The organism is Pseudoalteromonas sp. TAB23 (genome assembly GCF_000498075.1).
Lineage (GTDB): Bacteria > Pseudomonadota > Gammaproteobacteria > Enterobacterales > Alteromonadaceae > Pseudoalteromonas > Pseudoalteromonas arctica.
In genome coordinates, this window is the sequence record NZ_AUTP01000133.1 from 1 (window position 1) to 44,021 (window position 44,021).

Annotated in this window: 50 protein-coding genes and 1 pseudogene; 28 read left to right on the plus strand and 23 right to left on the minus strand. The window is 39.6% G+C overall.

Annotated features, from left to right (window positions below):
• The 3 genes from L654_RS01000000125500 to L654_RS0104815 all read left to right on the plus strand — a co-directional run.
• The coding region (locus tag L654_RS01000000125500) for a hypothetical protein (RefSeq protein ID WP_024607441.1) at window positions 1-411 on the plus strand (411 nt) is incomplete at its 5' end.
• A complete protein-coding gene (locus L654_RS0104810) occupies window positions 408-1,112 on the plus strand; it encodes a hypothetical protein (protein WP_024607442.1) in 705 nt (234 codons plus the stop codon). The genes L654_RS01000000125500 and L654_RS0104810, both read left to right, overlap by 4 nt.
• Window positions 1,085-2,038, plus strand: coding sequence for a hypothetical protein (locus L654_RS0104815; protein WP_024607443.1), 954 nt, complete (start codon window positions 1,085-1,087; stop codon window positions 2,036-2,038). The genes L654_RS0104810 and L654_RS0104815 overlap by 28 nt, the downstream gene beginning before the upstream one ends.
• 242 nt (window positions 2,039-2,280) lie before the next feature.
• On the opposite strand, the gene L654_RS0104825 is transcribed toward L654_RS0104815, so the two are convergent.
• Window positions 2,281-3,354, minus strand: coding sequence for a site-specific integrase (locus L654_RS0104825; protein ID WP_024607444.1), 1,074 nt, complete (start codon window positions 3,352-3,354; stop codon window positions 2,281-2,283).
• 144 nt (window positions 3,355-3,498) lie between these two features.
• Between L654_RS0104825 and dusA the strand changes: the two genes are divergently transcribed.
• The 7 genes from dusA (at window position 3,499) to L654_RS0104860 (ending at window position 8,471) form a co-directional block, all read left to right on the plus strand.
• On the plus strand, window positions 3,499-4,473 hold the full coding sequence (gene dusA / locus L654_RS0104830; RefSeq protein WP_076915495.1) for a tRNA dihydrouridine(20/20a) synthase DusA: 975 nt from the start codon (window positions 3,499-3,501) through the stop codon (window positions 4,471-4,473).
• Window positions 4,474-4,717: 244 nt separating this feature from the next.
• Complete coding sequence (locus L654_RS0104835) at window positions 4,718-5,398, plus strand: PspA/IM30 family protein (protein WP_024607446.1); 681 nt, start codon at window positions 4,718-4,720, stop codon at window positions 5,396-5,398.
• Window positions 5,399-5,407: 9 nt separating this feature from the next.
• Window positions 5,408-5,614 (plus strand): PspC domain-containing protein, encoded by a 207-nt coding sequence (locus L654_RS0104840; protein WP_008172691.1) that lies wholly within the window; start codon window positions 5,408-5,410, stop codon window positions 5,612-5,614.
• Between the two features lie 172 nt (window positions 5,615-5,786).
• On the plus strand, window positions 5,787-6,113 hold the full coding sequence (locus tag L654_RS0104845) for a hypothetical protein (protein ID WP_010554260.1): 327 nt from the start codon (window positions 5,787-5,789) through the stop codon (window positions 6,111-6,113).
• A gap of 76 nt (window positions 6,114-6,189) precedes the next feature.
• Window positions 6,190-6,702 (plus strand): copper chaperone PCu(A)C, encoded by a 513-nt coding sequence (locus L654_RS0104850; protein ID WP_080671213.1) that lies wholly within the window; start codon window positions 6,190-6,192, stop codon window positions 6,700-6,702.
• 8 nt (window positions 6,703-6,710) lie between these two features.
• Window positions 6,711-7,697 (plus strand): DUF2333 family protein, encoded by a 987-nt coding sequence (locus tag L654_RS0104855; protein ID WP_007580283.1) that lies wholly within the window; start codon window positions 6,711-6,713, stop codon window positions 7,695-7,697.
• Window positions 7,698-7,700: 3 nt separating this feature from the next.
• Window positions 7,701-8,471, plus strand: a complete 771-nt coding sequence (locus L654_RS0104860; protein WP_007580285.1) for a TIGR04219 family outer membrane beta-barrel protein — start codon at window positions 7,701-7,703, stop codon at window positions 8,469-8,471.
• Window positions 8,472-8,504: 33 nt separating this feature from the next.
• Here the strand turns inward: L654_RS0104860 and L654_RS0104865 are convergent, their stop codons facing one another.
• The gene (locus tag L654_RS0104865) at window positions 8,505-9,392 is read right to left on the minus strand and encodes a TIGR03899 family protein (RefSeq protein WP_024607447.1); all 888 of its coding nucleotides are present in this window, start codon (window positions 9,390-9,392) and stop codon (window positions 8,505-8,507) included.
• A complete protein-coding gene (locus tag L654_RS0104870) occupies window positions 9,361-9,942 on the minus strand; it encodes an SRPBCC family protein (protein WP_007580289.1) in 582 nt (193 codons plus the stop codon). The genes L654_RS0104865 and L654_RS0104870 overlap by 32 nt, the downstream gene beginning before the upstream one ends.
• 111 nt (window positions 9,943-10,053) lie before the next feature.
• Here L654_RS0104870 and L654_RS0104875 point away from each other — a divergent pair, with 111 nt between their 5' ends.
• Complete coding sequence (locus tag L654_RS0104875; protein WP_024607448.1) at window positions 10,054-12,243, plus strand: EAL domain-containing protein; 2,190 nt, start codon at window positions 10,054-10,056, stop codon at window positions 12,241-12,243.
• Window positions 12,244-12,373: 130 nt separating this feature from the next.
• Complete coding sequence (locus L654_RS0104880) at window positions 12,374-14,551, plus strand: YgiQ family radical SAM protein (protein WP_007580292.1); 2,178 nt, start codon at window positions 12,374-12,376, stop codon at window positions 14,549-14,551.
• A gap of 192 nt (window positions 14,552-14,743) precedes the next feature.
• On the opposite strand, the gene L654_RS0104885 is transcribed toward L654_RS0104880, so the two are convergent.
• From L654_RS0104885 to L654_RS0104945, 13 genes are all read right to left on the minus strand, one after another.
• On the minus strand, window positions 14,744-15,295 hold the full coding sequence (locus L654_RS0104885) for a protein disulfide oxidoreductase (protein WP_024607449.1): 552 nt from the start codon (window positions 15,293-15,295) through the stop codon (window positions 14,744-14,746).
• A gap of 56 nt (window positions 15,296-15,351) precedes the next feature.
• The gene (mgtE, locus tag L654_RS0104890) at window positions 15,352-16,710 is read right to left on the minus strand and encodes a magnesium transporter (RefSeq protein ID WP_010554268.1); all 1,359 of its coding nucleotides are present in this window, start codon (window positions 16,708-16,710) and stop codon (window positions 15,352-15,354) included.
• A 130-nt stretch (window positions 16,711-16,840) separates the two neighbouring features.
• Window positions 16,841-17,113: an HPr family phosphocarrier protein gene (locus L654_RS0104895; protein WP_002957937.1), complete on the minus strand. Its 273-nt coding sequence runs from the start codon at window positions 17,111-17,113 to the stop codon at window positions 16,841-16,843.
• A gap of 42 nt (window positions 17,114-17,155) precedes the next feature.
• On the minus strand, window positions 17,156-18,001 hold the full coding sequence (gene rapZ, locus L654_RS0104900; protein ID WP_010554269.1) for an RNase adapter RapZ: 846 nt from the start codon (window positions 17,999-18,001) through the stop codon (window positions 17,156-17,158).
• A gap of 18 nt (window positions 18,002-18,019) precedes the next feature.
• Window positions 18,020-18,472, minus strand: a complete 453-nt coding sequence (ptsN, locus tag L654_RS0104905) for a PTS IIA-like nitrogen regulatory protein PtsN (RefSeq protein ID WP_024594001.1) — start codon at window positions 18,470-18,472, stop codon at window positions 18,020-18,022.
• A 4-nt stretch (window positions 18,473-18,476) separates the two neighbouring features.
• Window positions 18,477-18,764, minus strand: coding sequence for a ribosome hibernation promoting factor (hpf, locus tag L654_RS0104910; protein WP_007580301.1), 288 nt, complete (start codon window positions 18,762-18,764; stop codon window positions 18,477-18,479).
• Window positions 18,765-18,789: 25 nt separating this feature from the next.
• Window positions 18,790-20,289, minus strand: a complete 1,500-nt coding sequence (locus L654_RS0104915) for an RNA polymerase factor sigma-54 (RefSeq protein WP_007580303.1) — start codon at window positions 20,287-20,289, stop codon at window positions 18,790-18,792.
• A 69-nt stretch (window positions 20,290-20,358) separates the two neighbouring features.
• Window positions 20,359-21,084 (minus strand): LPS export ABC transporter ATP-binding protein, encoded by a 726-nt coding sequence (lptB, locus tag L654_RS0104920; RefSeq protein ID WP_007580304.1) that lies wholly within the window; start codon window positions 21,082-21,084, stop codon window positions 20,359-20,361.
• Entirely contained in the window at window positions 21,081-21,626 is a 546-nt protein-coding gene (lptA, locus tag L654_RS0104925) for a lipopolysaccharide transport periplasmic protein LptA (RefSeq protein WP_007580307.1), read from the minus strand. The genes lptB and lptA overlap by 4 nt, the downstream gene beginning before the upstream one ends.
• Window positions 21,616-22,170, minus strand: coding sequence for an LPS export ABC transporter periplasmic protein LptC (gene lptC / locus L654_RS0104930; protein ID WP_024607450.1), 555 nt, complete (start codon window positions 22,168-22,170; stop codon window positions 21,616-21,618). Before lptC ends, lptA begins: the two co-directional genes overlap by 11 nt.
• The gene (gene kdsC / locus L654_RS0104935) at window positions 22,167-22,718 is read right to left on the minus strand and encodes a 3-deoxy-manno-octulosonate-8-phosphatase KdsC (protein ID WP_024607451.1); all 552 of its coding nucleotides are present in this window, start codon (window positions 22,716-22,718) and stop codon (window positions 22,167-22,169) included. The genes lptC and kdsC overlap by 4 nt, the downstream gene beginning before the upstream one ends.
• Window positions 22,719-23,690, minus strand: a complete 972-nt coding sequence (locus L654_RS0104940) for a KpsF/GutQ family sugar-phosphate isomerase (RefSeq protein WP_024607452.1) — start codon at window positions 23,688-23,690, stop codon at window positions 22,719-22,721.
• 3 nt (window positions 23,691-23,693) lie between these two features.
• On the minus strand, window positions 23,694-24,662 hold the full coding sequence (locus L654_RS0104945) for a calcium/sodium antiporter (RefSeq protein ID WP_024607453.1): 969 nt from the start codon (window positions 24,660-24,662) through the stop codon (window positions 23,694-23,696).
• Between the two features lie 255 nt (window positions 24,663-24,917).
• On the opposite strand from L654_RS0104945, the gene L654_RS0104950 reads away from it, so the two are divergent.
• Genes L654_RS0104950 through murA form a run of 7 tightly spaced genes read left to right on the plus strand, consistent with a single transcriptional unit; the run spans window position 24,918 to window position 29,582 of the window.
• Window positions 24,918-25,733, plus strand: coding sequence for an ATP-binding cassette domain-containing protein (locus tag L654_RS0104950; RefSeq protein ID WP_076915496.1), 816 nt, complete (start codon window positions 24,918-24,920; stop codon window positions 25,731-25,733).
• Entirely contained in the window at window positions 25,733-26,512 is a 780-nt protein-coding gene (gene mlaE / locus L654_RS0104955; RefSeq protein WP_002957949.1) for a lipid asymmetry maintenance ABC transporter permease subunit MlaE, read from the plus strand. Before L654_RS0104950 ends, mlaE begins: the two co-directional genes overlap by 1 nt.
• A gap of 13 nt (window positions 26,513-26,525) precedes the next feature.
• A complete protein-coding gene (gene mlaD / locus L654_RS0104960) occupies window positions 26,526-27,074 on the plus strand; it encodes an outer membrane lipid asymmetry maintenance protein MlaD (protein WP_002957950.1) in 549 nt (182 codons plus the stop codon).
• A gap of 5 nt (window positions 27,075-27,079) precedes the next feature.
• Entirely contained in the window at window positions 27,080-27,760 is a 681-nt protein-coding gene (locus L654_RS0104965; protein WP_024593998.1) for an ABC transporter substrate-binding protein, read from the plus strand.
• On the plus strand, window positions 27,753-28,046 hold the full coding sequence (locus L654_RS0104970) for an STAS domain-containing protein (protein ID WP_010554274.1): 294 nt from the start codon (window positions 27,753-27,755) through the stop codon (window positions 28,044-28,046). The genes L654_RS0104965 and L654_RS0104970 overlap by 8 nt, the downstream gene beginning before the upstream one ends.
• 5 nt (window positions 28,047-28,051) lie before the next feature.
• On the plus strand, window positions 28,052-28,309 hold the full coding sequence (locus tag L654_RS0104975) for a BolA family protein (RefSeq protein ID WP_002957953.1): 258 nt from the start codon (window positions 28,052-28,054) through the stop codon (window positions 28,307-28,309).
• A 13-nt stretch (window positions 28,310-28,322) separates the two neighbouring features.
• On the plus strand, window positions 28,323-29,582 hold the full coding sequence (gene murA / locus L654_RS0104980; RefSeq protein WP_007580318.1) for a UDP-N-acetylglucosamine 1-carboxyvinyltransferase: 1,260 nt from the start codon (window positions 28,323-28,325) through the stop codon (window positions 29,580-29,582).
• A 100-nt stretch (window positions 29,583-29,682) separates the two neighbouring features.
• Here the strand turns inward: murA and L654_RS0104985 are convergent, their stop codons facing one another.
• From L654_RS0104985 to L654_RS0104995, 3 genes are all read right to left on the minus strand, one after another.
• A complete protein-coding gene (locus L654_RS0104985; RefSeq protein WP_024590199.1) occupies window positions 29,683-30,765 on the minus strand; it encodes a trypsin-like peptidase domain-containing protein in 1,083 nt (360 codons plus the stop codon).
• Between the two features lie 102 nt (window positions 30,766-30,867).
• On the minus strand, window positions 30,868-32,220 hold the full coding sequence (locus tag L654_RS0104990) for a Do family serine endopeptidase (RefSeq protein ID WP_024607454.1): 1,353 nt from the start codon (window positions 32,218-32,220) through the stop codon (window positions 30,868-30,870).
• Window positions 32,221-32,351: 131 nt separating this feature from the next.
• A complete protein-coding gene (locus L654_RS0104995) occupies window positions 32,352-32,795 on the minus strand; it encodes a YhcB family protein (RefSeq protein ID WP_007580324.1) in 444 nt (147 codons plus the stop codon).
• Between the two features lie 134 nt (window positions 32,796-32,929).
• On the opposite strand from L654_RS0104995, the gene zapE reads away from it, so the two are divergent.
• From zapE to L654_RS0105035, 8 genes are all read left to right on the plus strand, one after another.
• On the plus strand, window positions 32,930-34,018 hold the full coding sequence (zapE, locus tag L654_RS0105000; protein WP_010554277.1) for a cell division protein ZapE: 1,089 nt from the start codon (window positions 32,930-32,932) through the stop codon (window positions 34,016-34,018).
• 285 nt (window positions 34,019-34,303) lie between these two features.
• The gene (gene rplM / locus L654_RS0105005; protein ID WP_007378318.1) at window positions 34,304-34,732 is read left to right on the plus strand and encodes a 50S ribosomal protein L13; all 429 of its coding nucleotides are present in this window, start codon (window positions 34,304-34,306) and stop codon (window positions 34,730-34,732) included.
• 8 nt (window positions 34,733-34,740) lie between these two features.
• Window positions 34,741-35,133, plus strand: a complete 393-nt coding sequence (gene rpsI, locus L654_RS0105010) for a 30S ribosomal protein S9 (protein ID WP_024590200.1) — start codon at window positions 34,741-34,743, stop codon at window positions 35,131-35,133.
• A gap of 580 nt (window positions 35,134-35,713) precedes the next feature.
• The gene (petA, locus tag L654_RS0105015; protein WP_024607455.1) at window positions 35,714-36,295 is read left to right on the plus strand and encodes a ubiquinol-cytochrome c reductase iron-sulfur subunit; all 582 of its coding nucleotides are present in this window, start codon (window positions 35,714-35,716) and stop codon (window positions 36,293-36,295) included.
• Entirely contained in the window at window positions 36,295-37,560 is a 1,266-nt protein-coding gene (locus tag L654_RS0105020) for a cytochrome b N-terminal domain-containing protein (RefSeq protein ID WP_007580335.1), read from the plus strand. Before petA ends, L654_RS0105020 begins: the two co-directional genes overlap by 1 nt.
• The gene (locus L654_RS0105025; RefSeq protein WP_007580337.1) at window positions 37,557-38,306 is read left to right on the plus strand and encodes a cytochrome c1; all 750 of its coding nucleotides are present in this window, start codon (window positions 37,557-37,559) and stop codon (window positions 38,304-38,306) included. The genes L654_RS0105020 and L654_RS0105025 overlap by 4 nt, the downstream gene beginning before the upstream one ends.
• Window positions 38,307-38,386: 80 nt before the next feature.
• The gene (gene sspA / locus L654_RS0105030; RefSeq protein WP_002957965.1) at window positions 38,387-39,013 is read left to right on the plus strand and encodes a stringent starvation protein SspA; all 627 of its coding nucleotides are present in this window, start codon (window positions 38,387-38,389) and stop codon (window positions 39,011-39,013) included.
• Window positions 39,013-39,450 (plus strand): ClpXP protease specificity-enhancing factor, encoded by a 438-nt coding sequence (locus L654_RS0105035; protein ID WP_007580339.1) that lies wholly within the window; start codon window positions 39,013-39,015, stop codon window positions 39,448-39,450. Before sspA ends, L654_RS0105035 begins: the two co-directional genes overlap by 1 nt.
• Before the next feature lie 59 nt (window positions 39,451-39,509).
• Here L654_RS0105035 and dolP read toward each other — a convergent pair.
• The 4 genes and pseudogenes from dolP to L654_RS0105055 all read right to left on the minus strand — a co-directional run bounded on the left by dolP (window position 39,510) and on the right by L654_RS0105055 (window position 42,965).
• A pseudogene (gene dolP / locus L654_RS01000000125505) lies at window positions 39,510-40,078 on the minus strand (division/outer membrane stress-associated lipid-binding lipoprotein).
• Window positions 40,071-40,664 (minus strand): SIS domain-containing protein, encoded by a 594-nt coding sequence (locus L654_RS0105045; protein WP_002957968.1) that lies wholly within the window; start codon window positions 40,662-40,664, stop codon window positions 40,071-40,073. Before L654_RS0105045 ends, dolP begins: the two are co-directional and overlap by 8 nt.
• A gap of 32 nt (window positions 40,665-40,696) precedes the next feature.
• Window positions 40,697-41,068, minus strand: a complete 372-nt coding sequence (locus tag L654_RS0105050; protein ID WP_024607456.1) for a YraN family protein — start codon at window positions 41,066-41,068, stop codon at window positions 40,697-40,699.
• 19 nt (window positions 41,069-41,087) lie between these two features.
• Complete coding sequence (locus tag L654_RS0105055; protein WP_024607457.1) at window positions 41,088-42,965, minus strand: penicillin-binding protein activator; 1,878 nt, start codon at window positions 42,963-42,965, stop codon at window positions 41,088-41,090.
• A gap of 61 nt (window positions 42,966-43,026) precedes the next feature.
• Here L654_RS0105055 and rsmI point away from each other — a divergent pair, with 61 nt between their 5' ends.
• Window positions 43,027-43,884, plus strand: a complete 858-nt coding sequence (gene rsmI, locus L654_RS0105060; protein ID WP_024607458.1) for a 16S rRNA (cytidine(1402)-2'-O)-methyltransferase — start codon at window positions 43,027-43,029, stop codon at window positions 43,882-43,884.
• Window positions 43,885-44,021: the final 137 nt, after the last annotated feature.

Below are 44,021 nucleotides of genomic sequence, written 5' to 3' on the forward strand. Positions count from 1 at the left end.
GGTGATATGTCGGGGTTTGGTAGCTTTGCGCTGAGTAGTGACCAAGGTGTTAAGCCTGGTTTAATAACTGTAAAAACAAAAATACCCATGCTGGATGAAAGCGAGCTAGCAGCCCTTATCGCCAAATCAAAAGCGTTAGACGAAAACGGCGCCCGTGTTGTTTACACAATAACCAATGCATTGGCCGAGGCATATAAAATTCGTAAAGCAAAATTTGACGGTGAAGTAAAAGCAACCGAGCTTGAAGAAAAACGCGCCTGGCAAGTAACATTTAAACTCGTTGAGGTGCAATCAGTCTCAGAGCGCGAACAACAGCAACTAGACGAGCAAGCCAGCACTAACGCCGAGCCACAAGCAACAACCAGTAACGACGATGTGCAAAATAAATTCAACGAGGTCGAAGGGCCATGAGCACCCGCCTATCTAACACCTTAAAAATAGCGGGTCAGCCGGTTACTAACATAGTAGCTAAAACCGTACAGCTCGATATTGCCAGCACAGGCCGCGCAAAGTTTGAGGTGGTTACAAAACAAGAACCAAGCGGCTTAGTTGAACTGCACCTAGGTTACGCACTAGATAATATGATCCCGTATTTTCTCGGCGTTATAGAATCAAAACATCAAGCTAATGGGCGCTGGTATTTAACCTGTCGTGAATTACTCGGCGCGTTAAGTTTCCCCGCACCGCTGGCGGTTCGTCACGCAACAATTAAAGCGGTGCTTGATGAGTTAACAAAACTCGGAGTTGAGTTTGCAACCCCTGAAAACGCCGAATACTTAAATAAAATTACACCCGCGTTTTATCATAGCGGCACAGGTATTGAAGCGCTAAAGCAAATAGGCAAAGCATGGGGCATTAGTGATTTTATATTTCAACAACGCCCCGATGGCAAAATATTTGTCGGTAGTTGGCACGACTCTCGCTGGCCGCTTGCAGCAATAAACGATTTTCCAGAGCATATAATAACAGCCCAAAGCTCAACTACCGGTGAGTTGATCGCCATTCCAAAATTAAGACCAGGCATAAAGCTAAACGGGCGTCATATTACCGAAGTAACCTTAATTAATAACAGGATGCACATACGATGGTCAAACAAGCCATTAAACGCCTAATACAGCGCTACTTTCCAGAGTTAAACGAGCGTAAACACCTGCCGCAACTTGCACGTATCGAAAAAATATACGACCTACCAAGTGGCGCCGCAGCAATCAGCAGCGCATTTAGACCACTAAAAGCGGCCGACGTGCAGCTATTAAACCCGCTCACAAATGAGCCATTATTCGTGCCTGTATTTGAGCAAGTAACACTCGGCACAGGGCAAGCATCCGATCACGGTTTGTTGAACGAACCTATGCCAGGCATGCAGTGTTTAATACAGTACATCGATGGCCTAAACAGCCATCCCGTCATCACCAGTTTATTACCATGGCAAAGTTTAGTGCCCGAGCACAAACGCACCGATGTTACGCTACAGCAAAACAGCCGCAGCAAAATACAAGGCCGCGACGGGAACTGGCACACCACAACTGATGGCGATATAACCCAAACCAGCGGTACCACAAAAAGAAAATCGCGCAACTGTTTAGAAAATCATCATGAACGCAATACCAATATAGCCACGCACGACATATTAAAAATAGACGGCAACCAAATAACCGAAGTCATGGGCGCCCTGAAAACAGTAGTAGGTGAAAAAGCCTTAATTGTAGCTTTAGAAGGGCTGTTACTTGGCAGTAAAAAGCAGGTAGACGTTGAAGCAACCGAAAACATAAACCTAACCACGCTCAAAACCCTACACGCAAAAGCCGCTGGGCTAGCTAAGATAGAAGGTAAGACAGTGTGGTTAGGGGATAATTCAGTAAACGTGGCGCAAGTACTTCTTGATTTAATAAGTTTGGTAAAAGATATAAACCAAAGCTTAGAAACCCACGGACACACCGGAGCAGGTGCAGGCGCACCAATAACGAAGGGCGAATTTACCGCTCTCAAATCAGCAGCCAGCAGCTTAAAAAGCACACTAAAGCCAGTAGTAGAATAGTGAAATCCCATTCAGTTGCGCGATTTTAAAAGTAGGTTAGGCTATCTGCAAATAACAGAAAAGGTAATTTGTATTATGATGGAAAAGCTAGATCGAATCGCAGAACTAAACACAGAGATGCAAGCAATTTTAACTTTGTTAACTGATGGTGAGAGTTATATCAGATTAAACCAAAAACATTTAGATTCGATACTACATAGCCTTTTATATAATACCGAAATTATAAATAGAGAGCTTTTAAGCTAGGTATTAAACTTATCATGTAATTTATGCGGAAATAGCTGCGTATAAACCTGCCACAAAATATTTAAATTACGGTGGCCTGTCACTTGGGCCACTTCTTCAATTGAATAACCCTTCTCAAATAATCGGCTAGCACCTTCACGGCGCAAATCGTGATATCGCAAATCCTCAATCCCCAAAGAATTACGCACACGTTGAAAACCAGCAGTAACGGATCGTGAGTTATAAGGAAATATTAACTCATCATCTCTAGGCTGTTTCATAGCAATATCAAATGAACCAGCCAGCAAAGGAACTATCATGTGGTTGCCTTCTTTTTTACGCGGGTCTTTTCTATCGCGGACTAAAATAGTTTTGTGATCTTCGTTTAAATCTTCCCAGCGCAGTTTGCAAACTTCACCAATTCGCATGCAAGTTAAAATACTAAAATCTAAAATATCTAAAAACGGAATACGCACTTTACCGTTTGGTCTGTAGTCCATGCGTTCCTTTAAACCATCGCGTAATTTATCTAATTCATTGTCGGTAGGGCGGCGGGTTCGCTTTTGGCTTTTGCCCACTAAACCCATTTCAATAAGTACCGGCACAGCATCTTCAAATATTTTATGGTTAGCATCAATATTCCATACTGGTCCCGCCTTTTTCATAACGCTGCGTAAATATGCAATATCATGATAAATAGTCGCTGGCCCCGCGCCAGCGCTACGCCTGTTTTTACAATGCTCAATTAAATCGCTAGTGCGTAATTCATTTGATAAAACAGAAGCTATATCACAATCAATCAGCATCTTAATAACAAACTGTTTAGTACGGCCAGTGGCATTCCATAAATCATGGTTTTCATAATACATATTCATCAGGGTGCCTAGGGTGGCCGTCTTTTTAGTTTCAGTCACCCTCGATTGCTCGATATCGTTAACTTGTTTCTTACCCCAACTCTCAGCCAACACTCTTTTACTGAATGTTTTACTTTGATTGTGTATAATCTTGCCCTTAGATTTCTCGCGTACTACGCACTTATAACGGTAGTCGCCTGAAGCAAGACGGCGTTTTTCGATATTATATGAAGCCATGATTTAACCCTAAGTTATTGATCAGTCCAACCCTATAAGGGTGACTATAGGGTGACTTTATATCGAAACTCGCGGCGGTTCAAGGCAATTCAAGGCAATTCAGACTATATGAGTAATACACTAAATAAGGGCTCAAGCCCGGTAATGGTAAGTAATGCAAGGTTTAGGCGGTTTAGCGTGGCACCGATGCTTGATTGGACTGATCGCCATTGTCGTACTTTTCATCGCAAAATGACTAAACATACTGTGCTTTATACTGAAATGATAACCACAGGGGCTATTTTATTTGGTCGAGGCGACTACTTACATTTTAATAAACACGAAGGCCCAGTTGCACTGCAACTTGGTGGCTCTGATCCTAAAGCGCTTGCGCAATGTGCAAAGCTCGCAGGTGAGCGTGGTTATGACGAAATAAATTTAAATGTAGGTTGCCCGTCAGACAGAGTTCAAAATGGTCGATTTGGCGCATGCTTAATGGCTGAGCCTCAATTAGTTGCTGAGTGTGTTGCAGCAATGAAAAACGAAGTAAGTATTCCTGTAACTGTTAAAACGCGTATTGGTATTGATGAGCAAGATTCGTATGAGTTTTTATGTGCGCTTATTGAAGCGTCTCATAAAGTAGGATGTGATGATTTTATTATTCATGCTCGTAAAGCATGGCTTAATGGTTTAAGCCCGAAAGAAAATCGTGAAGTCCCACCGCTTGATTACCCACGTGTTTATCAACTTAAAAAAGATTATCCGCAGCTAGACTTAAGCCTAAATGGCGGTGTTAAAACAATTGAGCAGAGCCTAGAACATCTACAACATATTGATGGTGTAATGATTGGGCGTGAAGCTTACAGTAACCCATTTATGCTCAATGACGTTGATGAGAAAATTTATGGTGATGCTGCAAACACACAATCACGCCACGACGTAGTGCGCTCAATGTACAGCTACATTGAAGAAGAAATGCGTTTGGGTGCTAATTTTTGGCATATTGCACGTCACATGCTCGGTATTTTTCAGGGGCAGCCTGGTGCACGAGGTTTTAGACGCCACCTTTCTGAAAGTGGTCATGGTAAGCAAGCTGATTTATCGGTAATGGATAAAGCATTAAGCTTTGTACCAGAATAAAGCTAAGCTTTAAAAGTTCTAAATTTAAGCCACTTTCGAGTGGCTTTTTTGATCCTAAATATTAGTCAAAAGCATAATTTATTGGCCAATTACACTCTATGCTGTTCAGCTTGAAGTCACTAAAAACTAGAGTGCTTTTTGTTTATCAGTATGATTTTAAATGTTTTATTTTTGTTTTGATGAACTTGGCACAACTCTTGGAATCTTCTTGTTGAAATTAATTAAAAATCAACAGGAGAATACCATGGGAATATTTAACCGCGTAAATGACGTAATTCAATCAAACATTGTCGCTATGCTTGATAAAGCTGAGGACCCAGAAAAACTTTTAAACTTGATGCTTACCGAGATGCAAGATGCGTTGAATGAGTGCCGTAGTACAGCAGCCGCTTTATTGTGTGAAGAGAAAATAATTAATCGCCAAATTGATACTAAAAAAACAGAATTAGCAGCTTGGCAAGTTAAAGCAGAACGTGCGGTTGAGAAGGGCAGTGATGACCTTGCTAAGTCTGCCTTACTTGAAAAGCAGCGCGTTAACGAAAGCATTGAGAATAAGCAAACTCAACTAGAAACACTGCAAGAGTCTATTGCAAAAATTAAGGTTGATTGTGAGCGTCTGCAGCAAAAAATGGCTATGGCCAAAACTAAGCAAGCTCAGTTAATGCAGCGTCATAATGTTGCTATTGCTAGAGGGCGAATCAGTACGCAACTACAAAGCGATAAAGTAGCTCATGCGTTGTCTCGTTTTGAACAAATAGAGCAGCGTGTTGAAGGTATTGAAGCTCAAGTAGAGGCTTATGAGCTGACTGATACAGCAAGCTCTATGAGTGCCCAAATTGAGTCGTTAGTTAAAAATGAAAAAATTGATGCTGAACTGGCTCGCTTAAAAGCGGACTTAAATACTAATTTAAAACAAACTGCTTAGGAGATTGCTATGAACAGCTTTAATCGTCAACGAGGTTGGTATAAAGATACTCTAAATAAAAAAATATCGGGTGTGTGTAGTGGTTTAGCTCATAGATTGGACTTTCCTGTATGGGCAACACGCGTAGTTACTATTTTGTTGTTTTTGAGTTTTCCGTTTGCAATTGCACTTGGTTATTTTATAGCGCATTGCTGCCTTGAAAATAAAGAGTATTAATACCAATAGGCATAAATATTTGAACAATTTAACGAATTAAATCACTCTATAACGTTGTTAAAAATTTTTATTTAGAACAACTAGATATAAAAATTTTTGCCTAGTTATAGCGCAATTTTCTTATCGTTAAATCGACCTCATATATAAGCCGGTTGGTATAAGGAGAATTACTATGAAAGCTTTGGCAGTATGTGTAATTATCTATTTATTACTGTTTACTGATTTAATAACGTTTGTGCAGATTGATTCTTGGCAGTTGCCGTTATGGATTGCTGATATTAGCTGGGCTGGGCTTGAGCTTGTAGGTGCTTTGGCCGCAATTGTTGCTGTAGTTGCTGTAGTGGCTTTAATTACTATGGGATTAGTTGGTGCGGGTGTAGTGGCATTAGCAGGGACTGTTTTAGCGCTTTTATTCGGATCTATAATGATTGCATGGCCGTTACTATTTGTTGCAGTGTTGTGTTGGCTTGTTGCCGATAACAAAAAAGTAGCCTCTTAATCCTTAATTTGACTGACTATTATAGGTTAACTATGTTAAATTTAGCCTGTAATTTAAAGTTTTCATAAGGATAAGAATGATGACGAAACTATGTTTTTCGATGGCTTCTGCATTAATATTTAGTTTTTTTTCGTCATCGTTGGCGGCGCACTCAGGGCACGATCATGGTTCTGATGTGGCTGTGCTCGAAGTAACTAACGCGCAAGTTAGAGAGTTTTTACCTGGCAGTACTTCAACTGTAGGTTATTTAACGCTAATAAATCACAGTGGAGCCGCAGCAACTTTAACTAAGGCAACTATTGATGGCTTAGGGCGTGTTGAAATACACGAGCATTCACATGTAGACGGCATGATGAAAATGCAACAAGTTGAATCAGTTGAAATTAAAGCGCACGAAAGTGTCAGTTTTCAACCTGGCGGTTATCATTTAATGGTATTTGAACCACAAGAGCCATTAAAAGTAGGGCAAGAACGCAAACTCACGCTATATTTTAGTGACGGTAATCGCTTGTTCACTAATGCTCAAGTCGTGTCGCTTGAAGCGCAAGCTACGCAGTCAAAACCATCTACTCAACACGCTCATCACTAGGAGTACACATGTCGCAACACAAAGGAAAAATAGCAGGAATAGTTGTTTTACTGCTTATCATATTTTACGCAATTGCTGTTTATTGGAGCACTGAGCCTTCACGTTTTGATGTTGTTGCAAACGCCAAAGAGCAAGCGCAGCTTCGTAATGAAAAAATAGTTACGGGTTATGTAACTACTTCTACATTAATTACAGTAGCAAATACCTTACTAGATAAACCCGGTGGCTACTTATCAAATGATGTAATACCACCAAGTATTATTATGGATGATATGCCGGCGTGGGAATATGGCGCGCTAGAAATGGTGCGTGATTTATCGCTTTCTATGCGAAAAGATTTTAGCCGTTCGCAATCACAATCAACGGAACATGAAGCACTTAAAAAGGCGCAGCCACAGTTTAATATTAGCTCTGAAGCATGGGCATGGCCAAGTGCTGAAGGTGAGTATCAAAAAGGTATTGATTATTTAATGGTATATCGTGGACAAATTGCTAACGAGCATGAGCGCGATAGCCAATTTTACGCACGAGCAGATAACTTACGTAGTTGGCTTAAAGAAGCTGAAAAACGTTTAGGTAGCTTAAGTCAGCGTTTAAGTGCCAGTGTAGGCCAAGAAAAAGTGAACACCGATTTAGCAGGTAATTCATCAAATAAACAAGCAACTCTTGCTCCACTTCAGCAGCAAGTAAGAACACCGTGGTTAGAAATTGACGATGTATTTTACGAGTCGCGCGGTGCTACTTGGGCGTTACTACACTTTTTACAAGCGATAGAGTACGACTTTGCTGATGTACTTGAAAAGAAAAATGCGCGTGTAAGCGTTCAACAAATTATACGTGAGCTTGAGGCAACCCAAGAAACAGTGTGGAGCCCACTTATTTTAAACGGGAATGGTTTTGGCTATGTTGCTAACCACTCTTTAGTTATGGCAAATTATATTTCTAGAGCCAATGCGGCTTTAATCGAACTTAGCGAACTACTAGCTCAAGGATAAAAAATGAAAAAGTATTGTTTAGCAGCAGCCCTTTCAATGGCATGTTTAGCACCGGCAGCGCAAGCTGACACTCTACTAGGTTTATACGTAGGTGTTGATGGATGGAAGTCAGATAACGATGGCCAATTTTCTTACAAAAATAATGCATCTCAAGATTTTAATTTTGAAGATGAGACTTTTGTAAGTTATTACGCGGCGCTTGAGCACCCAGTGCCGTTAGTACCAAATATCAAATTAAAGTATACAGAGCTTGAGTTAAATGGTTCTGCGCTGCTTACAGATACATTTAGCTTTAATGGTTCTGATTATGTTGTTGGTTCTACTGTAAATACGGTAAGTGATTTAACGCATATTGATTATATTTTTTATTATGAAATTTTTGATAATGACTTAATTTCAATAGACCTAGGTTTAAATGCTAAACAGTTTGACGGTGATATTGTTGTAAGCGGCACTACCCAAAATGGTGGTACTAACTTTACCGAAACCAAAGACTTCTCTGGTTTTGTTCCTCTTGCATACGGCCGTGCCGAAGCAGGCTTACCATTTACTGGTTTAAGTGTATTTTTTGAAGGTAGCTTTTTGGCTATTGACGACAGTAAAGTACAAGATTACCAAGTAGGCGTAGCATGGGAACTTATTGATAACTTGGCAGTAGATGTTGCTGTTAAAGCAGGTTACCGCTCTATGGTATTAGAACTTGATGATGTAGATGATATTACTACTGATATTGATGCATCTGGCCCATTTGCGGGTATTCAGGTTCATTTTTAATTAGTATTTTCTAATTAAACAAAGCGTGGCATATTATTTTATTGCGTGCCACGCTAAATCAAACTCTCCCTCTAGCGCATTATTAATCAACTGCTTATAGACCTTATTGACAGGAAAAGTAATGAGTTTAGATAGCTCATCACCTGTTTGAGTAAATTTGTAATAGCTTAATACCAAATCACTACTCTTTGCTTTTAACGTTACTTTTTGCGATAAAAATGAAAGGGTAAGCTCTTGCCCCGCTTTAAGCACTGCAGATTCAATTTCTTTTCTATACAGTAAATTAAGATCCATGAGCGTTAAAATATCAGGAAAGCTAATACCCGTTTTTCTTAAATTTAAAGATACTTTATTTCCTTTTCGTAGCAAATCAAACAAGGACGGTTTTTTGTAAAAGCCGAGTAATATAAAGTGGCTGTCGTCTTTTTCGTTATAGCCTGAGAGCGACACACATTTTTGCAAAGAGTCTGCTTCTCGCTGTGTCATATGCTTTAAAGTTTGTAGGCTTTTAATTGAAAACGTACCAGGATTGAGTGTTTCTCCTGTTAAAATTTTTGCCCATAAAATTTGCATTGATTCATTAGAAGTATCTTCACACAGAGCTATAAAATGCTCTACCCAATCAACATCGGGCTGTTTACTACTTGCTACATCAGGGCAAAACCCCATAGCCATTGCTAAAATTGATTCTATATTTTGTTGTTGTTTAATAAGTAATAAATCTTGGCGTTTTTGAGCGCGAGCTAAAACAGAGTTTTCACTGTTGATATGATAAAGCGGCTTAATTTGGCCCTTAATATCGTAACTTTGCTCGTTAGTGGGTAGTACACCGTTACTACCTACTTTTGTTATAGGGTAACCAAGTAAGGATTCGATGATGTTGGCAAGATTAATTCTCGCCTGTGCTGTTTTGACTGTCATGACTGTGCATTATCCTTTGTGGATCACTAAGCTGTGCAACAGTTTGAAGGTTATTTAACCCCAGTGAAACTGTATTACTGAGTACGTACTCGCTTAAAATTGCAGTGTAACCAGATATTAAAGGAGCAGTTGTTTGACCTTTAATATTACATATTAACGTAACTATACCGTTTTGCTCGCTAAGGTTAAAAGTGCCTCTAATAATATGTTCAGCATTTAAAAGTATGTTGAAGCTGACTTTATTTTGGCTTACCGAAGTTATGATCATTTCACCATATCCCCATTTTCCTTTCCAAGACTGATGAGCCCCTAGGCCAGAACTGGGTTCGCCCAAAGTAAAACGTATGCTGGGGTCTACTTTTTCCCATGGAGACCATTTTTGCCATTGGCTAAAGTCGGTGATAAGCGGCTTTATTACTTTAAGATTGGCATTAATTTCGATTGTTTTATTTACACTATAACTTTGAGGCAGTATTAGCCCTACCAGTGCCAATACTAATAGTAATAACAGTACGCATTTGATTAATATTTTTAATGGTTTAATAAGCACACCTTTTATTAGTTTTTCAAGTTGAAATACAACAACTTTTTATTAATCGACTATAGTATGAATTAGATTATAAACCAAAAATAATTTATTGATTGCTACTTAGGAGAGCGAATGTCGTCAGATCAAAACGATTTTTTATTTTTTGAACAAGATTTTGAAGACGATGCTGTTGTTGAGCAGACTAAGTTTTGGGATATTTTAATTGTTGATGACGAACCTGAGATTCATTCTGTAACAAAATTAGCTTTGTCTGGCGTTGAGTTTTTAGGGGCAGGCTTGCGATTTCACGATGCTTATTCGGGTGCAGAAGCAATAGAAGTGCTAGCTAAAAATAAAAATATTTCGGTTATTTTTTTAGACGTTGTTATGGAAACTGACGATGCCGGTTTGCAGGTTGTAAAAAGGGTGCGTGACGAATTAAATAATCAACATGTAAGAACTATTTTAAGAACAGGGCAAGCAGGTATTACACCAGAAGAAAAAGTAATACGAGAATACGACATAAATGACTATAAAACGAAAACAGAGCTGACTCGTTCTAAGTTAGTAACTTCGCTTATAACCGCTATTCGCTCATACGAGCAGGTATGTCAGCTTGAATATCAAAGTGATGCAATGAACACGATTGTTTCAGCATCAAAGTCTATTTTAGGACTTACTGATGTTAAGCAATTATGCAAAGAAATCATCAAGCACATGAGTATTATTTTAAAATGTTCACCTAGAGGGCTTGTTTGCAGTAAGTTAGATGGCGATGATTTTATTCAGGTCTTAGGTGGTTGCGGGCATTACGAAAGCTATTTTGGTAAAAAATTAATTAATGTTGATAGCAAAGTATTTGAACAAGTTGAGTCGTGTTTTGGTTTGTCAAAGCACCAACACATAGACTCAAGTTCAACATTTATATTAAAAAGTAAGCATCGAAAAGCGGCTTTATATATAGAGTGCGACCACATTCCCTTACAAGCACAGCTACAATTTGCTGAAATTTTCTTAACTAATGTAAGTGTAGCACTTGATAACATAAGGTTATTTGTAAAGTTAAGAGATGCTGCTTATAAAGATGTGCTTACTGGTATTTCAAATCGTACTAACTTTATTGAGCGTGTGGTGAGTTATCAAAAGCCACACGTGAACGATCATGTATTTGTATTACTTGATGTAGTTAATTTTGCAGATATTAATAACGGCTTAGGGCAAGAGGTCGGCAATAAAGTATTAATTGGCATTGTGCAAAGGTTAAGAGAAAATTACCCAACAGCTAAATTACTATCACGTATTGGCGCTGATGTTTTTGGTTTTATTATTCGCCAAGACGAATTTGACTTAAAAAAATTGAATGAGCAATTAGGTATTTCATTTTACGCAGAAGAACATTTACTCCCTATCGATTTTAGAGTGGGCTTATGCCAACAACAAGACTTTCAAAGTAGCGGTATTGATACACTGAAAGTTGCTTATATTGCACTTGACCAAGCTAAAAAAGCAAAGCATAAAGAAGGCGTTTATTACAATATTGATATGCAAGATAAGATGGCTTGGCGGATAGGGATTATTAGGCAGTTACGTCATGACTTTGCTCGAAATAAATTAGAGGTATGGTACCAACCTCAACTTGCACTAGATGACTTATCGCTAATTGGATGTGAGGCATTATTACGCTGGCCGGCAAGTGATGGCGTGTATATATCGCCGGCTGTGTTTGTGCCACTTGCAGAGGATGCGGGCTTAATTGTTGATATAGGGCAGTGGGTATTAGAACAAGCTTGCCAACAGCAAAAGCGCCTAGGAAATATGGGCACAGAAATTTGTATTGCAGTTAATGTGTCTGTTCCACAGTTTAAAGTAAAAGGTTATGCGCAAACTGTTAAAAATACATTGTTAAAATATGGTGTTAAGCCAAAAAACATAGAATTAGAAATCACCGAGAGCGTAGTAATGGATGAGCTGGAAACGGTTATTAGTACACTAAGTGAGCTAAAAGAACTCGGAATGGAAGTTGCTCTTGATGACTTTGGTACTGGTTTTTCGTCGCTGAGTTACATTCAAAGTTTACCACTGGATAGGTTAAAGATAGACCGTGCATTTATTAAAGACTTACCAAATGACGACACTGGCGCTATTGCTGCCTTAGTTATATCTCTTGGTGCTAAATTGGGCTTAAAAACAATTGCTGAAGGGGTCGAAACACAAGAGCAAGCCCAGTTCTTAAAAAATTTAGGATGCGATGAAGTACAAGGTTTTATGTATGCTAAACCCATGCCTGAAAATGAATTAATAGAATTTATAAATAAACGCTAAAAAGATTAACTTATTATTTAAGCTAATGAACGATTTAGAATTTAAGGCGCGATATGCTTTGACTACTTTGTATATATAAACAATTTAGTAGGGTATAATTCGCGCCTTTTGTTATTCTACGGCCACAATTATGAGCACACTCAAAGCTAAGCGCGCCTTATTTTCATACCCTAAATACTGGGCTGAATGTTATGGCACCGCGCCATTTTTACCAACTACACGTGAAGAAATGGATGCACTTGGCTGGGATAGCTGCGACATAATAATAATTAGTGGTGACGCGTACGTCGATCATCCTAGTTTTGGTATGGCGGTAATTGGCCGTGTACTTGAAGCGCAAGGCTTTAGAGTGGGTATTATTGCCCAGCCAGCATGGGACTCTAAAGATGCATTTATGGAACTAGGCAGACCGAATTTATTTTTTGGTGTAACGGCTGGTAACATGGATTCGATGATCAATCGCTATACAGCTGAAAAGCGTATGCGCCACGATGATGCTTACACGCCAGATAACGTAGGTGGTAAACGTCCAGATCGCGCCGTAATGATTTACTCGCAAAAATGCCGTGAAGCATACAAAGGTATCCCAATTGTTATTGGCGGTATTGAAGCGAGTCTTCGTCGTATAGCTCATTACGACTATTGGCAAGAAAAAGTACGTCGTAGTATTTTGTTTGATGCAAAAGCTGATATTTTAATTTACGGTAACGCAGAGCGTCCGTTAGTTGAAGTTGCACATCGTATTGCCGCAGGCGAAACAATGGATACTATTCAAGATATTCGCGGCACGGCTGTTATCAGAAAAGAACCTTTACCAGGCTGGCGTGGAAGTGACTCCACCGCTATAGATAAAATTGGTAAAATCGACCCTATTCCAAATCCATACGGCGCTGATGATGTTGGCTGTAGTAAATCTGAATTTAAACAAGCGGGTATAGACTTAAAGGCAGAAGCTGCAAAACCGATTATGGTTCAGCCTGCGCGACCTAAGCCATGGGAAAAAACTTACGTTAAGTTACCTGCTTATGAGCAAGTAAGTGTTAACAAACCTCTATACGCCCACGCTTCGCGTATTCTACATCAAGAAACAAATCCTGGTTGTGCAAGAGCACTGTTTCAGCGACACGGCGATCGTTCTATTTGGGTAAACCCGCCAGCATACCCATTAGAAACACATGAGATGGATGCTGTGTTTGGTTTACCGTATCAGCGTATTCCTCACCCAAGTTACGGCGACTCTAAAATTCCTGCTTACGACATGATAAAAACGTCAGTTAATATTATGCGCGGTTGTTTTGGTGGGTGTTCGTTTTGCTCAATTACGGAGCATGAAGGGCGTATTATTCAAAGCCGTTCGCAAGAATCAATTATTGAAGAAATTGAACAGATTAGAGATAAAGTACCCGGTTTTACTGGTGTTATTTCTGATTTAGGTGGTCCAACGGCAAATATGTATAAACTGCGTTGTACGAGCAAAAAGGCAGAAAGTACCTGTAGACGTTTATCATGTGTGTATCCTGAAATTTGTAAGCATATGGATACAGATCATACGCCAACAATAGACTTATATAAAAAAGCACGTGAAGTTAAGGGTATCAAAAAGGTATTGATTGCTTCTGGAGTTCGTTACGACTTAGCTGTACGCGACCCGCGTTACGTTAAAGAATTAGTAACGCATCATGTAGGTGGCTACTTAAAAATAGCGCCAGAGCATACAGAGGATGGTCCATTATCAAAAATGATGAAACCAGGTATGGGTGCGTACGATCAATTTAAAGAATTATTTGATAAGTACTCTAAAGAAGCCGGTAAAAAGCAGTATTTAATTCCTTACTTTATATCTGCTCACCCAGGGACAAAAGATGAAGACATGGTAAACATGGCTTTATGGCTTAAATCAAACGACTTTAAGCTTGATCAGGTACAAAATTTTTACCCATCACCGATGGCTAATGCGACGACTATTTACCACACAGAAATGAACTCTTTACGTAATATAAAAAACAATACAGAAGTTGTTCCAGTACCTAAAGGTGCTCGCCAACGTAGATTACATAAAGCTATTTTACGCTACCATGATGCAGCAGGTTGGCCGATGATACGTGAAGCACTGCGTAAAATGGGTAAAGCTAATTTAATTGGTAAAGGGCCTAACTGTTTAGTGCCTGAAGAAGGGCGTGATGAAAAAGCAGGTAAAGGTGGCAGTAAAGGCGGACGTCCTGCACTAACGCGACATACCGGTTTTAGCCAATTTAAAAAGGCAAACACTAAACCAAAAGTAGGCGGTAATCGTCAAAGTACACGTTAGTGATTCAATCTAATAACAACTAGTAGATTAGTTTAATTACGCTAAGGTTTTTTAAAACCTTTTTAATACGTAAATTAAGTAAACCTTGCTCTTTATTATCTATATTATTGTAGGTGATAAAGAGCGAGCTTTTAGAAACCCCTCTTGAGATAGCACATATTTAGTGCCTATATACTTGCAGTTAGTTTTTTCTTAAAACGTTGATGATAACCACAAACGTAATTTAAGTGACCATAAAGGCTGAATGCCTGTTAGCCCTTGCGTCATTTTATTATCTTTTAAGATTATATAAGATGGCGTGACTTGCCCTTGCCAATCGGCAAATATCTCACCGTGTTGATCGTTGACAGTGGTAAAACTGTAGCCATGATCATTTAGATACTCATGTAGTTTTTGATCCGAGCCTGATTTTATTGCGATGCTCACGACAGGGTAGTTATTCTCGTTTGCGAGTTCGTTTATGGAAGGGGAGGTAATGCTACAAATAGGGCACCAAGTTCCCCAAAAATAGACAAGTGTTGGTTTATCTTGGCTCATTGCTGACAAATCAATGTTTTGCCCTTTATAATCTATTAATTGTAATTGAGGATTTGCTGGCATAACAGGTTGTCGCCACCAATTTACAGCGTTATAAATTACGAAAAATATGAAACCATATATCAACACACTTTTTAATATTGATAGGCCTTTTTGTTTTGGCGTTTTTTTAGGTGTGTCTTTTTTATTTTTGATATCCGTTGTCATAGTTGCAGCTTTACCCTAAGTGTTTTTTACTTTAGTTATTTGCAAAGGTTTCTAATTTAAACCAGCAACCAAGTAGCAGTACCTAAAAAGGCGAATATACCCACAATATCTGTCACCGTGGTTAGCACCACACTCCCTGCAAGTGCTGGGTCTATATTCATTCTTTTAAGAATAATAGGGATACTCGCACCAGCAACACCTGCCACCACTAAGTTCATAAACATAGCGAAGGCGAGTACGCCACCAAGCATAAAGTCCCATTGCCATAGGGCAATAACACCTGCTATTAACAACGACCACAAAACACCGTTTAACGCGCCAATAGCAAGCTCTTTCATCATTAAAAAGCGTTGGTTAGTTTGATTTATATGACCTACCGCAATACCACGAATAACAAGCGTTAATGATTGGCTACCTGCAACACCACCCATAGAAGGGACAATACCGTTAAGCACAGCTAAAATAGGGAGCACATCTAAAGTACCTTCAAAAAAGCTAGCTACAAAAGCAGCTGCAAGTGCAGTTAGTAAGTTGACACCTAACCAAACTGAGCGTTTTTTAGAGCTTTTTAGTACTGGCGCAAAGGTATCTTCTTCATCATCAAGACCGGCTAAGCCCAATAAACTATGCTCAGCATCTTCTCGGATTACGTCAACGATGTCATCGATAGTGACACGACCAAGGAGCTGATCGTTATCATCAACTACGGGGGCCGATATCCAATTATGACGTTCAAATAATTGCGCGACTTCACTTTCATCCATTGAGATTGGAATGGATTCACAATCTTCATCCATTAAATCGCGAACAATCTTTTCTGGCGGGTTAGTTAATAATGTACTCAGCGATAAAGCGCCTATAAAGCAGTTATGCTTATCAACAACGTACAAGTCATCGGTACCTTCTGGTAACTCGCCACGTAGCCTAATATACCTAAGTACAACATCAAGCGTAACATCAGGGCGAATGGTCACCGTATCGGTGTTCATTAGCGCGCCAGCAGAACGCTCTTGATACGAAAGTGCTTGTGTTGCACGTTCACGGTCTTGAATGTCCATCGCGCTAACAACGTCTTTATAAACGGTGTCCGGCAGACTACGTAATACTTCACCTAAGTCATCGTGGCCCATATCTTCTGTTGCGGCTGCAATGTGCTTAGGTTCCATTTGGGCAATAATGCCTAAACGAACATCTTCTGAGAGTTCTTCAAGAACATCGCCTTGCACATCAGGATCAACCAACTGCCAAAGGAGTCGGCGAATTTTATGTGGTGATGATTCTAATAATAATGCGGTATCACAAGGAGCTGTTTTTGCGAGCATGCGCCTAACTTGAACAAATTGACCACTATTGAGTGACTTAGTCACCTGTTTTAGTTGCTGTAGTGGGTAATCTTGTTCAAAAGCTTCAGGCATTGGCGTCCTTTATAAATTTTTATATTACTTTATGGGGAGAGGTGAGTTAACTGGCGTCACTAACCGTATTTATTTTATATATCTGTTTTAGTTGGGGCATTAGTAATGCGAGCATTATTTTTATAACTGTTTATTCTTGTTCATTAAAACGTTGTGCTATTAATTCTCCAACAGCATGTAAAGCTTGCTCAGAATCGGGGCCTTTACATACAACTTTTACTTCTTTGCCTTGGCTACTTTCAAGTAACATTAATGCAAGTACGCTATCGCCTGCAGCTTCTTTGTCATCTTGAAATAATGTAATTGTCGCATCAAACTGCACTGCTAATTGGGCAAGCACGGTGGCTGCTCTGGCGTGCAATCCTAATTTGTTTTTTATTAAAAAAGTGTCTTCACAATGCATAACTTACTCTACCTAAGCTGAACAGGTGATTATTCAGCTATATTATTTTTCTTGTTCGCGATGGCGAATTTTCACATTGGGATGTGTCATTGCAAAACTTTCACCGATAGTTTGCGCTAAATATACAGAGCGATGTTGTCCGCCTGTACACCCAATAGCAATGGTTAAATAACTGCGGTTATTTCGCTCTAAGTGCGGTAACCATGTTTGTACAAATGTCTGAATTTGCCATGTGAATTTTTGCACTATGCTGTGATTGGCCAAATAATCTTTAACGGGTTGATCTAACCCATTTAAAGGTTTTAATTCAGGTTCCCAATGTGGATTTGGTAAAAAGCGTGCATCAAATACGTAATCTGCTTCTTTTGGTATACCGTATTTAAAACCAAACGATTCAAACGTGACAATCAGTTGCTTATCTTTTTTACCTAAAATCTTTTCACGAATAGATTCAGCAAGTTGATGAACGCTTAAATCAGTTGTATCTATCATAAAGTCGGCGCGGGTGATTAATACATCAAGTAATTCTTTTTCTTTTTTGATGGCTAAATCAAGAGGCAACGAGTCAATTGATAGTGGGTGTAATCTACGAGTTTCAGAAAAACGTTTGATCAATGTTTGGTCGTCGCTATCTAAATAAAATAACGTAGGTTTTGCAAAGCCAGGCAAGTATTCAAGAATATCGTTAAATTCATCTTGTTGTTTAGGGATGTTACGCACATCAATGCTAACAGCAATTTTATCATAGCTATCAGACACACTGCGAACTAATGAAGGAAGCAAGTTAACTGGAATATTATCTACGCAATAATAACCTAAATCTTCTACAACGCGTAAAGCAACCGACTTTCCAGAACCAGAACGGCCGCTTATGATAATTAACTCCATTTAACACCCTTTATAAAACTATGATTGATTGACAATAACTTGGTAAAGCTCAGCATCTGATTTTGCACTGCGTAACTGTTTACAAAAATCTTTGTTGTTTAGTTTATCAGCAATGGTTGCTAGAGTCTTTAAGTGCTGCTGGTTATCGCCATCTGGTACGATGAGTGCGACGAAAATATCAACAGGGCGATTATCGATTGCATCAAAATTTATTGGAGTTTCGCTAACGAGTACTAAAGCCAAAGGCTCTTCTGCACCGCTCATTCTTCCATGAGGAATGGCAATGCCACGCCCTATACCTGTACTACCCAATTTTTCTCTGCTCATTAAAGCATTAAGAATATCTTGTTGCGGTAAATACGGAAGTTTGTCGTGAGCAAGTTCGCTAATGAACTCTAAAATTCTTTTTTTGCTATTAAAAAGGACCGCAGCTTTGCTGCAGTCCTGGCATATAAGTGAGCTTAATTTCATCATATTAGTGTCGAGCAAGCTTCTCTTTGTGTTTAATTACTTGTCGATCGAGCTTGTCGATCAACGAGTCAATGGCGGCATACATATCTTGATGTTCTGTAGAGGCAAATAGCTCAGCACCGCTTACGTGTATGGTGGCTTCTGCTTTTTGATTTAATTTTTCTACATCGAGAATGACATGAACATTATTAATATGATCAGAGTGTCTTTCTAGCTTCGCAAATTTGGTATTAATATAGTCTCTTAGTGAATCGGTTAATTCTACGTGACGACCAGTTAAGTTTAGTTGCATAAGCATTACCCTCTTTTTTTGCGTCTTAAATCAAACTTTTACGCTGATTTGACGGTGGAATAGCCAGAGATTCGCGGTATTTTGCGATTGTACGTCTCGCTACTTTAATTCCTTGCTCAGCCAATATATCCGCTATTTTGCTATCACTCAATGGTTTTGCTGAGTTTTCTGCTGCGATTAATTTTCGGATAAGCGCACGGATTGCTGTAGATGAACATTCACCACCGTTTTCGGTGCTTACATGGCTTGAGAAAAAATATTTAAGCTCAAATATACCACGGGGTGTGTGCATATACTTTTGGGTTGTTACGCGCGAAATTGTTGATTCGTGCATTTCTACCATTTCAGCAACATCATTTAAAACCATTGGTTTCATGGCTTCAGGACCGTGTTCAAAAAAGCCTTGTTGTTGCTTAACAATACAATTTGTTACTTTTAATAGCGTGTCGTTTCTACTTTCTAAGCTTTTAATAAACCATTTAGCTTCTTGTAAATGCGAGCGAATAAACTGGCTGTCACCACTGGATTTTACAGTGCGAGACATTGCAGCGTATTGGCTATTAACACGAATTTTAGGCATGCTATCTGGGTTTAACTCAACAACCCAGCGGCCTTTAATTTTTTTAACTGACACATCGGGAATAACATACTCAGATTCTTCTCTTACAATAGTATCTGCAGGTTTAGGGCTAAGAGTATGTATTAATGTCATTACTTCTTTAAGCTCTTCTTCTTTGAGCTTAGTTTTCTTCATTAATGTACGATAGTCACGAGCAGCTAATAAATCAATATGCTCGGTTAAAATCATTTTTGTTTCATTAATGTAAGGTGTTTCTTTATCAAACTGGTTAAGCTGAATACACAAACACTCTTGTAAACTACGTGCAGCAATACCAACAGGATCAAACAGTTGGATGCGTTTTAATACAGCTTCAATTTCATCAAGTTCGACTTCGTTATCATCTTCGTTTTCTTGATTAAAGCTTTCTAAAATCTCTTCGCAGCTTAGTGTTAAAATACCTGAATCATCGACGGCTTCTACAATAGCAATAGCAATAGCTTCGTCTGTAGGGCTAAATGGCGTTAGTTGTAACTGCCACATTAAATACTCATGGAGCGTTTCAGTAGAGGCGCCTTGGTATATTGATTCGTCTTCAGGCATCGGACCCGATGATGCTGCTGGGGCGGCACTCATGTACTCATCCCAACTAACATCCATAGCCATGTCGTCACTTAGCGTGTCTTTTGCAAGTGCTTCACCACTATCTTGTTCGTATTCGCTTGGAGCATCATCGGCAGATGCGCTAACAGTTATGTCATCTGTATCTGCTTTTTGCTCGTTTTTACCTGCAGCGTCTTCTGAATAGTCTGCTTCTTCAACCTCTAATAGCGGGTTGCTGTCGAGAGCTTCTTGTATTTCTTGCTGGAGATCCAATGTACTGAGTTGCAACAAACGAATAGCTTGTTGCAGCTGTGGAGTCATTGTAAGTTGCTGGCCCATGCGCAGCTGTAGTGATTGCCTCATGTATCTCTAACAATCCTTTTATGTTGTTATAATTAATACTAGCAGATGCTTAAAGACATGGCGTAAATGTTACAGCCTAAATTGCTCGCCTAAGTAAACATCGCGTACTGTTTTATCATTTAATACGTGTTCTGGAGTACCTGATGCAATCAGCTCCCCATGAGAAACAATGTAGGCTTTTTCACAAACATCAAGGGTTTCTCTTACGTTATGATCGGTAATTAATACACCAATCCCACGATTTTTAAGATGTTCTATTATTTTCTTTATGTCTAATACCGAAATCGGGTCAACACCTGCAAATGGTTCATCCAGTAATATAAATTTAGGATCTGCTGCCAGCGCACGTGCTATTTCAACACGACGACGTTCGCCACCCGACAATGCCATACCTTGGCTATCACGAATGTGTTGTATGCTAAATTCATCTAATAATTTATCGAGAGTGTCTTCTCTAGCTTGTTTATTTAACTCTTTGCGCGTTTCTAAAATGGCCATTAAGTTTTGATAAACAGTCAGCTTTCTGAATATTGAAGACTCTTGCGGTAAGTAGCCAATGCCTAATCTAGCACGACTATGCATAGGTAAAAGAGTAATATCGTTATCGTCTATCGATATTTTACCTTTGTCGCTAGGTACAAGTCCTACTATCATATAAAACGTGGTGGTTTTACCTGCGCCGTTAGGGCCAAGTAAGCCAACAATACTGCCAGCTTTGACTTCAAGGCCGACGTTTTTTACAACTTCACGGCCTTTATAACTCTTTGCTAATAGCTCTGCTTTTAATGTGCTCATGGTTGACCTTTGTCGCTTTTTTTACTTTTTTTAGTCTCGATTGGTACTAAAATTGTGTGAACGCGGTCAGTTGAGTTTTCATCTTTTTCGGCACTGATTAGCTGCTGCTCTATATCGTAGGTAATGCTTTTAGCATTTATTTTTTGTCCCGCTTGCGATACTTGTGCATTACCAACAAGCGTTAAAAAACGCTTAGATACATCATAACGCACTTCGTCAGCACTGGCGCTCATAGTCGTGCCATCTGATTGCTTTTCTTCAAAGTGCGCAGGGCTACCTGTAGCAATTAATAATTGTTTATTATCACCAAGTTCATCGCGTTTATGTACTTCTAAGCGGTCGGCTGTGATACGGCGGTTACCGTGAATAATTTCAACGTTTTTCTCAAAAATCCCGACATTAGCTTTTAATTGACCTTCTTGCTTATCGGCGCTTATTGAAATTTGATTTGCAGTCGGTTGCGTGTTTTGCTCTGCAGCACTACTATTAAACGCTAGTATAAGTGTAGGAATAATAAGTGATTTTAATATTTTATTGGTCATAATATATGGTTCGCGTATGGTTAATTAGTTTTATCACTTCGGTTTTTAAGTCGGCTTCTAGGCCTTTACCAGTGATTTTTAAATTGGGCCCAGTGATGATAACGGGTTGCTCCGAACGCATTGTTAATAGCTTTATATCTACCTGAATATTATCAGCATTGATTTTGTCTATCATGGCGTTATCGGTTAAGTTTTTGGCAACCACATTGCCTTCTAAAATTAATTGTTTGTCTTCGTATAATGTTGCTTCGTCTGCATTTATTTGCCACGTTTGCTTTTCGTTATATAAAGTAAAAATAGGTTTTTCAAAAAACGTAAAACCTAATTGTTGATATAGCTCCATTTTAGCCGCAGTAACTTTGTGGCTAATTTTACCTTGTTCGTCATAGGCTGTTTGTTTGAGTTCTATGGCTATGTAATCAGGCTTGGCAATAACTTCAGGCTCAGGCTGAGGTACAATATTTGTTTGTGTAAAATAAGGGTACCAAAGCCAAACCATACAGCTAATGAATAAAACGCTTAATATTATGCGCGCTGCATTCATGAACTAGTGCCTTGTGTAGTCAATGCTTTACCATTTTCAAGCATAAGTAAGTCGGTGAGCTCTCTTACTGCACCAAAGCCGCCAGGCATTTGCGTTACATAGTGTGATAAACGTTTAATAAGTGGATGGGCATCATTTACTGCAACAGCAAAGCCGACTAATTCCATAACGGGCATGTCAGGACCATCATCACCGATATAAGCAATTTGTTCATCGCTAAGGTTGAGTTTGTCTTTTAATTCTTGATAGGCAATGAGCTTATTTTCTTGGCCTTGATAAATATGCTGTACGGTTAAGCTGCTCATACGTTGTTGCACTATTTGTGAATGACGACCAGTAATTACAGCCACTTCAAAGCCACTGTTTATAAGCGCTTTAATGCCAAAACCATCTTTTGTATTAAATGCTTTTAGCTCTTCACCTTGATTACCAAGATAAATACGGCCATCAGAAAATACACCATCAATATCGCATATAAGTAGCTTTACTTTTTTAGCGCGTGCTTTTGCACCATCGCTCAGCGGTTGATAGAGTTCTTCAAATTGCATTTATAACACTCCTGCTTTTAATAGGTCTTGCATGTTTAATGCGCCAATAGGTTGGTTTTTCTCATTGACGACGATTAAGCCATTTATACGTTTGTGTTCCATAATATTAAGCGCTTCAGCAGCCAAAATATCTTGTGTAGCCGTAGTACATGACTTAGTCATAACAACATCTATTTGTGTTGTATGAATATCAATTCTTTGCTCTAAAATACGACGCAAATCGCCATCGGTAAATAATCCCACGAGCTGCTGATTTTCATCAACAATGGCTGTCATACCTAGCCCTTTAGCTGACATTTCAATAAGGGCATCTTTAACTGTTTGTGAAACGCTAATAATAGGTGTATTTGCGCCGCTGTGCATAACATCTTTTAAAGTAAGTAATAAGCGCTTGCCTAAACTACCACCTGGGTGAGATAGCGCGAAGTCATCAGCTGTAAACCCGCGAGCTTCTAATAATGCAACTGCCATGGCATCGCCCATCGCAAGCGTTGCAGTGGTACTTGATGTAGGAGCTAGACCCAATGAACAGGCTTCTTTTTCTACTTTAATACACACATGTACATTAGCAAGGGTCGCCATGGTTGATTGCGTATTGCCAGTCATCGATATCATTTTGGCACCAAGTCGTTTTAAAACCGGAATGATATTTAAAACTTCGCTGGTCTCCCCTGAATTAGAAATAAGCATAACCACGTCATTTTTAGTGATCATACCTAAATCACCATGACTTGCTTCACCAGGGTGAACAAAAAATGCTGGACTGCCAGTGCTTGCAAGGGTTGCCGCTATTTTATTGCCAATATGACCTGACTTACCCATACCAATGACAATAATACGGCCTTCGCAGTCGTACATTAATTGGCACGCGTTATGAAAATTTTCATCTACATATTGTGCAATATCACTAAGTGCTTGGCGTTCAACATCTAAAACGCGAAGGCCTTGTTCAATAAAATTTAGCGTTGCCATCATTTACCCTACTTGACTAAAAATATACCCTTGGTAACCCAAAAACGCTATTAGCAATAAGCCGCCTTCTACTCTATTGATACGTTGGGTGCCTCTAAAGTTCAATGACATAATAATAAGAGCAAGTGTTGCGCCAATCATAATTAATACGTCTCTGCTTACTAATGATGGGTCAATGGCTGAAGGGTTAATAATACCGGCAAGTGGTAATACCGCTAGAATATTAAATATGTTTGAGCCAACAATATTACCTAGTGCTAAATCATCTTCATTTTTAAGTACACCTGCAACCGAAGCGGCAAGTTCAGGCAAACTAGTACCGATGGCAATAATTGTTAAGCCAATGACTAAGTCGCTTAAGCCGAAGTATTTAGCAATATCGACAGCCGAACCTATTAAAAAATGAGAACTAACAGGTAGGAGTATCATGCCGACAACTAACCAAAATACCGCTTTTTTCGTAGGTACATCGTTTGGTACATCGTCGCAGGCTTCTGACACAAATGGATCATCTTGGTTTTTTGCACGCATAGATACAATAATTAACCCACCGATGAATACGATAAAGCCAACCAAAAGTGCAACACCTTCATTAAATGAAAAGTAGTTATCTGAGAACACATACCAAGTAGCTAAAGATACGAGCATCACTAATGGCATTTCACGTTTTAATGTACTTGATGAAACTGAAAGAGGGCGAAATAGAGCAGTGATACCTAACACAAGTAAAATGTTTGTAATATTAGAGCCAACAGCATTGCCAACCGCTGTGTCGGTTTTGTTAGCCAGAGCGGCAGAGGCTGAAACCATCATTTCGGGTGCTGAAGAGCCCATAGCTACCACGGTTAAACCAACAATAAGTGTAGGTACACCAAAGTTTTTAGCAAGAGCCGCAGCGCCATAAACAAACCTGTCTGCACTCCAAACAAGAGCTGCAAAACCAAGAATTAAAATAACAAACGAGGTAACCATTGTGTTAAGCCAGTTATACAAAATACGGATGGCGCGAATAGTAACAAAAGCCAAGATGAAAGTATAAATAAAAGAGTAAGGTCAACTACGTAACAATGCTGCTTTTAAACAGCTAATTTAAAAATTTAAGCCGGGGTTAAGCTGTTTTGAGCGAGTCTTATAATCCTTTTCATGGGTGTATTACAAAATCTTACGAATTGTTTTTTCCATCTTTGACAAAAAAGCTTTAAAATAGGTGCACTAGTGAACATTTTTATGGAGAGCGACTTGTCGCAATCAATAGTAGAAGTCAAGGATGTTAGCTTTTCGAGAGGCAATAGAACTATATATAAAAATATGAGTTTTAGCGTTCCTAAAGGTAAAATTACTGCGATCATGGGGCCAAGCGGAATTGGCAAAACCACTATGTTGCGTTTAATTGGTGGTCAGCTTAAACCAGATTCAGGTGATATTTTATTTGAAGGTGGCAGCATTCCTAAAATGTCTCGTAAAGAGTTATACGAAGCACGTACTAAAATGAGCATGCTTTTTCAAAGTGGTGCGCTGTTTACTGATATGTCGGTATTTGACAATATTGCGTTTCCTATAAGAGAGCACACAAAGCTAAGTGAAGACCTTATCCGATTAGTTGTATTAATGAAATTGCAAGCGGTTGGGCTACGTGGCGCTAAAGATTTAATGCCCTCTGAGTTATCGGGCGGTATGGCAAGACGTGCTGCACTTGCGCGCGCTATAGCACTTGATCCAGAGCTAATCATGTACGATGAACCATTTGCAGGACAAGATCCTATTTCGATGGGCGTATTGGTTAAGCTAATTAAGTCGCTTAACGAAGTATTGGGTTTATCGTCTTTAATTGTGACACACGATGTGACAGAGGTAATGAGTATTGCCGATCACGTTATAATTATCGCCGATCAAGGTGTAATTGGTTGTGGTACTCCTGATGAAATGCGCAATCATGAATCTCCTTTAGTTCAACAGTTTTTAAAAGGCTTGTCGGATGGTCCAGTACCATTTCATTTTCCGGCTCAAGCTTATGCAGATGAACTGCTTGGAGAAAAAGCATAATGTTGGATTTATTTCAAAAGCTAGGGCATAAAACGCTAGGACGTTTTGCGGCTCTTGGCCGTTCGGCTTATATGCTGTTTAGTGCGCTTGCGCATGTTCCTAATTTTAAAAAAGGCACACCGTTACTTGTTCGCCAACTTTATATGGTGGGTTCGCAATCGTTACTCATTATTATGGTGTCGGGTTTGTTTATCGGCATGGTATTGGCGTTACAAGGTTACACCGTATTAGTTGGTTATGGCGCTGAGGATAGTTTAGGGCCGTTAGTGGCACTGAGTTTATTGCGAGAACTGGGCCCGGTTGTTACTGCATTACTGTTTGCAGGACGCGCAGGTAGCGCATTGACTGCTGAAATTGGCTTAATGAAAGCAACAGAGCAACTTTCATCACTTGAGATGATGGCAATCGATCCGCTAAAACGTATTATTGCACCGCGCTTTTGGGCGGGTTTTATAAGCATGCCATTGCTTGCATTGATATTTTCAGCCGTAGCAATCATAGGCGCTCATTTAGTGGGTGTAGATTGGCTGGGGGTTGATACAGGTAGTTTTTGGTCAATCATGCAATCACAAGTGTCGTTTCAGCAAGACATACTAAACGGTATTATTAAGAGTTTTGTATTTGCCATAGTGGTGACCTGGATTGCGCTTTATAAAGGATATGACTGTGTGCCGACCTCAGAAGGGATCAGCAAAGCAACCACCGAAACGGTTGTTCATTCGTCATTAGCAGTTTTAGGTTTTGACTTTATTTTGACAGCGGTAATGTTTACCAGCTAATAGGGTATAGATAATGAATTCACGGAAATTAGAAATTTTAGTTGGTTTTTTTGTAGCACTTGGCATTTTAGCTTTTGCAATGCTTGCACTTAAAGTTGCCAATTCAGGTATTAGTGGCTCTGGCGAAACATATACGCTTAATGCCAAGTTTGAAAACATCGGCTCGTTAAAAGCGCGTGCACCGGTAAAAGTAGGTGGTGTTGTAATTGGTCGTGTTGAATCAATTTATGTTCACCCACAAGAATTTTTACCAGTCGTTAATATGACTATTGATGCACAGTACTTATGTCGCTTTTCAGACACAAGCTCAATCTCTATTTTAACGTCGGGTATTTTAGGTGAGCAGTACTTAGGTATTCACCCTGTAATTTCTCCAGATTCTGCTAAGCAACGTTGTTTAGGCGAAACAGTGACTGAAAACAAGCAAGATGAAGCAATTGACGATTTATTTGGTGTGGAAAGCAAAGCACTAGGTGATGGCGATTCAATTACTGATACTAAGTCTGCCATTGTACTTGAAGAATTAATCGGGCAGTTTTTATTCAACCAAGGTAGTGAGTAATTATTATGTTGAAAAAGTTTTTAGCTATTGTAGCAATTAGCACAATGACGCTAACTCAAAGCGTAAGTGCAGCAGATGTGAAATTAATCGATCCAAATAAAATGGTACGCCAAGTTGCCGATAATACATTTGCACGTATTAAAAAAGATCAGCCATTAATTGTTAAAAATCAAGAGCATCTTCGCGTAATCGTTGAAGAAGAATTAATGCCTTATATCGACTACAAATATGCAGCACTTCGCGTACTAGGTAGTGAAGTATCTAAAGTACGTGCAATTACCGACGAAGCTGAAAAAGCCAAAGCAATTAAAGAAATTCAACGCTTTATTGGTGTGTTTAGAGAGTATTTAGTTGCTACTTATGCAGGTGTATTCACTCAATATACAAACCAGAAAGTTGAGTTTGGTGCAGAACAAGCATTTAAAGGCAAAGATGTCGTTGTCGTTAAAACTAAAATTATTGAAGATGGTAAACCTGATATCAGAATCGATTTTAAAGTACGCGAAGACCGTGACGGTGAATGGCGCGCGTACGATATGATTGCTGAAGGTATTAGTTTACTAGATGCAAAACAAAGTGAGCTACAAGGTATTTTGCGTCAGCAAGGTATTGATAATGTAAGTAACCTTTTAGAGCAAAAGAGTCAGCTACCAGTTCAGTTTAGAGGCAGTAACTCGAATGACTAAATTGGCAATAAGCCAAGTTGATGGACAACATTTTCGAGTAAACGGTGAGCTTACTCGAAATTCAATTGGCGATGAACAGCTTCTGAACAACAAGCTATTAACCAAGCATAAAATCATCTATTTCGACCTAAGTGGTGTATCTAGGGTTGACACAGCGGGCTTAGCTTGGTTAATTCACTCTTTTGCAGAATTAAAGCAGCAAGGCATTCGCCTTGAATTGCAAAACCTACCTGAGCAATTGCAAAATTTAATGCAATTGGGTCAGGTTACAACCCTATTTGAGTGAGAGTTATGGAAACTAGCCAAGTCGAAACATTATTACGCGAAGAACTTCAATTAGCTGAAGTACATGTAAAAGCCAATGGTAGTCATTATGAAGTTGTTGCAGTAGGTGAATGCTTTGACGGTTTAAGCCGAGTTAAAAAGCAGCAGCTAGTTTATGGCCCATTAATGAATACAATTTCAGATGGCACAATTCACGCAGTATCTATTCGTGCATTTACTCCTGTAGAGTGGAAGCGTGAACAAAAATTTATTTTACCGCAATAAATAGGGCCTCTTAATGGATCAATTTGTAATTCAAGGTGGTACTTCACTTGCTGGTGAAGTGACTATTTCTGGCGCTAAAAATGCCGCACTTCCTATTTTGTTTGCTTCATTATTAGCTGATGGAAAAAGTACATTTACTAATGTACCGCGCCTTCGCGATATAGTGACCACTGAAGCCTTATTAAAAACTCTAGGCGCTGATGTTAATTGGCACGGCGATACGCTAGTGATTGACGGCGCAACGGTTAATAAAACATTAGCGCCATACGACTTAGTTAAGCAAATGCGTGCCTCTGTACTTGCATTAGGCCCTTTAGTTGCTCGTTTTGGTGAAGCTCAAGTGTCTTTACCTGGTGGGTGTGCTATTGGTGCTCGCCCTGTTGATATACATATTCAAGGTTTGGAGCGCATGGGCGCACAAATAAACGTTGAAAATGGTTATATTAATGCCAAGGTAAACGGTCGCTTAAAAGGCGCTGAAATCTTTATGGAAATGGTAAGCGTAGGCGCTACCGAAAATCTATTGATGGCAGCAGCCCTCGCTGATGGTAAAACCATACTTGATAACGCTGCACGCGAGCCCGAAATAATTGATTTAGCTAACTGCTTAATTGCTATGGGCGCTAAAATTACGGGTGCAGGCACTAGCCGCATTGAAGTTGAAGGCGTTGAGCGTTTAGCAGGATGCGAGCACAGCATTTTACCAGATAGAATAGAAACAGGTACGTTTTTAGTCGCTGCAGCAATGGCAGGCGGTGAAGTACTTTGTAAAAACACTGACTTTCATTCTCTTGAGCCTGTGATTGAAAAGCTACGTGCAACAAATGCACACTTAGAAGTACATAACGACAGTATTTATCTTGATATGCGTGGCCGAGAACTGAGAGCCGTGAATATTAAAACAGCTCCACACCCAGGTTTCCCTACGGATATGCAAGCTCAGTTTACAGCATTGAATGTAGTAGCAAATGGTAGTGCAACGATTACAGAAACGATTTTTGAAAACCGTTTTATGCATGTACCAGAGTTACAGCGTATGGGTGCTAATATTCGTTTAGAAGGGCATACCGCAATTTGTGGTGAGACTGAGAGCTTAACGGGCGCGCAGGTGATGGCAACCGACCTACGCGCTTCAGCTAGCTTAATCTTAACGGGTATAGTGGCACAGGGTGAAACGGTTGTTGACCGTATTTATCACGTTGATAGAGGCTATCAGCGCATTGAAGATAAGCTAAGTGCGTTGGGTGCAAATATTAAACGTCGAAGTAGTTAAGTAGATATTTAACTAGCTAAGCTATTTTAAAAAGGTCGGATACGCAAATTGCTATCCGACCTTTTTATTGACGATTTATGCAGGTTAGTATTATTTTTTATTAAAGCTTTGTTTCAAGCTCAGCTACCACCACCATGATTTTTTCTATTTTACCATTCCGGTAAAGCTCAAATTCTATTTCTTTACCTGGTTCTGTATTACCTATTTCTTCCAGCACTTTTTGTGGATTTGCTACCGAAAGCCCTGCAATTTTAATAACAATATCTTGCTCTTCAATACCCGCTTGCCATGCTGGTCCCAAAGGGTCTAAGTTAGTAATACGCATGCCAGTAACTGGGGTTAGGCTGTCGTTCACTTCTTTGCCGGTACTATCTACTGCTGTGCCTTCAAAGCCTAAATAGCCGCGCACAACGCGACCATGACGAATGAGCTTACCCATTACTTTTTTAGCAAGTGAGTAAGGAACCGCAAAGAATATTCCTTGAATATTCAAGTTCTCACGCGTTTTAAACTGCGCAGAAGTAATGCCAACTAAATCACCATTGGAGTTAACTAATGCGCCGCCAGAGTTGCCCACATTAATAGCCGCATCCATTTGCAATAAGTTATTGTACGGACTGTCTGTAATTTTTTGCTTACCCGTTGCGCTAATAATGCCTTGCGTGATTGTTTGGCCTAAATTAAGCGGGTTACCTATGGCAAGTACAACATCGCCTACATTGGATACATAGCTATCATTTACAGGAATTACCGGGAGGTGATCTGCATTGATTTTAAGTAAGGCTAGATCAGTAATAGTATCAAAACCAATTAGCTGTACATCAAAAAAGCGTCTGCCATCGGTTAGAATAACCATAATTTGATCTGCATTATTAACAACATGGTAGTTGGTAAGAATGTAACCGTCTTGCGACATGATGACGCCAGAGCCTAGCTCTTGTACCGTGTTTTTTCTTTTATAACGAGGTTCTTTGGAAATACTTTCTGAAAAAATAGTAACCACAGAAGGAGCTGCTCGTTTAACTGCATCAGAAAAACTCAGGTGACTCGAACTCATTGCGCTTGGTAGGGGAACATTTGGAAGTAAAGCAGCTCGCATATTAGGGCTGAAAAAAACCACTAAAAAAGCAATACTTAGGCCTGCAAATAAAGGGGGAAGAATAAATTTTATTAGTTTCAGCACGATTTTCTTATTATGTAAGTGAGCAATCTCTTTATGATGACATAAAAAAAATAACAGCGGCAAGTGCCACTGTTATTTTTATTACATTAATAGTGCTATTTATTACTGAATTAAAATAAATATAGACTCACGACCACGTTGCACGCCAAGTACTATATTACCTTTTGTACTGTCGATGATTTTATTCATGTCGCGAATCGTTTCAACTCGTTGACGATTCACTTGCATAATAATATCGCCTTCTTCAAGGCCAACACGGGCAGACGGTGAGCGAGGATCTACTGAAGTAACCTCAACACCTTTATTACTGTTTTTTTGTACATTTTCAAGTGTCGCGCCTTGGAATGCAGGATGCAGCTCTTCACCGGTCGCTGTAACACCTGATGCACCATCAAGAGTTACTTTCACTGTTTTAATTTTACCATCGCGGTAAATGCCAAGTTTTATTTCGCGGCCTTCACCTAGCGTAGCAATTTTGCTACGTAGTTCATGGAAGCCACTAATGTCGCCACCGTTTATGCTAACAATAACGTCACCAGCTTCAATTCCAGCCTTACTTGCGGCAGTGTCGTCCATTACTTGCATTACATAAGCACCTTGTTTGACATCAAGTTGCTGTGCTTTTGCAAGTCCAGCATCAAGTGGACGACCAGAAATGCCTAACGAGCCTCGACGCACTTCACCATGTTCAATAATTTGATCGACTAGATTTTTCATCATATTAGATGGAATCGCAAAACCAATACCCACGTTGCCGCCAGAAGCACCTAAAATAGCGGTATTAATACCAATCAACTCACCATTGAGGTTAACTAAGGCACCGCCAGAATTACCTTGGTTAATAGCTGCGTCGGTTTGAATGAAATCTTCGTAGCCCTCAATGTTTAAACCACTTCGGCCAAGAGCACTAACAATACCTGATGTAACTGTGTGGCTAAGGCCAAATGGGTTACCAATAGCGACAGCAAAGTCACCCACCCGTAAATTATCTGAGTTAGCGAGTTTGACTTCAGTTAAGTCATCAGCGTCTATTTGTAAAAGAGCGATGTCTGATTCTGTGTCAGTACCAATTTTAGTAGCTTCAAATTCACGGCCATCTTCGAGAGTAACTACCATTTTTTCGGCGTCTTGGATTACGTGGTTATTAGTCACTACATAGCCCTCATCAGCATCAATAATGACCCCAGAACCTAATCCACTAAATTGGCGTTTTTGGCTACGAGGCTGCTGTTGTCCAAAAAAGTATTCGAGTGGATCTGCGCGGCGGCGTACTTCTTTAGAGCCTGAAACTTGGATACTTACAACACCAGGAGATATTTTCTCTAGCATGGGGGCAAGAGTGGGTAGTTGTTGACCATTTACTGCAATTGGCATTTTTGCATAAGACGCTACAGGGCTCATTAATAAGCTTGTAGATAGAATAGCTGCGCTGATAAGTGATAATTTCATTTTCATAGTCAGGGGTAACTCCACTTAAGATAAAGCAAAAACAAAAAGGGCTACTTTAAAAGCAGCCCTTTTTGGTTTATTAAGATAAAACAACAAAGCTGTTATATCTAAAGACTATGGGGTCTAAAAAAAGTTCATCAAGATACTTTAGAATGTTCTGAAACTTTATTTTGACCAGCAAATAAACCAGATTCACCCGATACATAATCAGCTGGTTGCGCTGCGGCTGAAGAACGATCTGAACGACGTTCTTTTAAAGACGCTTGTAGTTGTTCTGTTGTTTCTTTAGAAAAATAAGGTTCTGCTGGTGCTTTATTTCTATCTTCTAAAAGAAGTTGGTTTGTTTCTTCAACGTGACTAAGCAGTTGGTCATAGTTTTCTTTCATTTTATTTACGAGCTTGCCAGTATTCGCTAAATGATCAGCGACATCTTGACGATACTGCTCTAACGCATTTTCAGCTTGCTCTGCCTGCTCTTTTAATTCATCTTGTTTGAATTGTTTTTTAGTAACAAATGCGCCAATAAAAAATGCTACAACAGCAGCAATAACAATTAAACCTACCCACATAACTGTGCCCATAAAAACTACCCCTTTGGGAAAATAACTAACGAATGCCGATTCAATTATAAATCATACTAAGTGTAATATACCCCGAGTTATGATGCGTGTTAATATGCTTTGCAAATTAAACTGTGTTTTAACTGTAAATAGATATGACTCCTTGGCAAACATACCAACAAGACTTAAAGCGAGATGACTTTGTACACGACGCAGCACAAGAAAATGCTGTGCGCCATTTACAACGTCTATACGATGACCTAACTCAGGCAAAGCCAAAACAAAAAGGTTTTTTTGCTAAGTTATTTAGTAAAGATGAACCTGCGCCTATAAAAGGTTTGTACTTTTGGGGTGGAGTAGGGCGTGGTAAAACTTATTTAGTTGACACTTTTTACGAATCACTACCGGGCACACGTAAAATGCGCGTGCACTTTCATCGATTTATGCACCGAGTGCATAATGAGCTTAAAAAGCTAAACAATACGGCTAATCCATTAGAAAAAATAGCCGACACTTTCAAAGCTGAAACAGACATAATTTGTTTTGATGAGTTTTTCGTTCAAGACATTACCGATGCTATGTTGCTAGGTGGCTTAATGGAAGCGCTATTTGCACGGGGTATAGTACTTGTTGCTACATCTAATATAGTGCCTGATGAGCTTTACAGAAATGGCTTGCAGCGTGCCCGCTTTGTCCCTGCTATAGAACTGGTTAAGCTCAATACAGAAATAGTTAATGTAGACTCAGGTATTGATTATCGGTTGCGTACCTTAGAGCAAGCCGAAATTTTTCATAGTCCGTTAGATAAAGAAGCGGATAAAAACCTATTTGAATACTTCGATAAGCTATCGTCAGAGCCTGGACAATTAGATGAGCCGATAGAGATAGAAGGTCGTTTAATCAAAACGCGAAAAGTAGCTAAATGCGTGGTGATGTTTGAGTTTAGTGAATTATGCGAAACAGCGCGTAGTCAGGTTGATTACATGGAGATTAGCCGCTTATATAATACGGTGATTATTTCTAACGTAAAACAGCTTGGGCAAACTAATGATGATGCCGCTAGACGCTTTATTGCTTTAGTGGATGAATTTTACGAGCGCCATGTAACTTTAATTATATCGGCTGAAAAACCTATTACCGAACTTTATACCCAAGGTAATTTAAACTTTGAATTTAAGCGCTGTATAAGCCGTTTGCAAGAAATGCAGTCTCTAGAGTATTTAGCTAGAGAGCATTTGGTTTAAATTAGTAGGTAAAAGTGTAATAGGTTAGCCATTAAAAATAAGAGGTGCATATATAGTACTTCTTATTTCTAAAATTTCTTGTGGAAAAAACAACCGGCGAGTAGCAATGTGTTTTAAGTGCTGGTATACTCCCGCGTCTGCCACGTTGCGTTCTATGCCCTCATATAGTCTAGCCACTTGTGAGCGGCGCAAAAGTCTAAAACTCGAAGGGGTTATAGCAAACTTAGAGCAGTAGTTAATATTAACTACTTGTGGTTTTAATTGAAAAACATTGGATTTTTATAAATGAAAACGTTTGTTGCTAAACCAGAAACAGTAAAACGTGACTGGTACGTAGTTGACGCTGAAGGTAAAACTTTAGGTCGCATCGCTACTGAAATCGCTCATCGCCTACGCGGTAAGCATAAAGTTGAATATACACCGCACGTAGATACTGGTGATTATATCATCGTTATCAACGCTGAAAAAGTTACTGTAACTGGTAACAAATTCAAAAACAAAGTGTACTATTCACACTCTGGTTTTCCAGGTGGTCTTAAGTCTACTACTTTTGATAAACTTCAAGCTGCAAAGCCTGAAATGATCATCGAGAAGGCTGTTAAGGGCATGTTGCCACGTGGTCCTTTAGGCCGCGCTATGTACCGTAAACTTAAAGTTTACACAGGTACTGAGCACAACCATGCTGCACAACAGCCTCAGGTTCTAGACATTTAAGGAGCACCATCATGGCAAATCAATACTACGGTACAGGTCGTCGTAAAAGTTCAAGTGCTCGCGTATTCTTACGCCCAGGCACTGGTAACATCGTAATCAACAAACGCTCTCTAGAAGAGTATTTTGGTCGCGAAACAGCACGCATGGTTGTTCATCAAGCTCTTGAGCTAGTTGATATGACTGAAAAATTTGACCTTTACATCACCGTTTCTGGTGGTGGTACAACTGGTCAAGCTGGTGCTATCCGTCATGGTATCACTCGTGCACTTATGGAGTTTGACGAATCATTACGTTCACAACTTCGTAAAGCAGGTTTTGTTACACGTGATGCACGTAAAGTTGAACGTAAGAAAGTGGGTCTTAAGAAAGCGCGTAAGCGTCCACAGTTCTCAAAACGTTAATCTATACGTTATCAAGAATTCAAAAACCCAGCTTATGCTGGGTTTTTTGTTTTCAAATCAAAATTTTTACATTTGCAACTTAATATAAAGTTATTTATATCGACGGTGATACTGGGTGATTGCAGCAATTAATGATGATCAAATTGATTAATAACTGCGTATTAATCAAACGAAAGTTAAAAAACACTCAGATAGCTGCAAAAAAGTTAAATAATTATCGTAATTAGTTTAAATCCATCAGTTAATTGGTGGAATTTTTTGCTACAATTGGCATTGAAGTAAAATGAGTGAGTTTAACCGCACTATGTACAGTTTTTACTGTTTCCTCTTAGTGGTGTTGATCTTGGTCAGTATATTGTTTTTACAGAAGCGTTATTATAGTCGTTCGGCTTTATTCTCGAGCTTACTTAATCAAATTTTGATCAAGTTAGTTTTATTCGAGCATAGGGCTTTGAATAACCTTGTTTTAATCAAGGGTTTTAATTATGATCGCTTCTATTTTAAAAATTCGAATAATTAACCTGCTGTAACTGATGTTCTCAATATAGCAAGTGTTGAGAATCATAGTGGAGATAAGTGGATGAGCAATGCGCCTGTAGACAATGGCCGACGTCGCTTTTTAACCATAGCTACCTCTGTTGTAGGTGGNGCTGGGGCTGCTGTTCCTTTTATTGCGTCTTGGAATCCAAGTGAGCGAGCTAAATCTGCGGGTGCGCCTGTAGAAGTAGATATCAGCAAACTTGAACCGGGACAATTAATACGTGTCGAGTGGCGTGGTAAACCTGTATGGGTTGTATCACGGACCCCAAAAATGCTTGAGCAAATGAAAGAACATGAAGGTCAACTTCGTGATCCGCATTCGCAAGAGCCACAACAATTAGAATCATCAACAAATGATTACCGTTCATTACGTCCAGAAATCTTTCTGGCTGTAGGTATTTGTACGCATTTAGGGTGTTCACCTGGCTTTTTCCAAGGTAACTTTAGTGAGAAAGTTGAAGGAACCGATGATGGCTTCTATTGCCCATGTCATGGTTCTAAATTTGATATGGCTGGCCGTGTATTTCAATCGGTACCTGCTCCATTAAACTTAGAGATACCACCTTATACTTTTCTTGATGAGACCACTATTTTAGTGGGCGAAGAAAAAGGGGCAGCCTAATGTTTGGTAAGATTATTGGTTGGATAGACGACCGTATCCCAATGACACGTGTTTGGAACATGCATATTGCACAGTATCCAGCACCTAAAAACTTTAACTTCTGGTACTTTTTTGGCTCATTAGCCATGTTGGTACTAGTAAACCAAATCCTAACAGGTATTTGGTTAACGATGAACTTTGTTCCGTCTTCTGAAGGCGCATTCGCTTCAGTAGAATACATCATGCGTGATGTAGAATATGGCTGGTTATTACGTTACTTGCACTCAACCGGTGCATCAGCGTTTTTCATCGTTGTATATATGCATATGTTCCGTGGCATGATCTACGGTTCTTATCAAAAACCACGTGAGTTACTGTGGTTATTTGGTATGTTTATTTTCTTAGCGCTAATGGCTGAAGCATTCATGGGGTATTTATTACCATGGGGGCAAATGTCGTTCTGGGGTGCACAGGTAATCATCTCCTTATTCGGGGCTATTCCGGTTATTGGTGATGACTTAACACTTTGGATCCGTGGTGACTATGTAATATCAGGTGCAACGCTTAACCGCTTCTTTGCATTACATGTAATTGCACTACCACTGGTTATTGTAATCTTAGTTTTCTTACACATTGTTGCTCTACACGAAGTGGGTTCAAATAACCCTGAAGGTATTGAGATTAAACGTAAGAAAGGCTCAGTAGCTGAAGAAGATAAGCCTAAATTTAAATTTCATGAGTATTACACTGACAAGAAAGATATTGTTGATGCGATACCGTTCCACCCTTACTACACAGTTAAAGATATTGTGGGTGTGGTTGGTTTCTTAATATTGTTCTGTTGGGTTGTTTTCTTTATGCCAGCGATGAATGGCTTCTTTTTAGAAGGTCCAAACTTCGAGGCAGCTAACCCACTTAAAACACCTGAGCATATTTTCCCGGTTTGGTACTTTACGCCATTCTATGCAATCTTACGTGCAATCCCTGATAAGTTAATCGGTGTTGCGGCGATGGGTGCATCGATTGTGGTACTTGCGTTACTACCTTGGGTAGACCGTGGTAGAGTTAAATCGGTTCGTTACCGTTGTGGTTTCCATAAATGGAACATTGCAGGTTTTGTTGTAACTTTCGTTCTTCTAGGTTGGGTGGGTGCAACTCCACAAACTGATATGAAAACGATTATTTCTCAAATCTGTACTGTGACTTACTTTATGTTCTTCGTACTGTTGTTTGTATACAGTAAGAACGAAAAAACTAAGCCATTGCCAGAGAGGTTAACGAAATGATGAAGAAGCTTATTATTGGTTTATTTGCTTTATCAGTAAACTTGTTGCCGAACATGGTTATGGCAGCGGGTCCATCGGTTCCTTTAATGGAAGCGAACAACGACCTTACTGATCAACCATCTTTACAACGCGGTGCAAAGTTGTTCATGAACTACTGTCTTGGTTGTCACCAAATGCAGTATCAACGTTATGAACGTACTTTTCGTGATATCGGTATCCCAACAGAGGTTGGTTTAGAGCAGTTGATTTTTGACGGTTCTAAAGTTGGTAGTCATATTACTAACGCGATTACAAAAGACGATGCAGCAAAATGGTTTGGTGCGGCTCCGCCGGATTTAACTCTAATTGCTCGTGTAAAATCACCAGATTATATTTACACGTACTTAAAATCGTTTTATAAAGATGAATCTCGCCCGTTTGGGGTTAACAACATTGTTTTCCCATCGGTAGGTATGCCTCACGTTCTTCAAGAACTACAAGGTTTACCAACACCTATCACTAAAGAAGTACAAGAGCATGGTCACACTGTGACTAAAGTTATTGCTACTGAAACAGATGGTACGGGCGAATTAAGCATAGATGAATACGACCAAGCGGCTCGTGATTTAACAAACTTCCTTGAGTACGTGGGTGAACCTTCACGTCTTGAATCGGAAGCGCTAGGTATTAAGGTAATAGGATTTTTAATTATCCTGTTTATCTTGGCATTTATGCTTAAGAAAGAATACTGGAGAGATGTTCATTAGGTTGAACATTTTTAAAGGTAATTTTGCAATAGGGGCTTAAGCCCCTTTTGCTGTTTTAGTTATTTAATGGAGGTATAGGCATGGCCGTAGCTGCCAATAAGCGCCCTGTAATGACCCTTTTTTCTGGTGCTAACTGTATGTATAGCCACCAAGTACGTATTGTACTTGCGGAAAAAGGTGTAAGTGTAGATATTCATTTGGCTGAAAAAGATAACTTGCCAGAAGCACTTCACGAAATTAACCCTTACGGTACAGTGCCAACACTGATTGACCGTGAGCTTGGTTTATACCAGGCAAACATCATCATGGAATACCTTGATGAACGTTTTCCTCATCCTCCACTAATGCCTGTTTACCCGGTAATGCGTGGTCGTAGCCGCTTAATGATGCATCGTATTGATACTGATTGGTACAGCCTAGCTGACAAAATCAGTAACAACACGTCAGACGCTGCTCAAGCTCGTAAAGAGCTAACAGAAGCATTGCTTGCTGTAGCACCTATTTTTAGCGAAGCACCTTACTTTATGAGTGAAGAGTTTAGCTTAGTAGACTGTTATTTAGCTCCACTATTATGGCGTTTACCAGAGTTTGGTATTGAGCTTAATGGTGCAGGTTCTAAAGAGCTTAAAGAGTACATGATCCGTTTATTTGAACGTGAGTCATTCCAAGCCTCTTTAACTGAAGCTGAGCGTGAGATCCGTTTATAATGACGCCTAATCGTCCTTATTTATTACGTGCTTTTTTTGATTGGATAGTCGATAACGAGTGTACACCGCATTTAGTGGTAGACGCTGGATTTGCAAATGTACAAGTGCCAACACAATTTGTTCAAGACGGACAAATTGTTTTAAACATAAGTCCATCAGCGGTCACACAGTTTTCGTTAGACTTAACCCAACTTAGCTTCAGTGCGCGCTTTGGTGGTCAGCCAATGCAAGTGTATGTACCCCTAGGTGCTGTGCTTGCAATATACGCGCGTGAAAATGGCGAAGGAACAGTCTTTACCGCAGATGAGTTTTTAGAGGACGAAGACGATTTTGTGCCAGAGCTTGAAAGTGTTGATTCATCAGCTGAGTTTATTGATGAAACACCACCAGAAAAGCCTGAGAAGAAAAAAGGCTCTCATTTACGCGTTATTAAATAATAAGTAAATGCCAAAAAAAAACCGCTGAATAAGCGGTTTTTTTATGTCTGTATTTTGCTTTACATATATTCAAATACTTTAATTACACGCTCTACGCCAGAAACATTGCGGGCAATATTTACAGCTTGAGTTGACTCAGAGTCAGATACTAAGCCCATTAAAAAAACTTCAGCATTTTCTGTCACTACTTTAATGTTATTACTGCTAATGTCTTTTGCTGTTAGTAGCTGGGCTTTTACTTTAGAAGTTAGCCAAGAGTCGTGAGTTTGTGTAGTAATGCCAGTATTTGAGCCAATACGAATTTGGTTATGTATCTTACGAATACCTGAAACGCCCTCAATAGTGCGCTGCGCTTCGCTTCTCATTTCTTCGTTAGATACTTGGCCAACAAGTAAAACAATACCGTTGACGCTTACAGCGCTTATATTGGCAAACTTTTCAAGACGTTCTACTTCGCTAAGTGCAATACTGGCTTTTATTTCAATATTGTTATCGTCAATTTGAGAGCCAATAGTACGGCGATCGTTCGCTGCAGTTACTGCACTGGCTGTACCNCTGCAACAACAGCGGCTGCGCAGCCTTGCAGTAATACAACAGTACCTAAAACAATAAGAGAGCGTTTAAACATAATTTTCATCCTGAGGGAAAAGCGTTAAATCAACAAGTTCGCTTAAACAATGTAAGTTAACTAAATGGGATTCGATAATGCGGCTAGGGCGTTTAGATGGCGATCTAATTTCAACATCGTTAGGTCCAAGTAGGCCTACCAACTCGCCACCATCATCACCAACCATAACTATGACCTTCATATCTTTAGTTAGTGCAGCTTCAACGGCAGAAATAACATGTTTTTCGTTACCGTTTATAGCCAGTACAAGCAATAAATCACCTTGTTGGGCAAAAGCGCGGACTTGGCGAGCAAATGTATCGTGATCGTCTACTTGAGTACTTTGCCCCAGATTAACGTTTTCTTGCGATAGAGCAATTGCAGGTAAGCAGGGACGTTCGGTTTCATAATGATTAACCAACACACCCGCCATATGCTGAGCGAGCATGTGGCAATTTGCAGTACCGCAGCAAATGAGTTTATTTCCGTTGATCAGACTTTGTGCAATAGTAAATGCAGCTGACTCAAGAGCACTAGGTAGCACTTCACCAGCAGCGATTTGAACTTGAATGCTTTCTGTAAAAATTTCTTTAATTGTGTCTTGCATAGCCTACCAATAATTTATCTTTGTATTTGCGTTTAAAATACATTTTTAAGCCAATTAATATTAGAAGATGCTTCTCCTGTAATGGCTACATAATCAATTCTTAGAGCTTGGTTAGTTAAATTTTTAGCTGCTAAGTAATGATAAATACTACGTTTTAATCGAGCTTTTTTTTGTGGACTAAGCGCATAGTTGGCACCGCCACGAGCATTATTTTTGCGAAACTTAACCTCAACGAATACAAGGGTATCGCCTTCTTTCATAATGACATCAAGCTCACCAAAGGGGCAGTAATAATTACGTTCAATGGGGGTTAGCCCTTGAGTAACTAAGTATTTTTGCGCTTCAAGCTCATAATACTGGCCTTTTTCGCGACTATTGTGCCACAGCTCTTTAAACCACGACATGCCGCCCCCTTAATTAAGTTTAATTGATAGTTTGTATGTCACCCGCTGATTGCATAAACAATGGTACAGGGCGTTGTGTTTCTAATTGCACAGGCTTAATGCGACGGTTTGTATATTGAGCCCAGTCGAGCGTGCGTTCTATATGGCCGCTGGTATTAACAGATAACTTACCGCTTAAACCACTATATTGATTTCCTGGCATTACGCTTAACTGCCTGATGTCATGTAATATTGATACAGCATCGTACGCCATTGCAAATAAGCGTTGGCTAATATCTACTTGCTCTGGCCATAACGAATCATACTGCTGGCGTAAGTTATGTTGTTTAATTTGCGAATCGAGCATCCACGGCAATTCAGTGAAGTATAGGCCGTCTAAGTCGCCTTTGTCAGTACTGTCAATTTGTTTACTATGACTTTTAGAGCTGGCATAAAGTGGAATACGATCTGCAAATGTACTTACGTTTACATCAAGGTAAGGTTTAATTAAGCGTGTTTCTATTGCATCACCCAAAATATAAATAACGTCTATATCACTACGCGAACGGGTTTCGTTTTCTACTTCCTGTTTAAATAGTGCTTTAATTGTTTTTATGCGCTCTTTTGATTTATCAACTTCTAACAAGCTGGTAATTGTATTAGGCATATCTTTTTTATCGTTATAAAAACCTATTTGCGGCTTGGTTTCGCTATAGCGTTGCCACTGTAAGTTAAAGTAATCAACCAAGCGTTGGCCATTTGCGTTATTTGGTGCAAGCAGCATAGGTTTTTGATAGCCCTTAGTTAAAAAGTGTTCTAAGGCTTGTTGTACTTCGTGCTCAGGGTTTAGTGCAAAGTAATAATGCTGAAGCGAAATTCGCTCACCATCAAAGGTGTTTAAATGCAGTACCGGAGTATCAATAAGAGTTTGTGCATTGGCAAGTTTATCAATATTTGCTTTAAGTAGAGGACCAATTACAAAGTCAGGCTTTATTTCTTCAAGTTGCGCTGCAATTTCTTCTGTACTTAGGTTTTCATCAATAAAAATAGTGTCGTTGATATTTTGCGTATCAAGTGCAGCTAATACGCCAGCTTTAAGGGCATCACCTAAACGTTCGTTAGGGCCCGATTGTGGAAACAGCACAACTAAGCGCTCTATATTAATAGGAGCAAGCTCAGTAAGCATTTCATCTTGTTCAGGTAATACAGTAAAAGCCGGATGCCCAATATAGCGTCTGCGCCAATTGTTGATCGCTTGATCTAACTCTATGCCACTACTTGCATATACTTGATGATATAACGCTAGGTTAGCCCACCCTTGCTGAATAACCGAACCACGGTTAAAACGTTCAAGCGCGTAAGAAGAAAGTTGCTTTAAGTTATCCCACAAATTTTGATTAAGTTGAGGGATTTCTATATTATTTTTTGTTGCTGTTTCAGAGGCTCTAAAAAAGTAGGGTGCAGCTTTTTTAGGAAAATTTTGCGATGCGTAAATGCTGGCCGTTAAAAACTGATGCCAAGCAAAATGCTCTGGTTGAGTCAGTTGTCCGTCTAGCGACTGTAAAATAACCAAAGCTTGATCATTTTTATTCTGTTGTTTTTGTGCAAATGCAATATAAAGACGGTTCTGGATTTGATCAACACTTGCGGTTAATTCAAGCTCATTCCCAATTATCTCTAATAAAGGCCAGTTTTGCTCACTAATTGCTGCATCACGGGCGCTATACAATAACTGTATTTTATCGGCACCTTGGCGGTTTTGCGCCAATTGATAGATAGATTGCGCACTGGTTGCCTGATTTTGCAGTGCATTAGTGCGGTTACTTACGTTATCGCTGTTTTTAGTTGGTTTTTCGGTTGTGCTACACGCCGATAACCCTGACAATATAATTAATAGACTAACTAGTTTAAGTCGCACAATGATTTCCCAATACGTTAACGCGATTTGCTTATATTACTGACTGACGCAGGAGACCTCAATGTTAAATGAGGAGAATTCACAGAAAATTGGCACTCTTTACATTGTTGCCACCCCAATTGGCAATTATGACGACTTAAGTCACCGCGCCATTGCGACATTATCGCAAGTTGACTTAATAGCTGCTGAAGACACTCGCCATACCGGCAAGCTACTTAGCCACTTTGGAATTAAGGCAAAAACGTTTGCATTACACGACCACAACGAAAAGCAAAAAGCACAACAAATTATTGATCAACTTAATCAAGGTTTAAATATTGCTTTAGTATCTGACGCTGGTACACCGCTAATTAGTGATCCAGGCTACGCTGTTGTAAATCTATGTCGCGAACAAGGCGCTCATGTTACACCTGTTCCAGGTGCATGTGCTGCAATTACAGCCGTATGTTGTTCAGGCTTACCAACTGACCGCTTTCAGTTTATTGGTTTTACGCCAGCTAAAAGCAAAGCTCGCCAAGACTTTTTTATCGAAGCTGTTAACTCAGGTATCACCAGCATAATGTACGAAAGTACACACCGTATTATGGCAAGCCTTGATGATTTAGCACTAGCCCTTGGTGATGAGCAGCAAGTTGTGTTTGCTAAAGAGCTAACCAAAACCTTTGAAACATTTTTTAATGGTAGTGTAAGTGAGCTTAAACAGTTTTTAACTGATGATCCTACCAAGCAGCGCGGCGAAATAGTGCTTATGCTTCCGGGCAAACCAAAGCAAATAGACGATGTTCCGCCTGAAGCGCGCAAAATGCTGGCACTTCTTGAGAGTGAAATGCCAATGAAAAAGGCCTGTGGCGTTGTAGCCGAATACTTTGGTATGAAGAAAAACGCTTTATATAAAACAATTATTGAAGAAAAAGAGTAAATTTTACTGCGCTTGGTATTAGCCTCATGTATACTGTGCGCCGAGTCAGCCAAGATGATCGCTGCCTGTGACGAAAATGATCAGGGGGAGGAAAGTCCGGGCTCCATAGGGCAGAGTGCCAGCTAACGGCTGGGGGG

Excerpts from the sequence above, each read along its gene's own strand:
- L654_RS0104810 (WP_024607442.1), top strand. The coding sequence starts at position 408 with ATGAGCACCCGCCTATCTAACACCTTAAAAATAGCGGGTCAGCCGGTT.
- L654_RS0104815 (WP_024607443.1), top strand. The coding sequence starts at position 1,085 with ATGGTCAAACAAGCCATTAAACGCCTAATACAGCGCTACTTTCCAGAG.
- L654_RS0104825 (WP_024607444.1), bottom strand. The coding sequence starts at position 3,354 with ATGGCTTCATATAATATCGAAAAACGCCGTCTTGCTTCAGGCGACTAC.
- dusA (WP_076915495.1), top strand. The coding sequence starts at position 3,499 with ATGGTAAGTAATGCAAGGTTTAGGCGGTTTAGCGTGGCACCGATGCTT.
- L654_RS0104835 (WP_024607446.1), top strand. The coding sequence starts at position 4,718 with ATGGGAATATTTAACCGCGTAAATGACGTAATTCAATCAAACATTGTC.
- L654_RS0104840 (WP_008172691.1), top strand. The coding sequence starts at position 5,408 with ATGAACAGCTTTAATCGTCAACGAGGTTGGTATAAAGATACTCTAAAT.
- L654_RS0104845 (WP_010554260.1), top strand. The coding sequence starts at position 5,787 with ATGAAAGCTTTGGCAGTATGTGTAATTATCTATTTATTACTGTTTACT.
- L654_RS0104850 (WP_080671213.1), top strand. The coding sequence starts at position 6,190 with ATGATGACGAAACTATGTTTTTCGATGGCTTCTGCATTAATATTTAGT.
- L654_RS0104855 (WP_007580283.1), top strand. The coding sequence starts at position 6,711 with ATGTCGCAACACAAAGGAAAAATAGCAGGAATAGTTGTTTTACTGCTT.
- L654_RS0104860 (WP_007580285.1), top strand. The coding sequence starts at position 7,701 with ATGAAAAAGTATTGTTTAGCAGCAGCCCTTTCAATGGCATGTTTAGCA.
- L654_RS0104865 (WP_024607447.1), bottom strand. The coding sequence starts at position 9,392 with ATGACAGTCAAAACAGCACAGGCGAGAATTAATCTTGCCAACATCATC.
- L654_RS0104875 (WP_024607448.1), top strand. The coding sequence starts at position 10,054 with ATGTCGTCAGATCAAAACGATTTTTTATTTTTTGAACAAGATTTTGAA.
- L654_RS0104880 (WP_007580292.1), top strand. The coding sequence starts at position 12,374 with ATGAGCACACTCAAAGCTAAGCGCGCCTTATTTTCATACCCTAAATAC.
- L654_RS0104885 (WP_024607449.1), bottom strand. The coding sequence starts at position 15,295 with ATGACAACGGATATCAAAAATAAAAAAGACACACCTAAAAAAACGCCA.
- mgtE (WP_010554268.1), bottom strand. The coding sequence starts at position 16,710 with ATGCCTGAAGCTTTTGAACAAGATTACCCACTACAGCAACTAAAACAG.
- L654_RS0104895 (WP_002957937.1), bottom strand. The coding sequence starts at position 17,113 with ATGCATTGTGAAGACACTTTTTTAATAAAAAACAAATTAGGATTGCAC.
- rapZ (WP_010554269.1), bottom strand. The coding sequence starts at position 18,001 with ATGGAGTTAATTATCATAAGCGGCCGTTCTGGTTCTGGAAAGTCGGTT.
- ptsN (WP_024594001.1), bottom strand. The coding sequence starts at position 18,472 with ATGAAATTAAGCTCACTTATATGCCAGGACTGCAGCAAAGCTGCGGTC.
- hpf (WP_007580301.1), bottom strand. The coding sequence starts at position 18,764 with ATGCAACTAAACTTAACTGGTCGTCACGTAGAATTAACCGATTCACTA.
- L654_RS0104915 (WP_007580303.1), bottom strand. The coding sequence starts at position 20,289 with ATGAGGCAATCACTACAGCTGCGCATGGGCCAGCAACTTACAATGACT.
- lptB (WP_007580304.1), bottom strand. The coding sequence starts at position 21,084 with ATGAGCACATTAAAAGCAGAGCTATTAGCAAAGAGTTATAAAGGCCGT.
- lptA (WP_007580307.1), bottom strand. The coding sequence starts at position 21,626 with ATGACCAATAAAATATTAAAATCACTTATTATTCCTACACTTATACTA.
- lptC (WP_024607450.1), bottom strand. The coding sequence starts at position 22,170 with ATGAATGCAGCGCGCATAATATTAAGCGTTTTATTCATTAGCTGTATG.
- kdsC (WP_024607451.1), bottom strand. The coding sequence starts at position 22,718 with ATGCAATTTGAAGAACTCTATCAACCGCTGAGCGATGGTGCAAAAGCA.
- L654_RS0104940 (WP_024607452.1), bottom strand. The coding sequence starts at position 23,690 with ATGGCAACGCTAAATTTTATTGAACAAGGCCTTCGCGTTTTAGATGTT.
- L654_RS0104945 (WP_024607453.1), bottom strand. The coding sequence starts at position 24,662 with ATGGTTACCTCGTTTGTTATTTTAATTCTTGGTTTTGCAGCTCTTGTT.
- L654_RS0104950 (WP_076915496.1), top strand. The coding sequence starts at position 24,918 with ATGGAGAGCGACTTGTCGCAATCAATAGTAGAAGTCAAGGATGTTAGC.
- mlaE (WP_002957949.1), top strand. The coding sequence starts at position 25,733 with ATGTTGGATTTATTTCAAAAGCTAGGGCATAAAACGCTAGGACGTTTT.
- mlaD (WP_002957950.1), top strand. The coding sequence starts at position 26,526 with ATGAATTCACGGAAATTAGAAATTTTAGTTGGTTTTTTTGTAGCACTT.
- L654_RS0104965 (WP_024593998.1), top strand. The coding sequence starts at position 27,080 with ATGTTGAAAAAGTTTTTAGCTATTGTAGCAATTAGCACAATGACGCTA.
- L654_RS0104970 (WP_010554274.1), top strand. The coding sequence starts at position 27,753 with ATGACTAAATTGGCAATAAGCCAAGTTGATGGACAACATTTTCGAGTA.
- L654_RS0104975 (WP_002957953.1), top strand. The coding sequence starts at position 28,052 with ATGGAAACTAGCCAAGTCGAAACATTATTACGCGAAGAACTTCAATTA.
- murA (WP_007580318.1), top strand. The coding sequence starts at position 28,323 with ATGGATCAATTTGTAATTCAAGGTGGTACTTCACTTGCTGGTGAAGTG.
- L654_RS0104990 (WP_024607454.1), bottom strand. The coding sequence starts at position 32,220 with ATGAAAATGAAATTATCACTTATCAGCGCAGCTATTCTATCTACAAGC.
- L654_RS0104995 (WP_007580324.1), bottom strand. The coding sequence starts at position 32,795 with ATGGGCACAGTTATGTGGGTAGGTTTAATTGTTATTGCTGCTGTTGTA.
- zapE (WP_010554277.1), top strand. The coding sequence starts at position 32,930 with ATGACTCCTTGGCAAACATACCAACAAGACTTAAAGCGAGATGACTTT.
- rplM (WP_007378318.1), top strand. The coding sequence starts at position 34,304 with ATGAAAACGTTTGTTGCTAAACCAGAAACAGTAAAACGTGACTGGTAC.
- L654_RS0105020 (WP_007580335.1), top strand. The coding sequence starts at position 36,295 with ATGTTTGGTAAGATTATTGGTTGGATAGACGACCGTATCCCAATGACA.
- L654_RS0105025 (WP_007580337.1), top strand. The coding sequence starts at position 37,557 with ATGATGAAGAAGCTTATTATTGGTTTATTTGCTTTATCAGTAAACTTG.
- sspA (WP_002957965.1), top strand. The coding sequence starts at position 38,387 with ATGGCCGTAGCTGCCAATAAGCGCCCTGTAATGACCCTTTTTTCTGGT.
- L654_RS0105035 (WP_007580339.1), top strand. The coding sequence starts at position 39,013 with ATGACGCCTAATCGTCCTTATTTATTACGTGCTTTTTTTGATTGGATA.
- L654_RS0105045 (WP_002957968.1), bottom strand. The coding sequence starts at position 40,664 with ATGCAAGACACAATTAAAGAAATTTTTACAGAAAGCATTCAAGTTCAA.
- L654_RS0105050 (WP_024607456.1), bottom strand. The coding sequence starts at position 41,068 with ATGTCGTGGTTTAAAGAGCTGTGGCACAATAGTCGCGAAAAAGGCCAG.
- rsmI (WP_024607458.1), top strand. The coding sequence starts at position 43,027 with ATGTTAAATGAGGAGAATTCACAGAAAATTGGCACTCTTTACATTGTT.